Source organism: Desulfonatronum thiosulfatophilum, assembly GCF_900104215.1.
GTDB lineage: Bacteria > Desulfobacterota > Desulfovibrionia > Desulfovibrionales > Desulfonatronaceae > Desulfonatronum > Desulfonatronum thiosulfatophilum.
Genome location: NZ_FMXO01000022.1, coordinates 1 through 57,671 on the forward strand (window position 1 = coordinate 1; position 57,671 = coordinate 57,671).

A 57,671-nucleotide genomic window follows, 5' to 3' on the forward strand; every position below is an offset into this window, starting at 1 on the left:
AGGCGACACCAAAATCCTGCGGCCAGGGCGTCCGAAGAAAAGCGATAGCCCCTATCAACGGCGGATCGCCCGTGAGCGTTTTCGCCGTAGAGCAGGAATAGAGCCGATAATTGGTCACCTGAAACAGGATCATCGCTTGTCCCGAAACTACCTGAAAGGGGTTCTCGGCGACGCGATCAACCTGTTCATGGCTGCCGCGGCATTCAATTTCAGGAAGTGGATTCGGAAGTTCGAACACTTTTTTGCCCTTTTTACGCTTTGGCTGTTTTTCGGCACCACAACCCGTCAGCCTTCTATGATGATCCTGTAACGAAAATATCGGATTTTTCAGGCTCGACTATGTAGAACATGAGGGTGGCAGAAAAGAACCTTGAATGTGAACCGCCCGCTTCGCTCAAGACGCAGGGGTCGCCAAGAAGAAATGCCTTTTGGCTGCTGCTGGAAAGATGCAGCCGCCAAAAGGCTTCACGCCTGACGGCATTTTTATCCCGGCAGGGAGCGAGGATCTTTGGAACGCAGCTATTTGCCTGCTTTCAAAAACCTTTCCCTGGCGGGCTTGGCATCCTGAGCGAAGCGAACGGTTTTCTTTTCCGGATCGTCACGTTTCACCAGGTAACTCAGGGTCCATTTCCACGAAGGCGAGAATTTCAATTGCTAGGTAATTCGAGAACTTTGCCCGATTTTTATACAAGCGGTTACGCATTGACAGGTTGACAGCAAAGTATATGCTTGCCCATATACTAATAATTGGGAGGCCATGATATGGAGACTCGAATCGCGAAATTGTTCAAGAACGGCAGCAGCCAGGCTGTGCGGCTGCCTGCGGAGTTTCGTTTTGAAGGCAATGAGGTTTATGTAAGCCGCAATGAAGCATCAGGGGATGTGGTGCTCTCCAGCCGTCCGGGTGCGCAAAGCTGGAGTGATCTTTTCAGCCTGATCCATTCCATTGACGTGCCGGATGAGTTCTTGGCTGACAGGCCCATGAATGTGCTTCCACAGTCAACCGGCATGTTTGACGATTCGAACTTGCCGCTGCAGACGAAAAATACCTGACATGCTTTCCATGCTGGATACAGATACAATCAGCTACCTACTCAAGGGACGGTCGCCGGAAATCGAGGAGAGATTGAACAATATGCCTCCATCCCAGGTTTGCATATCGGTGATGACAAGAGCAGAACTCTTATACGGCCTGAAACGATTGCCCGCTGACCACCGCCTGCACATGGTTGTCCGAAAATTTTTCAAAATCGTGCATGTGCCTTCCTGGGACGCTGAAGCAGCAGACTGGTACGCGGATATCCGCCATCAGCTTGTATCGACTGGACGGCCCATTGGTGAGATGGACATGATGATTGCCGCGCACGCACTATCTTTGGGGGCTGTTCTGGTTACGAACAATACCCGCCATTATGAATGCATCAAGGCGCCTTTGATTCTGGACAACTGGCTCCGGCCTTGAATGTGAACCGCCCGCTTCGCTCAAGACGCAGGGGTCGCAAAGAAGAAATGAATTTTGGCTGCTGCTGGAAAGATGCAGTCGCCAAAAGGCTTTATGCCTACGGCATTTTTTTTATCCCGGCAGGGAGCGAGGATCTTTTAATAAGCAGCTCTTTCCCTGCTTTCCAAAATCTTTCCTTGGCGGCCTTGGCGTCCTGAGCGAAGCGGGCGGTTCACTTTTTCGGGTCACTCTGCAATTACCAATTATCTATCCGATTGCGATTGCGATTGCGATTGCGATTGCGATTGCGATTGCGATTGCGATTGCGATTGCGATTGCGATTGCGATTTGTGTTTGGGGTTAGGTTGGGGTTGTCAATATTATTGTGTGACGCGGAATTGACATGTTGTGTTTGGGCAAATAGATAACTTTGTTTCACCACGTCCCGCGACTCCACGGCAAACCTTCTTCTCGTCCCACGAATTCTGATGTCATCAGCCTCCATTCCTCCAGCCATATCCTGCATCCTGCCCATCTACAACGAGGAAGGATGCCTAGCTCCTCTGATCGAGGAGTTGGGAATTGCCCTGAAGAATTTTGGGCGTCCTTACGAGATCATTTGCGTGGATGATTGCAGCCGGGATGGGAGTCTTGCTGTTTTGCTGGAGCTTCAGGAGCAACGCGGTGATCTGCGGGTTATTCGCCATACTCACAACCTGGGCCAAAGCGCGGCCTTTGCCACGGGTTTTCAGGTTGCCGCCGCACCCATTCTGATCACCATGGACGCTGACATGCAGCATGATCCGCGGGACATCCCCGCCCTTCTCCGCGCCCTGACCCCGGATACAGCCTTGGTCAGCGGAATCCGCGCCAATCGCCGGGACAACTGGGTCAAACGCATTTCATCCCGGATGGGCAACAAGTTCCGGAACATCATTGCCGGGGATCACATCTCCGATGCCGGCTGCACATTCCGGATCATACGACGGGAATCATTGCCGGAACTGCTGGTCTTCAACGGCATGCACCGCTTCCTGCCCACGCTCCTGCGCTGCCGGGGAATGACCGTGGTCGAACATCCCATCAACCACCGCCCGCGGACCAGCGGGGTTTCCAAATACGGCATCAGCAACCGGCTCTGGCGCGGATTTCTGGATTGCATCGCCATCCGCTGGTACACGCGACGGGCCATCCCCCTCCAGCGTTGGGTCGACGGTCACGGTCAAGACACATCAAGAAATTGCCGGAATGACTGACCCTCGGGCCGACAAAATCCCGGTCGGCAATTCCATGGACGCATCGGGGAAAGCAGCCGATGGGCCTCCTGACAGCCCCCCCGTAAGGCCACCCGAGAAGCCCTTTGGAAAACCGTTCTGGAAACGCCGCCGCTTTTTGGGCGCGATCTTGATCCTGGTCGTCCTGCTGGGGTTGATCGTGATGAACTTCACCCCGTTGCGCACGATTCTGGCCCAGACCGAAATACTCGGAGCATGGTTCAAGGCCCAGGGGCTTTCCGGGATGCTGCTCTACATCGCCGGTGTGACCCTGCTTATTTCCATCGGCATTCCCCGACTCCTGCTCTGCTCCATCGGCGGCATGGCCTTCGGTTTTTGGCAGGGACTGCTGCTCACCCAGGCCGGGACCCTGATCGGATTCTACGCCATTTTCTCCCTGGTCCGCCATGCAGGGTGGAGTTTTTCCTTTCTTCGCAAGCGGCCGAACCTGAACAGCATCCAGAAGCGCATCGGCAAGGGCGGCGTTATGTCGGTCTTCGGCATCCGGATGATGCCGCTGTCCGGTTTCTATTCCACGATCATGATGGGCATGCTGCCCATCCGACACCGGGCTTTTCTGCTGGGAACCATCCTGGGCATATTCCCCCAGGCCATCCCCGCAACCCTCATCGGCGCCGGCGCAACCCAGGAAACCCTGCAAACCAGCATCATCTCCATTATCGCCGCGGTGGTTGCGTTCATTCTGGTCTGGTACCTCATCGACTACTATCGGAAGAAGGTGCTGAAATTGCGTGAGGAAGAGGATAGCGTGATTTCCTGAGGCTTACGAATGATGCCCAGTATCAAGAGCCATACTTGTGAATAATGAACCGCCCGCTTCGCTCAAGGCACGAAGGACGCCAAGAAGAGTTTCTGGGTTCCGCTGGAAAGATGCGGAACCCAGAAGGACTTCACGCCTAGCGGCCGGTTTGACATCACCCTGTCAGGGTGTGGCAATCCGTTTGGAAAGCAGCGTTTCCCCTGCTTTCCAAAGTGTTTTCTTGGCGTTCTTGGTGCCTTGAGCGAAGCGGGCGGTTCAAATTTCGCCTAGCTGGTATTGGAGCACAATATGTCGATTTTGATTGCAATTTGATTTCGACTGCGATTTCGACTTGAGTCTTCAACCCCCATTATCCACAAATACACATGAACACACAGCATCTCGACGGTCCCCTTGGATATCTTGCGTTGATCCTGTTTTGCCTGGTGCTTTTTCTGCCGGGGATGACGACCTTGCCGCCTTTTGACCGAGATGAGGCGCGGTTTGCGCAGGCTTCGCGGCAGATGTTGGAGGAAGGGGATTTTATCCGGATCAAGTTCCAGGAGCAGGACCGCCACAAGAAACCTGTAGGCATCTATTGGCTTCAGGCTGCTTCGGCCAGGATCATCAACCCGGATGCGCTGTGGCCGTACCGATTGCCGTCCGTAATGGGAGCGGTGCTGGCCGTGCTGCTGACCTTTTCCCTGGCCAGGCGCGCCATGGAAGCCAAATATGCCTTCCTGGCCGCGGCCATGCTGGCCGGATCCGTGCTGCTGGTCACCGAAGCCCATCTCGCCAAGACGGACGCCATGCTCCTGGCGTCCATCGCCGCCATCCAGGTTGCCTTGGCCATGTGTTACATCCGCAAGCCGGAAACGCCCGCCGAGCCTTGGCTGTGGCTGCTTTTCTGGGGCGGAATGGGCGGTACGATCCTGCTCAAGGGGCCGGTGGGTCCGATGATCGCCGGTGTGACCCTGCTCACCCTGTTCATCGCCGACCGCCACGATCCCCGGCGCTTTTCCTGGCTGCGGGGATTACGGCCCGGGCCTGGACTGCTCCTGACCGCGGCCATGGTTCTGCCCTGGCTGATCGCCGTTTCCATGGCCACGGACGGCTCCTTCGTCTCGGACGCGGTCAAGGGCGACCTACTGCCCAAGCTGATCTCCGGCCACGAATCCCACGGCGCGCCTCCGGGAATGTACCTTCTGCTCTTCACCCTGACCTTCTGGCCGGCCTCGCTCCTGGCCTGGCCTGCCCTGGTCCGGACCTGGAAGATGCGCTCCGCGGATCCCTCGAATCGTCTGATCCGCTTCCTCTGGGCCTGGATCGTGCCGTCCTGGATCATTTTCGAGCTGGTCCCCACCAAGCTGCCCCACTACGTCCTGCCCCTCTACCCGGCCATCGCCCTGCTCACGGCCCTCTGGCTGTCCGGTCTGGCCGCGCAAGCGGAACCGGGCAAGTATGGCCGCTGGATTGAGAAAATAGGCTCCGGACTGTGGCTGGCCATTGGGATGATCCTGGGGCTGGGGCTGATCGTGGCCCCGCTGTACCTGGACAGGTCCGTCTCCTGGTGGGGCCTGCTCGCGGCCCTGGTCGCGCTGGCCATGACCTATGCCGGCTGGCGGCTGTACCTCGAACAGAAAATGCTTCAGGTCTGCAGCGTGCTGCTTCTGGGCGCAATCCTGATCTTTCCGGTTCTCCTGGGCAAGGGGCTGCCGGAAATGCGCGCCTTCTGGGTCAGCCGAACCCTGCAGCACACCGTGGACTCCCTGCGGCAGGAGCATCCCGACCTGCAGGGGGTGATCGCATCGACCGGCTTCCAGGAACCCAGCTTGGTCTTTCTGCTTGGCACGAATATCCGACTCATCAGCCCTGCCCAGGCCGCCCACCATCTAGCGGAACATCCTCACGGCATGGCCCTGGTCGAATCCCGCCGCGAAGCGCAGTTCCACGAGACTCTGGCCGAACTCGGCCTAGCGGCTGAACCGCTGGCCAATGTCCGAGGTTTCAACTACTCCAAGGGGCAATGGGTCGCCATTGACATTTTCGCCAATGCCAACCGCTGAATTCGGCGAAAATGGATTGAGTTCCAGGGTACATTCTTTTATCATTTAAAGGATTTTGTTCGTTGCGAATGCAGTCAGCCACATCCAAACATGATTCCGAACCAACTCCAACCCCAATCACATCGACATCATGCGCTATTATCCAATACTTCTCGATTTACGCGACAAGCACTGCCTTGTGGTCGGCGTGGGCCAGGTTGGCACGCGCAAGGTGCAGACCCTGCTCTCCTGCGCGCCTGCCGGTTTGCGCATCGTAGACACCCGCGAACCGGATACCTGCTGGCAGGAAGTGATAGACCAGGGGCTGGTGGATTATCACGTCCGAACCTTCGAGCCCGAAGACCTGGACGGACGCTTCCTGGTCATCGCCTGCACCAGCGATGAGGATCTGAACTGGCGGATCAGCCGCCTTTGCGCGGAACGGGGCATTTTGTGCAACATCGTGGACCAGCCGGAAAAGTGCAGCTTCATCCTCCCGTCCATGCACAACCAGGGCGACCTGACCATAGCCGTGTCCACCTCCGGCTCCAGCCCGGCCCTGGCCAAGAAAATTCGTGAGGAACTGGGAACCTGTTTCGGCCCGGAGTACGGTCGGTTCCTGGCCCTGATGCGTCGATTGCGGCCTCTGGTCCTGGAGCTGGATTTGCCCACGTCGGAGAATACGGCCTTGTTCCGGAACCTGACCCGCTCCGAGCTGCTGGACGTGATCAGCCAGGACAACCCAGGCCTGGTCCTGGACGTTCTGAAAAAGCACCTTCCGGAAACCCTGCACCATCGCCTGGAGGGCGTTGTCAGTGAACCTGATTGAAACCCTGGAACTCGCGGCCCTGGCGCTCTATTTTCTGGGCGCCCTGCTCCACATCACCGCGGTCCTGGTGCGCAGGCCCCTGGTCCGACAGGCCGGGCAACTGTCCACGGTCTTCGGTTTCAGCCTGCACACCCTGGACATCCTTTACTATCTGAGCCGATACGGCGCGGACGCCCTGGGCCACGGGCCCTTTCATTTCAGCCTCCTGGCCTGGACCCTGATCATCGTCTATCTGGCCCTGAACTGGCGGCTGCATACCAATTTTCTGGCCCTGACCGCCCTGCCCCTGGCCGTGATCGCCTACTCCTTCGCCACGACCCTGCCCAGCGTGGAGGTGGCGCTGCCGGACAGTTTCATGCTGCTCTGGTTCGGCCTGCATATCGGCACGCTCTTTCTCAGCATCTGCCTGCTGGCCATGGCCGCCAGTTCCGGAGCGGTCTATCTGTTCCTCGAGAACAAGATCAAGGGCAAGGCCAAGATCACCGGCCTGAGCAAGGACCTGCCCTCCCTGGCCATGTTCGACAAGGTCAACTCCTGGGCCGTGAATCTGGGCTTTCCATTGTTCACCATCGGCCTGCTGTCCGGCTTTTTATGGGCCCACTTCACCTGGGAGCGTTTTTTCTCCTGGGATCCCAAGGAAGTCGCCGCGATCATCGTCTGGCTGCTGTTCGCCTTCCTGTTCCACCAGCGCCTCGTCAACGGCTGGCGCGGCCGCAAGCCGGCCAAGCTGGCCATCTGGATCTTCGCCTTGTCCCTGATCTCCATGGTCGGGATCAACTTTTTTCTGGACACCCACCACAGCTTTCAACCCTGAGTCATGAATCAACACATCTGTCTGCTCGGACTCAACCATCGAACCGCTCCGGTCGAGGTGCGGGAGCGCTATGCTCTCCCTGACCCCGATCCCCGGGAGCAGGGCCTGATCACGGCGCAATCCGGCGTCAAGGAAGCCATGATCCTCTCCACCTGCAACCGGGTGGAATTTCTGGCCGTGGGGCGCGCGGACAAGGACCTGGCCAAAGAGATACTTCACTTCTGGGCGGAAACCCGTAACGGCGACGTCCATGAACTGCAAAAGCACACCTATACTCACCAGAACCTGAACGCGGTGACCCATCTTTTTTCCGTGGCTTCCAGCCTGGACTCGATGATCCTCGGCGAGCCCCAGATTCTCGGCCAGCTCAAGCAGGCCTACCGGCGCAGCCTCAAACAGGGAGCCGCCGGGGTGGTGCTGAACCGGCTGCTGCACAAGTCCTTCAGCGTGGCCAAACGGGTGCGCACGGAAACCAAGGTGGCCTCCAACGCGGTCTCCATCAGCTTTGCCGCGGTGGAACTGGCCAAACGCATCTTCGGCGATCTCGGCGACCAGACCGCCATGCTCGTGGGCGCCGGGGAGATGGCCGAACTGGCTGCCCAGCATCTGCTTTCCGCCGGGGTGAAGCGGATGCTCATCGCCAACCGCACCCACGTCCGGGGCTGTGAACTGGCCTCCCGCATCAGCGGGGAGGCCGTGCTCTTCTCCGACCTTTTCGAGCGCATGGCCGAGGCGGACATCGTGATCAGTTCCACCGGAGCAACGCAAACGGTGATCCGGCGGCGCGACGTCCAGTCCATCATGAAGCAGCGCCGCAACCGGCCCATGTTCTTCATCGACATCGCCGTGCCCCGGGACATCGATCCGGACGTGAACAGCCTGGACAACATCTTCCTGTACGACATCGACGATCTGAAGGAGGTGGTGGAGGAAAACCTCAGCCAGCGCAAATCCGAGGCCGCCAAGGCCATGGTCCTTGTCGAGGAGGAAACGGAAAAGTTCGCCCTCTGGCTGCGCTCGCTGGACCTCAAGCCGACCATCCTGGACCTGCTTTCCTCCGGCGAGCACATTGCCCGCAAGGAACTGAAGAAGACATTGCGCCGGCTGGGCCCCAAGGCCGACGATCCGGAAATCAACGAGGCCCTGGAGACCCTGGTGCTCTCCCTGGCCCACAAGCTCTACCATCAGCCCCTGGATTTCCTGAAGCGCCGCGCCCAGGAAGAAGACGCCGGGGCCCGGTACATCGACATCACCCGCAGAATGTTCAACCTGGACAACGAACCACCCATGCCGGACGCCCACCCGGATCGTCGATGCGTGGGGAAGAAAGATCAGGGCTGACCTGGTGGATTCGGCCAACATGCAGGATGGGGAACCGCCTGCTCCCGTTGGTCGCTCAAGGCGCGGAGAACGCCAAGAAAAAAAATTTTGCCTTCCGCTGGAAAGATGCGGAAGGCAAAAGCTTCACGCCTGACGGCGAACACCTCATCACCCCCGACAGGGGTGTGGCAATCCTTTTGGAAAGCAGCTCTTTCCCTGCTTTCCAAAAATGTTTTCCTTGGCGTCCTCAGCGCCTTGAGCGATGCGGGCGGTTTATCCCCAAACCCCATGCTTCACGGAAACACGTTCCCGAGACCAAGTAACCCTCACATTCCACGCCCAGACGAAAACAACATGGAGGAATCCATTGCGCTCGTATTTGATTGATGAACTGAATTCGACGGACATGCAGCGTCTGCTGCCTTTTCTTGAATCCCAGGGCCTGAAGGCCTCAGTGGACGGAATGTACTGGCTGCAGATCCCGGACGACCTGCTTGCCCCGGAACAAGTCGAGCATGCAGGCGAGTGCGGCCCCTTTGTCTGTTCCCTGGAAACCGGTCATGACTGGTTCAAGGTCGAACTGCTGGTCCGCGGCCGCGGCAAGCTTCGCTGCTCCTGCATCGCCTACGCGACGCCAAAACAGCGCGAATGGATTCTGACCCAGGTCGATGAGACCTTGAGTCACTTGGATATCCCTGTATAACTGATATGCTCCCTCCCAACCTGCCAGCCAGAATTCAGGACCTGCCGCCGGTGCGGGCGCGGTTCTGTCTGGGAGTCGAGAGGTTTTTGCTGCACAAGCTTGCGCTTCCCCTCCAGGGACGTCATGTCGTGCTGGCCTGTTCCGCGGGAAGTGATTCCCTGGCCCTGCTGTTGATCATGCACTGTCTGGCGTCCCGTCTGAATCTCGCCATCACCGTAGCTCACCTAGACCATTCGCTGCGACCAGAATCAATTCGGGAATCCCATGAACTCGCGCAGCTTTGCTCCAGACTGAACAGACCTGTTGTTTCCGGGTGCTGCAATGTTGGACGGTATGCCCGGAAGTCCGGAATTGGCCTGGAAGAAGCCGGCCGGGTCTTGCGGTACCGCTTCCTGTCCGGCGTGCGCCACAAGGTTGGAGCGGACTACCTGTTCACCGCGCACCATGCCGACGACCTTGCCGAGGATGTTCTGATGCGGCTGATTCGCGGCGTCGGATGGCCGGCCTTGTCAGGGATGGCCGCATGGGATCCCGGGCGTTGCCTGGTTCGCCCTCTGCTGCATACGCCGAAGAACGAATTGCGCGACTTTCTTCGAGCCATCGACGTTTCCTGGTCCGAGGACGCCGGCAACACTGATCCCGCCTTTACCCGCAACCGAATCCGCAACACGCTCATCCCCCTCCTGACCCAGGAAAACCCCCGCTTTTCGGAGAGTATTACCCGCCTGCACGACCAAGGCACCGAGGATGCATCCTTTTTTGCAACCCAGATCACTCCGCTTTTGGAGCAGGCCAGGTTGGAGGACCATTTCCTTCAATCGTCCCTGCTGTCCAGCCTGCACACCGCGCTGCGCTTACGTCTGTACAAAGCCGTGCTGGATGATTTAGGTGCGGGTCAGACCCTGCACGACACATTGCGCCGCCTGGACCATGCCCGGCAACAAGGTCGCACTGGAACGACATTTCAATTTCCCGGGGAAAAAACCGCTGTAGTCCGCGCTGACGGAGTGCACTTTTGTGGCCCCAAAGGTTTTCCAACAAAGAGATAGAATACCTGTACAACCTCATCCATCCGATGCTCGTAACGGTTCGTCATCATTCGCTGACAACATGATTCATACCTGATGTGCCACTATATCCACGACTGATGCAGTCTTCATAACCAACCAGGAGGCAGACAATGCGGCTGAGCGTCAAACTGTTTTTCGGCATTCTACTCATTGCCTTCATGGCCTCCGGCGCCACGGGCTCCTACTTTTATTTCCAGGCCAAGAACGCATTGTTGGACTCCATTCGCCAGCAGCTCAAGGCCACGGCCAAGATGGCCTCCATGCTCGTGGACGGCGACGTCCTGCAGCAACTCACCCATCCCTCGCAGATGACTTCGCCCGAATACTTTGCGATCCAGGATCTGATGGGCGCCATTGCCCAGTCCAATGAAGAATACCTCTACGCCTACACCATGCGCCTGGAAAATGGTCAGGTGCGGTTTATTGTCGATTCTCCGGCCCATGACGACGACGGTGACGGCGTGTTCAGCGATGACGAGCTGCCCGAACCCCTCGGAGCGTTATATCCCGATCCCCCGGAGGAACTGATCCACGGATTCGTTCGCCCCTCCAGCGATCAGCACCCGCACCACGACCAGTGGGGCACGACCATGTCCGGATATGCCCCGATCCTCAATGGATCCGGGCAACCCATCGGATTGATCGGCATCGACATGTCCATCGACCGGGTGGAAAGCAAACTGGCGTCCATTCGCCGCGCCGGTCTCGTTTCCCTGGGCATTGCCCTGCTGGTGGCCGTGCTCATGGGATGGTACTTCAGCCGGCGTATCTTTCAGCCGCTCGTCGCAATGCAGCACGCCCTGGCCCGGGTTGGTGAGGGTGACTACTCCATACAGCTTGACGAATCGGGTCGGGATGAAATTGCCGCTTCGGCCAAAACCTATAACGCCATGGCTCGCGAGCTGCAGGAAAAAGCCTTGATGAAAGCCAGCCTGGGCAAGGTGCTCAATACCCGGGCCATGCAGCACCTTCTGGCTAATCGCCTGAAGCTGGGCGGGGAAATATACCCCGTCACCGTCTTGGTCTGCGATCTGCGCGGTTTTTCCCGGCTGAGCCAGAAACTGCCGCCCAAGCTATTAGTGGGACTGCTCAACGACTACTTCACGGTCATGGTTGAAATCATCCAGAAGCATGGCGGAATGGTGGACAAGTTTGTCGGGGACATGGTTCTGGCGGTTTTCGGTCATCCGGTTCCCCTGGAAGAAGAACAGCAGGCCGCCTTGAAAGCGGCACGGGAAATGATCGCCCGATGCGACGCCCTGAACCAGGAACTTCACCTGGGCCACGACCTGCTGCTTGAGAACTCCGTCGGATTGGATTCCGGCACGGTCCTGGCCGGCAACATCGGCAGTCCGGAACGGATGGAATATACGGTCATCGGTCATGCCGTGAACGTTGCAGCCCGCGTGGAGCGGTTGACGCGGGTCCTGGACGTGCGCCTGGCGGTCAGCACGGATTTCATCGCCGCCCACGGCGACGGACACAATCTGACCAACATAGGCCCACGCAGCCTCCCCGGAATGGATTTGACCATGGAGGTGTATGTCGAGGAGAAGGAGAAGAAATGATCTGATTCCGGGACCGCCGTACCCCTGTGCGGCCCATCTTCCATACCGGATCCCTGGAAGATTTTCTCTCAGGCTGAAAGGTTAACAAAAAAGGGCTACCTATGGTAGCCCTTTTAGTTTTTCCTTGAAGGTCCCCTATTCAGGAACGCCGCCACCGGGAGCCGGGCTGGCCAGTTCTTCAGTGACTCTCTCCACAAGAACCTCGTCTTGGGGACCGATTTCGAGTACCCGTTCGAAATGAAAACGTCCCTGTTCCGGATTGTCCAGGTAGTACTTGTTGAGCATGCCCAGGTTGAAGTGGGCACGGTAATTATCGGGGTTGATGTCGACGATCCGTTCAAACTGCTCCGCGGACTCGGAATACTGGTCCATGTTGTAGTAGGCTACGCCCAGCCCGTTCATGGCCCGATCTTCGGTGGGATCCACGGCCAGGGAACGCCTCCAGAACACGGCAGCACGTTCCCAGGATCCCAGGCGCATGAACTGATCACCCAGGGCCATCAAGGTGGGCAAGTGGTTGGGTTCATTATCCAGCCGGGCCATCATATCCGCAATCTCGTTCATGGCCATGGTGGACTGGGACGTTCTGGCCTGCATGGTCAAACTGGGGTTCTGCAGGCGGTAAATGATGGATCCGACAAATAAAAGGGCCAACCCCAAGGCCACAACCACCAGGATCAGCCGGCGGCCTTGGTCGTGCGGACCAGTTGTCGCGCTACTCATACTTGTGCTGCTCACTATCCAGATCCTCCAGGTGTTGCAAACGTTGTTCAATCCAGGCCTGACCACGGGCTATGAAGAAAATGTAGCCGCCCAGGCCGATCCATACCGCCGCGTTGGCGGCCAACAAATAATGTGACGCATCCATATGATTCATCCCCATCTTTTCAACAAAATCAATTCAAACCGGTCTTCAGCGATTTTCTATCCACCCAAAAAAATACCGGGTAGCGATACGTTCAAGCCTCAGTCTAAGCATTTCGTGGGGATTCGTAAAGAAACACCGTAGAGCGAGATTTTCCCCTTGGGGATACTTGTTTTACTTGAGTCGTGCCCCCTATGATCCGAACCCGATTCTTCGCCTTCTCCAGGGAGCTTGTCCTGGTTTCAGGAATTGCTCCCAAAACCGCTTGTACGCTGCCCCTGTACCTTTCCCCGGTGGCCGCCGGATTCCCTTCTCCGGCGGATGATTTTCTGGAAGGCCGACTGGACTTGAATGAGCACCTGATCAAGAACCCCACGGCAACCTATCTCGTCAAGGTCACCGGAAACTCCATGCGGGACGTCGGCATTTTTTCCGGGGACACCTTGGTGGTGGACAAGTCGATTCAGGCTGATGACGGAAAAATCGTGATCGCCGTGGTTTTCGGCGAGTTCACCGTGAAGACGCTGCGCGTGCGCAACGCGAAAACCAGCCTGGTCCCGGCGAATGGAACGTATCCGGAGATTGAGGTCACACCGGAAATGGACTGTGAAATATGGGGCGTGGTGACAAGCGTCATCCGCAAGCTGTTTTAGGGATCCTTGCAAATCCGAAACGAACTGTTTGAAAATCAAGTCAATATCCACTACCAGCATATCATGTTCTCGATTCGAGACGACCATCGTCCTTTTCATTCCATGCATGTCCTGCCGCTGAACCGTTCAAGAAACCGGGCCGCGTGAGCAATGCACAAAAACACGAAAATCACCGCGAAACAGGCTATTGCCTTGAAATGTCTGGAGTGCTGTTGCGAGGATTGGGACGAAGTTTTCAAATGTCCTTCGTCGGGCAAGGGGGAAACGACAAAATGCTTCCTGTATGACCTCCGACCAAGGACAAGAATGGATAAATTAAAAACCATTTTTTTCGATAAGGATGGCTCGAGAAGAGATGTGAAATTCAGTATGAAGAAAGAGAGGAAAAAGGTTGAACTCAAAAAGCAGCAAAATATTGACCCCAATGAGCCGAAAAAACGCACTCCCAAAAAGGAAGCGAAACCCAAACAATAACATTCGGTTTCACACCCTGCCGCCGCTCTCGTTCCCCACCGACGCACTTGGGCTGCATGGCATCAGCGCTCCCCGCGAATCATTGGCAGAAGCTGCCAATGATTCCTCCTCAGAACCCTTCCGTCAAAAACGCTTAATCAATTAGCAAATCACGAATCATCTCAAATAGACATCATTTGACGAGACGAGTCCAGCTTGTCAGGATTGTTTTCGTCATTATCTGTCAAACCCAAGTTCACTTCCTCAGCATGAATGTTCTCAATATTGCACCTTCCCCTGGGATCGCCGCCCACCAGTGCGGCCAGCGTTGTGTTCAGCACGACACTCCCGACGCTGCTTCAGTTTCTGATGACCTGTTGCGAAATGCATCAATGGGAATCGTTCGATTTTGGCGCAAAATGTCCAACAAAGGCAACTCTATGCAACGCGCCTTTTTTCTGTGCTAGTTTTTTGTGATGTATTTCTCAAAGCCGCCATCTGTTTCAACGCAATATGGAGAATTCAATGTCTTGTGAGCGCTGCCGTCCGGGAACCGAACCAAAACAGAGTTCATCCATACCCAAGATCCCGACGTGCATCCGGGGGCTGGACGAAATCCTGCACGGTGGTCTTCCGACCGGCCGGACCACGATATTCAACGGCAAGCCCGGCACCGGCAAGTCCATCCTGGCGTTGGAGTTTCTCTATCGTGGAGCAATTGCCGGTGAACCGGGCATCTTCGTTTCCTTTGAAGAACGCGCCGAAGACATCCGGCTCAATGCCGCCGGAATGGGCATGGATATTGAGGCGTTGGAGGCCGCCGACAAATTGAAGATCATCCATGCCGAACTGCCGCAAGATGCGTTTCGAGCCGGGGATTTCGACTGCAAAGGCCTCTTGGCCCAGATTGAAGGATTTGCGCGGCTCATGGGCGCCAAGCGGGTGGTTCTGGACGCCATTGACGTGCTCATGTGGGCGTTCGCCGACCCGGTGCGCGAACGGGAGGAAATCTACTTCATCCACAACACGCTGCGCGATCTCGGCATGACCACCGTGCTCACCGCCAAGCTGGGGCAAGACGGTGAAAGGAACTATCCCTTCCTGGATTTCATGGTCGATTGCGTGCTGCACCTGGACCAGAGAATGTCCGGGCAAGTCCGCACAAGGAGATTGAACGTTCTGAAATACCGTGGGTCGGACTTCATGGCGAATGAACATCCTTATCTTTTCTCTCACGATGGAATTGTCTTGATGCCTGTCTCGTCCGCTCAATTAATCCAACCGCCTATCGGAAAGCGCGTATCCAGCGGCGTGGACCAGATCGACGCGATTCTCGGCGGAGGATATAAACAGGGAACGTGCATTTTGGTGGCGGGTCCCAGCGGAAGCGGCAAGACGTCCCTGGCCTGCACTTTCGCCCACGCCGCCTGCAACCGGGAAGAGAAAGTACTCTATGTGGACTACGAAGTGTCCCGGGAGACATTGCTCGATGGAATGCAGAGCATCGGCCTCAAACTGGAATCGGCAGAGAGGGAAAACTGGCTGCGCATCGTCACGGCCATGCCCGAATCCGACGGTGTCGAAGGACATCTGTTGCGCATCCTCAATCATATTGCCGAATTCAATCCGCAACATCTTGTGCTCGACGCCATTTCAGCCAGCCGACGGATGGGTAGTGAACGCGCCGCCTTCGACTTCCTGATGCGATTGATGACCGAATGCAAAAAACGCGGCATCACCTGTTTTTACCTGAACCAGACGACCGGAACCGAGCTCATCAGCGAATTGAGCGGAATAGGCCTCTCCTCTCTGGTGGATACGATTCTCGCGCTGGATTATTTTCTGGCTGACGAAAGCCTGTGCCGCCGACTGCTGGTCGTCAAATCCCGCGGCTCGGCCCATTCCCATCAATACCATTACATGTCCATTACGAACGATGGGATCATTCTCATGCCGCAGGCGGCCAAGCCCGTTGAAGCGTCATAAAAAGTGGAAGCGACCATCATGAGCAGACGCGATCAACCCTTATCGGATAATATGATTCACTATCATCTTACCCTCTTCATAGCCGGGAACGGCATGAATTCACAAATTGCCCGTAAGAACCTGATCGAACTCCGAGACGGCGAACTGGCGGGACGATGCACCATGGAAATTGTGGATGTCCTGGAGAATTTTGCCGCGGCGGTAAAACACAATATTCTCGTAACGCCCACGATGCTGATATCCACCCCCCTTAACACCGTAATGATCGTGGGTAATTTGAACGACCGGGAAAAGGTCCGAGTAGCCCTTCAATCGAGTATGGTTGAATCATGAATGAAGACATAGAAAGCCTGCGCAGGCGGCTGGAGCGCGCCGAGGCCGTCCTGGAGGCGATCCGGAACGAGGAAGTCGACGCGGTTGTCGGGACTCGCAAAATCGTTCTTTTGAAGCTCCAGGAAACGGAGAAGGAACTGCGCGATACCGAGAAACGGCTTCGCCTCGTCATGGATTCGGCAAAAGTTGCTTCATGGGAACTCGACCTGGCCACGGGGAATTTCACGTCATGTGCAAAGCTACGCCGGATGTTCGGCTTGCCGTCCCGGGACTGTCCGCAATCCCGGGATGAGTATCTCAGCCTGTACACCGAAGAAGACCGGGAAAGAATACAGACCGCGGACGAACACGCGATCAGAACCGGTGAACAATACGAGATGGAATACCGCATCCGACGACCAAACGGCGCATCTCGCTGGTTACGCAGCCTTGTGGTGCCCGTGGCCGACGACCAGGGCCGGGTCGTCAAATTGGCGGGCATAATCACGGACATCACCCGTGACGTTCGCACTCGGGAAGTCTTGCGGGAGAGTGAAAAACGCTTTCGGATCATGGCCGACGGTTCCCCATTCCCCATCTGGGTCAACGATGTCCGCGGGAAGTCGGTCTATGTCAATCAAGCCTATCGCGACTTCTTCGGGGTTACCCTGGATGATGAGAAAAAGAACGGCTGGCAGGTGCAGATCCACCCGGAGGATGCAAAATCATACACCAAGGAGTTCATGAACGCGCTCCAGGAAAGACGAGTTTTTACCGCAACAGCGCGCGTTCGCCGCCATGACGGCAAATGGCGCTGGATTAAATCCCAGGCCACGCCACGTTTTTCGGAAACCGGTAGATTTCTCGGCATGGTGGGTAGCAGTACGGACATCACCGACCATGTCCTGGCTGAAGAGGAAGTTACCCGGAAAAATGAGGAGCTTGAAGAGGCGCTTGCGGAACGTGACAGGTTCTTTTCCATCATCGCCCACGACCTCAGGTCGCCCTTCATGGGCTTTCTCGTGTTCATCAAGATGTTGACGGAACGAATCGACAATTTAACTCTGCATGAGATCCAACGATTGTCCGGAGACATGCAGCAATCCGCGCAGAACCTGCATAAACTCCTCGAAAACCTGTTGGAATGGTCACTGTCCCAACGAGGTGAAACCGCTTTTGATCCAGTCCGGTGCGAGCTTGCGGAAACGGTTAACCACAACATTGATTTGATAAAGATGGTCGCTCTGCAGAAGGGTGTCGAATTTCATTCCGACATCCCCGAAGGATTGAGCATATTGGCCGACAAGTCCATGTTGAACACCATCCTCCGCAATTTGTTCACCAATGCCGTCAAATTCTCGAACGTTTCTGGAGAGGTGCGCGTTTGCGCCGTCCAAAACGATTCCTTCGTCGAAATTTCCGTCAAGGATGACGGCATCGGGATGGATCAGCAATCCCTGTCCAACCTCCTGAAACTGGACAAGATGCACTCCAGGAAAGGAACCGGTGGTGAAAAAGGAACGGGACTCGGTCTCTTGTTGTGCAAGGAATTTATCGAAAAACATGACGGTAATATTTGGGTGAACAGCAAAGTCGACAAGGGGACGACCATTTATTTCACCTTGCCGCTGTATGCCCATGACCTGATGACGGATGCGCCTGCCCAACGTCATAAAAACAGAGACTTTGCCCCAGGCGTAATGGAATACACCAACTGAACCAGCTGCCCATGACCGGCAAGACCATGATGCCGATCCTGAAACAACCCTTCGCACCTGTTGCGCCATGGCCTTGAGCCGAGAACATGATTCCGGACATGGCTGAAGGCATGACCACAAGGAGCCGCCATGAGTTTTGATGCCCTGCTCTCCCCCTGGCTTGCCTGGTTTCTGCTGGGCATTGCCTTTGTGTTCCTGGAACTTTTTTTGCCCGTTTTCATCTTTCTGTTCTTCGGCATTGGGTGCCTGGGCGTTGTGCTGGCCTTGTTCGTCTTCGATCTGGATCTTTCCCAGCAGCTGGTCGTTTTCATCCTGACCACCATCATCTCTCTCTTCGTATTCCGCAAATGGATGATGCGCACTTTTCGAGGCGTCACCGCGAATCACCAAGGTATGGATTTTGACGATTTCCCTTTGGGCGAACGCGTTCTCGTCCTCAAATCCATCCTGCCACCCAACACCGGCCGGATCCAGCATCGCGGGACGGCCTGGGACGCTGTTGCCGATGAAGCGGTTGATGCCGGTCAAACCGTTGAAATTGTGAAGTATGCCGATGATTCTCGGCACGTTTTCCTTGTCCGCCGAATAAAGGAGCCATCCGAATGAACGCACCGCTTATCGCATTACTGGTACTGACCGGTCTCATCGTCATCGTCCTGTTGAAGTCCGCCGTCATCGTTCCTCAAAAAAAAGAATATATTGTCGAACGGCTCGGCAAGTACAACAAGTCCCTGGGCGCGGGGTTTCATATCCTCATGCCCTTTCTGGATCGGGTGGCATATAGGTACTCGATGAAGGAGGAGGTCATCGATATTCCAAGTCAAACATGCATCACGAAAGACAATGTGACCGTGGAAGTCGATGGATTGATCTATCTGCAGGTCGTGGACAGCAAACGTGCGGCCTACGGGATCAACGACTATCGCATGGCCGCATCCCAATTGGCCCAGACGACGCTGCGCTCCTGCGTCGGCCGCATCGATCTCGATAAAACCTTTGAGGAACGCGAAACAATCAACAGCCAAGTGGTGGAGTCCATTGATCTGGCTGCCCAGACATGGGGCGTCAAGGTCCTGCGGTACGAGGTCAAGGACATCATCCCGCCGGAATCCGTAAAAAAGGCCATGGAAGCCCAGATGACCGCGGAGCGTGAAAAACGTGCGGCCATTGCCAGGTCCGAAGGAGAGCGGCAGTCCACCATCAACCGCGCGGAAGGAGACCGCCAGGACGCCATTCTCCGATCCGAGGGCGAAAAGCAGCGTCGCATCAACGAGGCCCAAGGCGAAGCCCAGGAAATCCTGACCGTTGCCCAGGCCACCGCCGAAGGCTTGAGCACCATTGCCAGGCAGTTGGAAATGCCGGGAGGCCAGAACGCCGCCTCGCTGAGAATCGCGGAACAATACGTCAATGAATTCGGAAAATTGGCAAAAACATCCAACACGCTGGTCATTCCCGCCAATATCGGCGACCTGGCCGGCATGGTGTCCACGGCCATGACGGCGCTGCAAACCGTGAAGACGCAGAAATAACTTCTTTCCGCGGCATCAGGCAGTTGACGCTGAACGAAAGCAGAACTGGCTGGCCTGGTCTGTCTTGATGTGAGACGCATGGAGAATGCAGTGACAGCCCCTGAGCCCAATACCGGTGCAAAACATCAGGACCTGCTCCGCGCACTGCGCGCCATGGGCAAGGCCGTGGTGGCCTTCTCCGGCGGGCTGGACAGCACGTTCCTGCTCCATGCGGCGCGTCAGGCCCTGGGGGAAAACGTCGTGGCCGTGACCATCTTCACTCCGTACATGCCGGAAACGGAGATTGAAGATGCAACAAATACGGCTCGCGTTATGAGCGTTGCTCATGAATTGCTAAACGTTCCTTTCCCGGAAGCCATCCGCACCAATCCGGCGAATCGCTGCTACTTCTGCAAGCGCACCTTGTTTGCACACCTGCTTCAGCTGGCTGCAGCAAGGGGCATCGATCATGTCCTGGACGGCACGAACCTTGACGATCTGGGCGATCACCGTCCCGGGTTCAAGGCCGTCCGGGAACTTGGCGTTGAAAGCCCCTTGCTTGCGGCGGGCCTGACAAAACAGGATCTCCGGGATCTTTCCAAGAACCAGGGTCTACCCACCTGGAACAAGCCCGCCGGCGCATGCCTGCTCACGCGCATCCCCCACGACACGCCTGTGAAAGAAGCCGAACTGCGCCGTATCGATCGGGCCGAAACCGTTTTGAAGGAACTGGGTTTTCATGCCGTCCGCCTGCGCAGTCACGGCGACATCGCCCGAATCGAAGTTCCCCGCGAACAACTGGTCGACGTGGTCGAAGCGGACGCTCGGCACGGAATCAGTAAACAGCTCATAGCCCTGGGTTATCGCCATGTGACCTTGGACTTGGCCGGCTACCGCATGGGCAGCCTCAACAGGGAAGCAAAATGAAGCCGACCTGATTGCACAACAACATCCAAGAACAGACACCGACATGGATGCACAAGACATATTGAAGCAACTGCTGATAGACATTCAGAACGGCAGAATGAACGTGGAACAGGGGATGGAGCAACTACGCGATTTCCCGGTCATGGATCTCGGCCATACCAAGATCGACCGGCACCGCTCGCTGCGAAACGGTTTCCCCGAAGTCATCTACGGCGAGGGCAAGACGCCCGAACAGATCGGCGAGATCTTCGAACGCATGGGTACGCTGGCCAACGTCCTCGCCACCCGCGTCTCCCCCGAGATGGCCGCGCATGTTCAGTCCCTCTGCCCGGATGTCCTGTACCATCCCCTGGCCCGCACCCTGTCCCTGACACGGAATGCAATCGTCTACGGCCCGGGCGAGATCGCCATTGTCACGGCCGGAACCTCTGATCTGCCCGTGGCCGAGGAAGCGCGGGTGACCTGCGAGATGCTCGGCAGCCGGGCAACCATAGTGTCCGACGTCGGCGTGGCCGGAATCCATCGGCTTTTTGACCGCCTTTCAGTTATTCGCCAAGCGCAAGTGATCATCGTGGTCGCTGGCATGGAAGGCGCCCTGGCCAGCGTGGTCGGCGGCCTCGTCTCCCAACCCATCGTCGCCGTGCCCACTTCTGTGGGATACGGCGCGTCACTCTCCGGATTCACCGCCCTGATGTGCATGCTCACTTCCTGCGCCAGCGGAGTGACCGTGGTGAACATCGACAACGGCTTCGGCGCAGCCTGCGCGGCCTGCAAAATAACCAATCTCTTTCGCGATTCCTGATTCTGTTTGCGTCTTGGTAAAGCACGCGGCACAGCTTCCGGAAGCAGCTCTGTTTTATAGCAGGTTGTCGCGGGAAGGCATGCGGTGAAGACAGGAAATAAAATTACATCGCGTCATCGAATTCGTTCCGGTACCGTGCCGTGCCGCCGGCCCTGGGCAGGGCGTTGTCGTCGAATACGGCGACCATGAATGCCTCATCCGGAACCCCCTCCCATTGGCTGACAAGGCGATACGTGGATGCCTGCTCGAAACCGAAACGCGGGTAGTATTCGGGATGTCCCAGTACGATCACAAACGGACAGCCGGACCGGCGCAGGTGCTCAAGTCCGTGCCGCACCAGTTGGGTGCCGATGCCCTTTCGCTGACGGGAGGGCAGCACCGCCATGGGCGCCAGCCCCATACCCGCCGCGTCGGAGCCGTCCACCGTGACCGGGGTGAACAGGATGTGGCCGACAACGGCACCGTCCTCCACGGCCACGAAGGCGAGATATTCCTTGCAGGAACTCCGGAGCGCGTCCACCAGGGCCGCCTCCGGGCCGTTCTCGAACGCGGCCAGGTTCAGACTTTGGACGGCATTCTGGTCTTGGGGATCTTCTTGTCGGATTTCGAGCATCATAAATCACCCTTCATAAGTTGAGCGCGTTGAAGCGTTGAAGTGGTTGAGCATCCTCGCAATTACTTCTGAGGATGCCCTCCTTTGTCTGTATTCCAGACGATACATCCATTACCGTTCGGGAGTTTCAACGCTCTCCCGGAAACTTTTTTTGAACAGTAGAATCACTACTGACAAAACATCTTGACAAGAGCGCATTCGCCTTTTACATCGTCAGTATGACTGCTACTGACAAAGTTGGTCGCCGCACGGAACTGCGGAATCTTGCCCGTGTACAGCCGGGCTATCTCAGCCGTACCAGCGTTCACCATGTGCCAAAGGGCACGCATTGGCTTCTCCAGGCCAGGGACATCTCCCCCCAGCACGGCCTCCGTCTAGACGCCCTTGTCCGGTTCCAGCCCGAGCGGAATCCTGACCTGTACCGGGTTTCACGCGGCGACATCCTGCTCACGGCTCGGGGCCAGGATCACCGGGCCTACCTGGTCGAAATGGACCTTTATGACGTGCTCGCCTCCAGCGTGTTCTACATCATCAGGCCGATTGAGGACTTGGTTCTGCCCGGCTACCTCGCGTGGTGGCTGAATCAGCCGGAAGCCCAGGCCGCCCTTGACTTCGCCTCGCACGGAACCGGGATCGGCTACATCTCCCGCCCGTTGATGGAAGTCCTTTCCGTCGTGGTGCCGCCGCTTGATGTGCAGCGGAAGATTTCAGAAACCATGGACCTGTGGCGGCGACAGCAGTCGATCCAGACCCGTCTTGACCAGAAACGCGAACAATTGATCCACGCCGTCTGCCGCCAGGCCGTTGGCGTGGAAAAGGAATAAATCCATGACTCAGACCGTCTCCCAAAAGGAAATCAACGACATCCTCTGGCAGGCCTGCGACACGTTTCGCGGCACGCTCGATCCGACGCAGTACAAGGACTATATCCTCGTAATGTTGTTCATCAAGTACATGTCGGACCTATGGAACGATAAGCGCGATGACTTCCTCAGGCAGTACAAGGGCGACGAGCAGCGGGTCAAGCGAGCCCTGGATCGCGAACGTTTCGTCATGCCCATGGTCGAGTTGCGCGACAAAAACGGCAAGGTCGAAGAGACCTTTCCCGCCAGCTTCGACAGCCTGTATGAGCGCCGCACCCGCACCAACATCGGCGAACTGATCAACATCGCCCTTGAAGCCATCGAAGACGCCAACAAGGCCAAGCTTGAAAATGTTTTCCGCAACATCGACTTCAACTCCGAGCCCAACCTCGGTCAAGCCAAGGACCGCAACCGCCGCCTGAACCTTCTTTTGGAGGACTTTGCCAAGCCGCGGCTCAACCTGCGACCCAGCCGCATCGGCAACCAGGATGTGATTGGAGATGCCTACGAATACCTGATCAGCCGCTTTGCCGCGGACTCGGGCAAAAAAGGCGGCGAGTTCTACACTCCAGGCGAAGTCGCAACCCTTTTGGCCAAGCTGCTCAAGGCCAAGCCCGGGGATACCATCAGCGACCCCACGTGTGGCTCCGGCTCCCTGCTCATCCGCGTGGCCAAGGAAATCGGCTCAGCCAACTTCGCGCTCTTCGGCCAGGAATCCAACGGCTCAACCTGGGCGCTGTGCCGCATGAACATGTTCCTGCATGAAATGGACAACGCCCGCATCGAGTGGTGCAACACCATCACCAGCCCGCATCTGGTCGAAGGCGACCGCCTGCTCAAGTTCAACGTCGTGGTCGCCAATCCGCCTTTCAGCCTCGACAAATGGGGTCACGACCACGCCGAGAACGATCCGTACAACCGTTTCTGGCGCGGCATCCCGCCCAAAAGCAAAGGGGACTTCGCCTTCATCAGCCACATGATCGAGACCGCCCTGGAGGACGAGGGTCGCGTCGGCGTCATCGTGCCCCACGGCGTCCTGTTCCGGGGCGGGGCCGAAGGCAGGATTCGCCAAAAACTCATCGAGGACAACCTCCTCGAAGCCGTCATCGGCCTGCCCGCCAACCTCTTCTTCGGCACGGGCATTCCCGCCGCCATCGTCGTCTTCAACAAGGCCCGCAAGGCCTGGGATCAGGCTGGCTCGCACCGGGACAAGCACATCCTCTTCATCGACGCCAGCCGGGAATTCGAGGACGGCAAGAACCAAAACCGCCTCCGTCTCCAGGACATCAACAAAATCGTCACGACCTTCGAGGCCTTCGCGCAGGTCGAAAAATACGCCTATCCGGCCACGCTGGATGAGATCAAGGAGAATGATTTCAACCTGAACATTCCGCGTTACGTGGACACCTTCGAGCCGGAACCGGAAGTCGATATCCCAACCGTGCAAAAGGAAATCGCCATGCTGGAAGACGAACTCGCCGTCGTGCAGAAGGAACTGGCGGGGCATCTCAAGGAATTGGGGTTGAGCTGATTCGAGGAAGCGAGCCGCAACCTCTGTCACGACCCGGCGTAACCATTCCGAGGACATCCTCGCAATGGTTACGGATGATTCCAAAGTAGCATGTTTTGGATTGCGGCAAAATTGCCAAGTATATTGAATAGAGGCGTTATGAGTGAAAAAACAGTATGGCCAATGATACCGCTCGGCAATCTGCTCAAACAGGTACGTCGGCCGGTGAGCGTGAAAAAGGACGCGATTTATCGAGAAATCGGCATCCGTAGCCACTGCAAGGGAATCTTTCATAAACCGGAGACCACAGGCGAGAAGATTGGCGAGAAGCGTGTCTTCTGGATCGAGCCAGATTGTCTTGTACTCAATATCGTTTTCGCTTGGGAGCAGGCTGTTGCCATGACCAGCAACACTGAGGCGGGAATGATAGCATCACATCGCTTCCCCATGTACTGCTCTCGCAACGGCAAGCTCTTGCCGGAATACGCTTGGCGCTACTTCACCACTCCACGGGGCAAGTATGATCTGAATGTCGCCTCACCCGGCGGCGCCGGACGAAATAAGACACTTGGGCAGGAAGAGTTCAAACAACTCAAAATCCCCGTTCCGCCATTAGAATATCAACGCAAGGCTGTGTCGGTCTTGTCCACTGCGGATCAGGCGATTGCGAGCTTGGAAAAGCTGATCTCGGCAAAACGGACGCTCAAAAAGGGGCTGGCCCAGCAACTTCTCACCGGCCTACGCCGCTTGCCGGGATTCAGCAAACCGTGGGGCATGCAGCGGCTCGGCAATCTCGTCACTCTCCATTTCAGTGGAATTGATAAGAAGACGCATGCTGACGAAGTACCTGTTCGTCTCTGTAACTACACGGATGTGTTCTACAACGACCGCATCACGAGCGATATGAGCTTCATGCAGGCCACCGCCAGCAAGTCCGAGATCGAAAACTTTTCCCTCAAACAATGGGACGTAATCATCACCAAGGATTCCGAGACACCCGACGACATTGGAAAGCCAGCCGTTGTCATGCAAGATATGTCTGGCGTCGTGTGCGGCTACCACTTGGCCATTCTTCGCCCAATGGCCGTGGATGGCTCGTTCCTGGCTCAACTGCTCCGTCTGACCCGGACGCGTTACGAACTGTATCGCATTGCCAACGGCGTGACCCGCTTTGGACTGGGACAGTCGTCTCTGCGTCACCTTGATCTCTCGGTCCCAGATCAGTCAGAGCAGACTTGTATCGCCGCCGTGCTGGGCACGGCGGATCGGGAGATCGCCCTGCTGGAGAAGAAGCATGCCGCCCTGCGAGAATTGAAAAAGGGCCTGATGCAGAAACTACTGACCGGCTCTGTCAATCAGAAAGCGGAGGTGGACAGTGGACTTTGATGTCTATTGCGATGAGAGCCGACCTGACGTTTTTTGCTCCCGAAAAAACAATGCCCGACACTTGGTTATCGGCAGCCTGTGGTTGCCCACGGCGGCGCGCAATGAAATGAAACAGGCCATCCATGGATTGCGCGACAAACATCGCGTTGGTGGAGAATTCAAGTGGCGTAAAGTCACGCCTTCCCGCCGCGATTTCTACATGGAATTGATCGCCTGGTTCATGTCCATGGGGGACCGGCTGCGATTTCGTTGCATTGCCGTAAACCATGAGCAGTTAAATCTGAAGCTGTACCACGATGACGATCAGGAGTTGGGATTCTATAAGTTCTATTATCAGGTGTTGCATCACTGGATTCTTGACTGCAACCGGTATTCGATTTTTTGTGATTTCAAGAAAAATCGCAAAGCGGACAGGCTGCATGTACTCCAGCGATGCCTGAGAAATAGCAACCTGTCTTCGGATATTCTGCGTGTGCAGGCTGTCCGCTCAAAAGAGTCCGTGTTGCTGCAATTAACGGATGTTCTGACAGGGATTGCTTCGGCACGGCTGAACAACATCCTCACGCCCAACACCACCAAGCATGACCTGGTATGCGGACTGGAGAACCGAGTGGGTCGACAGGTTCGCCATACAATGCGGAATGAGCAGAAATTCAATGTGTTCGTGATAAACTTGGCGGGAGGCTGGTGAGGTGGGCTACCCCGCACTGGTTTTGTATCAGACCGAGCAGGAATATCGCATCCATTTTGAACGGATGTACTGTCGTGGTGAATTACAGTGCTTCGACGGCATTATGGTGCGATTCCGGAAGAAGGATTTTGACCACTGTTTCTTCGAGAGCAGCAATCGGGATGGCGTCAAGAATCAATTTTCCAGACAACGCGCTGAACGGATCGACTGGATCAAGGCGGCATTGCAGGACGGACAGGCTGATATTTTCGTGGGCTGGGACAGCAGCAAACGGCGGTACGATCATTCTCGTCGCGTAACGCTGGTGATGGGGGATTATGTGGTGGTGATTCGGCTCACAGGCCAAAAGAAAGCGGTCTTCGTCACCGCATTCGTGGCAGACTCGGCGATGACGCTGGATCGCATCAAGGGAAGCCCGAGGTGGACTCGGCTTCGGGCATAAAAAAACCGCTGATTCACCAGGTGGGCTCAGCGGTAAGCCTTTGCAGGTTCTGCAGCCGCTGGCTGAGAACGAATTCAGTTATGGCTATTTGGGCCGGAAAGTCAAGCGGTTCGGCAATAAGAATTGACATGCATGTCGCCCAATCAGAAACGAAACCGGGCAGTTCCTTTCAGAACCATCCACCGACCGGGAATTCCCTGTCCGTTTCAGCGGACTTCATTTCGGGCGGAGACGTCATGCAAGCAACGACAACGGACATTTTCGGGATGTCGGGGAAAAGGGCCTAACATATGGATATCCCCTCCTTCAAAGAAGACCTGATCTCGCAGGTTCCGGCTTTGGAACTGCTCCAGAATCTGGGGTACATCTACCTTGCCCAGGAAGAGACGTTCCGGGCGCGAGGCGGCCGGTTGGCCGGGGTGTTGCTGGAGAGCGTGCTGGTCGAGCAGTTGCGGACAATCAACGTCATCCGTTTCAAGGGACGCGAATACCCGTTCAGCGAGGGCAACATCCTCGCGGCGGTGCAGGCGCTCAAGGACGTGGCTGACAACGGACTGGTCCAGACCAACGAGAAGGTCTACGACCTGCTGAAGCTGGGCCGGGCCATGCAACAGTCCATTGACGGCGATACCAAGAGCTTTCAACTGGATTACATCGACTGGAAGCACCCGGAGAACAACGCCTACCACGTGGCCGAAGAGTTCGCGGTGGAGCGCGGCGGCAGTCACGAGACGCGACGGCCGGATGTCGTTTTATTTGTCAACGGCATCCCTTTCGTGGTGATCGAGTGCAAGCGGCCGGACCTGAAAGACGCCATCGGCCAGGCGGTCAGCCAGCAAATCCGCAACCAGCAGCAGGACCAGATTCCCCGCTTGTTCCACTACGCTCAGCTCCTGCTGGCGGTTTCCAAGAACGAGGCCAAGTACGCCACGGTGGGCACTCCGGCCAAGTTCTGGGCGGTATGGAAAGAAGAGCTTGGACCCGAGGAAACGGCATCGCTGAAGCAACTTGTGAGCATACCGCTCACGGAAGAACAGGTGGACAAGGTGTTGGTCTCCCGAAAGTGGCTGGTGAAGACGGACTTCGCCGGATACGGCAGCCTTGAGCGGCAGATAACCGAACAGGATAGGGCGCTGTACGCGCTGTGCCGCCCGGAACGGCTCCTGGAATTGACGTATCGATTCATGCTCTTCGATGCCGGGGAGAAAAAGGTTGCGCGGTATCAGCAGTATTTTTGCGTGAACAAGATCATGGAGCGGATTCGCCGCCTGCAGCAGGACGGCCGCCGACAAGGCGGCGTGGTCTGGCACACCCAGGGCAGTGGAAAAAGCTTGACCATGGTGATGCTTGCGGAGGCGATCACGCTGGAAGGCGGCATTGACAATTACAAGATCATCCTGGTGACCGACAGGGTGGATCTGGACGACCAGATTTACAAGACGTTCCACCATTGCGGCACGGTGCCGGTGCAGGCCAAGACCGGCAAGCATTTGGCCGAACTGCTGCGCGACAACACGGCCCGGATCATCACCACGGTGATCGACAAGTTCGAACTGGCGGTGAGCAAGACCGACGTGCGGGACGAGAATCCGGACATCTTCGTGCTGGTGGATGAAAGCCATCGCGGGCAGTACGGTGAGCTTCACGCCAAAATGAAGAAGGCCCTGCCCAACGGATGTTTCATCGGATTCACCGGTACGCCGGTGATGAAGAAGGACAAGAACACCATCGAGCGGTTCGGCGGACTGATCGACACGTACACCATTGAGCAGGCGGTCAAGGACAAGGCCGTGGTGCCGTTGCTGTACGAAGGCCGGCACGTGGACCAGAAGGTGGACACCGAATCGGTGGATCCCTGGTTCGAGCGGATCACGGGAAACCTGAGCCGGGAGCAGAAGGCGGACCTGAAAAGGAAGTTTTCCTCAACGGACCAGTTGAACAAAGCCCAGCAGAAAGTCATGCGCATCGCCTGGGATGTGGGCGAGCATTTCCGCGACAACTGGCAGGGCACGCCGTACAAGGCCCAACTGGTCGCCCAGGACAAGGCCACGGCGCTGCTTTACAAAAAGTTCCTCGACGATTTCGGCCTGGTAGGCTGCGAGGTGCTGATTTCGGGCCCGGACGAGCGCGAAGGCGAAGAGGACGTGCATGAGGAATCCACGGACGAGGTAAAGGCGTTCTGGAAAAAAATGATGGCCAAGTACGGCAGCGAAAAGGAGTACAACCGTCAGGTCATCAGTGCCTTCAAGAACGCCGAGCAGCCGGAAATCATCATCGTGGTGGACAAGTTGCTGACGGGATTTGATGCGCCGCGCAACACGGTGCTGTACCTGACGCGCCGGTTGAAGGGACACTCCCTGCTCCAGGCCATCGCCCGCGTGAACCGACTCTATGACGGCAAGGATTTCGGCTACATTATCGACTACCGCGGCGTGCTTCAGAATCTCGATGAAGCGCTGGACATCTACGGTCGACTCTCGGAGTTCGACATGGCCGGCCTGGACGATCTGAGCACCGCGTTGTCGGATGTGCGGTCCGAGGCACAAAAACTGCCGCAGCGGCATTCGGACCTTTGGGAGGTGTTCAAGACGGTCCGAAACCAGCAGGACGAGGAAGCCTACGAACTGCTGCTGGCGGACGAGGAGCTGCGCGGAAAGTTCTACGAACGGCTCAGCGCCTTCTCACGGACCCTGGGCGTCGCGCTGTCGTCGTCGGCGTTTCTCGAAACGACACCCGAAGGCAAACTGAGGAAGTACAAGAGCGATTTGCGTTTTTTCATGCAGCTGCGGACCTCGGTGCGCAAGCGATATGCCGAGGTGGTGGATTTCAAGGAGTATGAGGCCCGCATCCAGAAGCTGGTGGACCAGCACGTCGGCACCGGGGAGGTGGAGAAAATCACCGACCTGGTGAACATCTTCGACGCCGACGCCTTTGCCAAGGAAGTGGAGAAGCTGGACAGCGCGGCCTCGAAAGCCGACACCATCGCCTACCGCACCAAGCGAACCATCCATGTCCGAATGCAGGAAGATCCGGCGTTCTACCGGCGGTTCTCGGAGATGCTGGAAGACGCCATTCGGGCTTTTCGTGAGCAGCGCCTGTCGGATGCCGAGTATCTGCGGAATGTCCGGGAGATCGCCGAGAAGATCAAAAACCGCACCGGCGACGACATCCCCGCGGAGTTGGCCAACCATGACGTTGCTAAGGCGTTCTTCGGGGTACTGCAGGATGTCTTGATGCGGTACGCAGCCGAGGGGTTCAACCCTCGATCGGCCAGCACCATGGCCAGCCTGGCCATTGACGGGATCATCCTCCAAAACCGCATCGTCAACTGGACGAACAACACCGACGTGCAGAATCGGATGATGAGCGCGATCGAGGACTACCTGTTCGATCTGAAGGATCAGCAAAGGATCGACCTGACCTTCGAGGATGTCGACCGCATCCTGGAGATGGTGCTCGACATAGCCAGAACACGATATGCCTGATTCATCCCCTCAAATCGTGCTCGTTGAACATGCCGGGGAGCATGTTCCCGTCTCGGTTGATTTCAAGGATCGGCAACGCCTGTCGATCTCGGTTCATCCCGATGGTTCGGTGACCGCATTGGCCCCGACGGGCCGCTCCCTGGACGACGTGCTGACACACCTGAATCGCCGCCGATTCTGGATCGCCAAGCAACGCCGTTACTTCGAGGCGTATCAACCGCTACCTGTTGAGAAGCGGTATGTTCCCGGCGAAACCCACCTTTACCTCGGCCGACAGTACCGGTTGCGCGTACATCAATCAGACAAGACATTCGTGCGGCTGATAGGCAGGTTTTTCGAGGTTCACATCCCCACGCCGAAACAGCCCCGACCGATCGCAACAGCCATGAAGGGATGGTACCAAGCGCACGCCGAAACGATCTTCCGTGATCGTCTGCGTCGCTGCGCCCAGAATGCGACCCCGCTGCGATTCGGCTTGGACGTGCGACTTCGGGTCAAGCCCATGGAACGTCGCTGGGGCAGTTGCTCCAAAGCCGGGATGATTACCCTGAACACCGACCTGGTGAAGATGCCGTTGCACTGCATCGACTATGTGATCGTCCACGAGCTGTGCCACCTGCGCATCCATGACCACAGTCCGGCATTTTTCAGGATGCTGGGCCAGTGCATGCCCGACTGGCAACAGCGCAAGGAGCGGCTGGAGTCAATGGTTATGCGGTGAGTGCTGCACGGTTTCGAACACCGCTAGTTGACTGTTGTGGATAACTCCAGAAAATCGGGTCGTGTACCGTCGATATTTTGAACCGATCTCTCTTGGTAATTTTATTTTTTCACATCGCGAAATCATTCCCGAGCGGGGATGTACAAATGGTATTCCCATTGTTTCGTTGTCGAGCATGTCTTGTCTCAGTTGTACTACTCAGCTTCAGAGCAGGGAAAGGTTGATTTCCAAATTTTGCGACAAGCATGGTCTGGATTCCAGCATCGCGGGAATGACTTGTTTTACAATGCCGTCTCCGGATCAGTCATACCAGCGAAGACGGGCGCTGTCGCTATCCTGGTCGCTTCTGCTCGGATGAGCTGAGCAGGAACTCTCATTTTTTGTCCAGCCTGATGGACAAAAACAGGTTTGTCCAGAAAGGTGGACAAAATGCTCACAAAAACGGAAATGAAGCCTCTGCCCCTACTCTGCGCGTCATTTGTTTGCGCTTCCTGATCTTTCGTTTTATGCAACTCCTGAGACTTTTGGGAATCCACTGCACACCTCTATTCATCCTAAAATATTCATGAACACGAAAGCGACTGTTCAGCCGGAAGTTGAGGATGAGAGTCATATCCTTCAAGATGCAAACAGCGAATCCTCCCCATGACCCTTGACGAGTACCTGCGCAACGGGGTCGTTATTGACCTGGAGATCCATCCGGAAGAAAACCGGCTGCTCAAGATCGGGGTCGTTGATCTTCGGGATCGCAAAACACGGCACTACCAGGGGCGTATCCATGCCGGAGATTCCCTGGCTGCGATAGATTCCCTCTTCTCGAACGGCTCCTTTCTGCTCGGCCACAACATCCTGGGCCACGACCTCCCCTGGCTGCGGGAGCACTTTCCGGCCACTGGAGTCCTCGAGCTGCCCCCGCTGGACACCCTGCACCTCTCTCCCCTGGCTTTTCCCAGGAATCCCTATCATCACCTGGTCAAGGACTACAAACTGGTGAAGGTGGCCGTGAACGATCCGGTCCAGGACTGTTTGCAGGCCGAGCGCGTGTTTCACGACGAGATCGAGGCCTTCCGTCGGCTCCCGCCTGAGCAGCTCCTGTTTTATGGTTCGGTCTTGGCGCGATCATACCCGGCGAGCGGGTTCGGCGAATTCTTATCCATCCTGGCCGGTCGGCCCCTGCCGGACAGGCAGGGGAATGAAAACTACTGGAACGGGCGAGTGGCCGAACTGGCTTGCGCAACGGCGGGCGGGAGCGTTTTTCGGGATCTGTGGGAAATGCCCGAACAATCCTGCTGCCTGGGCTATATTCTGGCCTGGCTGGAGGTGGCCGGGGGCAACTCGGTCCTGCCGGCCTGGGTATGGAAGAACCATGCCGCGATCCCGGCCATGCTGCGTTCGCTGCGGGAAACGCCGTGCACCGACCCCGGCTGCAAGTACTGTCGTAACGCCTTTGACTCCAAGATCCAGCTGCAACGCTACTTCGGATATGACGACTACCTGCCGGTGAAGGGAGAAGACCCGCCGCTCCAGAAGCTGGTGGTGGAAACCCTGATCCGGGGCCATGACTGCCTGGCCGTTCTGCCCACCGGGGCAGGGAAATCACTCTGTTACCAGCTGCCCGGCCTGATGAAGGCCGAACAGCGCAAAACCCTGACAATCATCATTTCCCCGCTCCAATCCCTGATGAAGGACCAGGTGGACGGCCTGACGCGCAAGGGCATCCTCAACGGATGCACCATCAATTCGACGCTCACGCTCATCGAACGGGCTAAAACCCTGGAATCCATCCGTCTCGGAGACCGGGACCTGGTCTGGATCGCTCCGGAGCAGCTGCGCAACGCCGGCGTGAAAGAAACGCTCAGGTCCCGGGAAGTCGGCATGGTGATCATGGACGAGGCTCACTGCTTCTCCAAATGGGGTCACGATTTCCGGCCCGATTATCTGGCCCTGGCCTCGTTCCTCAAGGACATTGCTCCGGAACCTCAATCCACGGGCACTCCCCGCCCGGAACCCCAGATCGCCTGCTTCACGGCCACGGCCAAGCCGGATGTCCGGGACGAGATTCTGCGCTACTTCGTGGAGGAGATGGGCCGGGAGCTGGTCCTTTTCGAGGGCGGCCACGAGCGGCCCAATCTGCGCTTCGACGTCATACCCTGCACGGAAGCGGAAAAGCTTCCCCGGATCGATGCCATTCTCAACGACGTGCTCCCGCAAGAAGGTCCCGGCGGGGCCATCGTCTTCGTCGCAACGCGCAGAAAGGCTGAGGAACTTGCAAGTGGCTTGAAGGAGATGGGCTGGGAGGTGGACTATTATCATGCCGGCCGTACTCCCGAGGACAGGGCCGCGGTGCAGGAACAATTCCTGGCCGGGCAGCTTCGGGTCATCACGGCCACCAACGCCTTTGGCATGGGCGTGGACAAGTCCGACGTGCGGGCAGTGATCCATGCCTCCACGCCCGGTTCCCTGGAGAACTATCTCCAGGAAGCCGGGCGTGCCGGCCGGGACAGGCAGCCGGCCATGTGCTGCCTGCTCTACGACCCGGAAGACCTGAACACGCAGTTCGAGCTCTGCTGCGCCTCGGAAGTGACGGACAAGGACTTCAAGTCGTTGTACGGGGGGTTGAAAAGCCTGGCCGCGTTCCGCCAAAACCCAACGCTGGTCATGACCTCCGGCGAGCTGCTGGCTTCAGAGGAGTTCGCCGCCTACGAATTCGACATCCTGGACGCCAACGACTCCATGCGGGACACCAAGGTCCGTATCGCGCTTTCCTGGCTGGAACGCGGGGGGAAGGTTCGTCGGGGCGACAACAAGACCCTGACCATCCAGGGCCGACTGCTCACGCAAACACGGGAGCAGGCCCTGTCCGTCATGGCGCCTCTCAAGCTTTCCAGATCCGAGCGGGAACTCTGGCTGGGGCTTCTGGACATCCTGATGCAGGCGGGTCCTAAGGATTCGTTGAATACGGATTACCTGTCTGAACGGCTGGGCACGCAACCCATCCGCATCCTCAATGCCCTGAGCGCCATGCGCCAGGTGCGCATCCTGAACCACGACCTGAACATGACCGCCTTTGTACGCAAGGGCATTGCCGATGATTCCGAAACCCGGCTCGACCGGTATTCTTCCCTGGAGGAGCACCTGCTCAAGCTCATGGAGGAGGACGAGCCGGATGCCAAGGCTGGTGGAACGTACAACCTGCCCCTGCGGCACGTTTGCCAGCGGCTCAAGGACCAGGGACTGGGGGACGCGACCCCGGCCCAGCTGCTGCGGGTCATGGAGCTGCTCATGGATGAAAAGCTGCTTCGGATCAACCAGCTCTCGAACGCAACTTATCAGGTCCACCTGCGCCGGGAATGGCGGGAGGTCAGAGACGCCGTCTCCCAGCGCAACCAGGTAACCCGAGTTCTGCTTCGCTTCCTTCTGGACAAGATCCCCGCAGGGGTGAAGGGCAAGAATCTCCTGGTCTCGTTTTGCACGGGCGAGATGGAAGAAACGCTCAAGACAAACCTGGTCACCGGATTGATGACCGACCTGCCAAAGCGCTGCAAGGAGGGGCTCTTCGCCCTGCACCACGCCCGGGCCATCTGTTTGCAGAACGGGTTGTCGATCATCCGGCCTGCCATGACCATCACGGTGCTGGACGCCAAGGGCAGGTTCACCAAGGCGGACTACGAGGGGCTGTCCGTCTTCTACAAGCAGAAGATCGCCCAGGTGCACATCATGGGCCGCTTCGCCGAACTGGGGGCGGTCTTCGACGGCATCGGCGCGGCCCTGCGGTTCGTGCGCGACTACTTCCAGAAAAGCAGTCAGGCCTTTTTGGAAACGCACCTCAAGGACAGAAAGGGGATTCTCGAACTGCCCGTGTCCAAGGAGCAGCATGCGGCGATCCTCAACACGCTGAATCCAGTTCAGACCAAGATCGTCCAGGCGCCTGCGGACAGGAACATGCTGGTGGTGGCCGGACCGGGCTCGGGCAAGACGCGGATCATCGTGCATCGCATTGCCTATCTGCTCAAGGTCCTCCGGGTCCGGCCCGGCAAGATATTGGCCGTGGCCTTCAACCGTAATGCCGTGGTCGAGCTGCGCAGGCGGCTCAAGGAACTCCTCGGCAGAAGCGCCGCCGCGATCCGGGTGCACACCTACCACAGCCTGGCCATGGCCATTACCGGACGGTCCCTGGTCGGCAGCCGGGGGGACGAGACGGTCTTTACGTCCATCCTGCGGGAAGCGGTGGAGCATCTGGCCCGGAACCGGGACATGGATTCGGAATCCGCCTTGGACTGGCGGGAGCGGATCATGGGCCTGGAGCACATCCTGGTGGACGAGTACCAGGACATCGACGAGCTGGAATACGAATTTCTCTCGCTGCTGGCAGGCCGCGGCGAAGCCGATCAATCCCGGCGGCCCTCGCTGCTGGCCGTGGGCGACGCGGACCAGAACATCTACGCCTTCAAGGGCTCCAACGTCCGGTTCATTCACCGCTTTGCCGCTGAATACGAAACCGAACCGATCTACATGGTCGCCAACTACCGCTCCCGAGCCCCGATCATCCATGCGGCCAACGGCCTGATCCGCAACAACCGGGACCGCATGGACGCTCCTGCCGTGCAGCCGGTGCGCCACGACAAGGCAGATCCGGTGAGCATCCTGCAAACCCCCTCCATGCCCACGATGCTCAAGGCCGCCCTGGAACAGGCTCACCGGCTGGTCGCCCGGGAGGGGCTGTCCCCGGGCGACGTCTGCATCCTGTGCCGGACGAACCAGGAGGTCTTCGCGATCACCCGGCTGGCCAGACGGGCCGGCATCGAGGTCTTTCCGGTCCGGCGCAGAAAGATTCCCTTCCCGGCGATCCGGGAGGTCCGTGAGATCCTCGAGCTTCTGCAACGCTGCGGCAGATCCATGTGCACCGGCCGGGAAGTCCGCGAACTCGTGGAGGATCTTGTTGCCGAGACCACGGTGCGCAACACGCTCTGGCTGGACCACCTGCTGGTCATGGCCCGGGACTACCAGGAAGAAAGCGGTTCCGTCCGCCGACCGCTCAGGGATTTCTGCGAATACGTCTGGGATGTCTCGCGGGATCTGGGCCGATTCGAGAGGGCCAATGCCCAGGGCATCGGCATCGCCACCATGCACGGCGCCAAGGGGCTGGAATTTCCGGCAGTCCTGCTAATCGGCCATCCCCGTCTGGAATCGAACATGGAGGAAGCCCGACGGCTCTACTACGTAGGCATGACCCGGGCCAGGGACCGGCTCTTTCTGTGCTGCGCGGGCAGGCATCCCTTCGTGGAGGAAGTCAGAAACGCCGCCCCGGAGTGGGCGTCAATGCAGGAACCCGTGATAACCCTTACTCCGGACGAGGAGCGGGAGACCCGGGCCGAGCTGTGGGAGATGCAACTTGACGAGATCCATCTTTCATTTCCGGCCTCGAAGACCGGACATCCGGGGACTCCGACCGCCATTGAAGCCTTGCAAACCGAATCAGGCGAACTCATGTTCAAGTCTGGGGGAAAGGGTTTTCAGGTCATCTCGAACGGAATTCCGGTCTGCGCCCTTTCCGCAATGGGATGCAGAAAATACAAAACGTTTCAAGACCGCGGCCTGCGCGTGGAACTGATCGTCCACCTTGCCTCCATCCACCGAACCCCTTCGGAGCAGGATCAGACCGGAGGCTGGGTTGATCCGGAACGGTTCCCGTTCTGGCATGTGCCGCTGTTTCAGGTGATTTGGAAGAACGAAGAGTAAATGCTCACGATGTCAGATGGAGAAATCATGCATATTGCGAAGAAGTAAATGAATTACAAGAGACACAAAACAAGCGTATTATGTCTCGACGGATTGTTGCGGAGGAATTTAATATTACGGAGGATTCAGAAGACGTTCTGTATCAGGCTCCCGAAAAAAGAAGCCTGATACAGAACGAAGATAGATCAGCAAAAATAAATGCCTTACAGGCTGTTGAAAAATCCCCGCTAGCTGCGTTGCTGCAAAAAAGTTTAAGCCCTCACGTGTAAATAAATACGCTTAGGCTTAAACTTTTATTTCGCCCTGCCATCGAAGTTTTTGAACAGCCTGTGAATCTGGCTTTTTTCAACACGCGGGCATGGAATGGATTTAATTAGCCTTGCCTGGCTTCGCTCCCTTTTTCTTCCATAGCTCCATCTCTTGCATCTTTTTCCGGCGGGCCTTGGACAGAGATTTGGCGATAAGTGACGTTTTCTTCTTGTATCCGTGCTTTTCACGGTACTCGTCGGCAGTCAGATCATGGGTTGCCAGGTGCTTTTTGGTCAGAACCTTGAAGGTTTTTCCACACTCCATGCAGGTGATGGATTTTTCCTTGATTGCCTTCTTCGGATCGCCATGTGTTTCGGTAGCTGACTCGACGGCGGGTCCAGCGCAAGGGGTGCCGTCAGCAACGCTTCGCAAACTCGCTGCGATTTTTACGACCATAGACGTCATTTCTTCTTCAGTCATGGCGCGGATACCGGCCTGTGCTTTCACTATCTCCAGCGCCTGCTTTAAAAATTCATCCATTACGATCTCCTGTTTTATATGTGCTGATGCGTTTCATTGCTGGGTTGTATAAAAATATAGAACACATCCAAAGGCAAAGTCGTATTTAGCAGGATGTACACGCTTGTCAAGCACATGCTTTTAATACCATTAATCAATTTGAACGTATCTATTCATTTGATCTGTGCGGAGACATTGCGATCTTCAACTCTCCTGTTGACGCGTCATTTTGCACTAAAGGCCAAAGTACCAGCCAGTTTCCCCAAGACCTGGATGCCTTTTTCAAGGTCCTGGGAAACAGCATGACCGCAATTTAACCGGATGTAGTTGGCAAACTTATCTTGGCTGGAAAAAACCACTCCCGGGGCCACTCCAATACCCTGTTCCAGAGCACGGTAAAAATAATCCACCGAATCGACCTTTGCATCCAGTTCCAGCCAGAGCACCGCACCGCCCAGAGGGTGCGTAACCTTCGTATCTTCAGGAAAATATCTGGATACCAGATACTGCATGTGCCGCATCTGCTCCTCGATGCCTGCACGCAACTGCTTGAGGTGGCGCCGGTACAGGCCCGCGCGAAGATACTCGGCCACGGCCATCTGCGTTGGAGTGGCCGTACAAATATTGGTCGTGGCCTTGACATGGAATATTTTGTTGAAAAATCTTCCCGGCATGATCCAGCCCACCCTGTATCCTGGAGCCAGAGTCTTGGAAAAAGATGAGCACTGAATAACCAGCCCCTTTCGGTCAAACGTACGGAAACTCAGGGGCCGCAGAGGCCCAAAATGAATGTCCGCATAGACTTCGTCCTCGATCAGCGGGATGTTCTTTTCGGCCAGCGCCGCGACAATGTCCCGCTTGGCCTCGTCCGGCGTGAGCGAACCATCCGGATTGTTGAAGTTCGGATTAAAAATGCAGACCTTGACATCGTTCATGGACACTGCTCGACGCACATCGTCCGGATTGATCCCGGACTCGGGGCAGGAGGAGATTTCCACAGCCCTGAGTCCGAGATTCTCCAGCAGATGCAGAAAACAATAATACGCCGGGACGGTGATCAGCACGATGTCTCCCGGCCTGGTCAGCGCCCGCAGGGCGATATTCAAAGCCTCCTGACACCCTGAGGTGATGATGATTTCCTCAGGGCTGGCCGTAACTCCCTCCTCGATCACATGCATGGCAATCTGGCGGCGCAGTTCGAAATTGCCTTCAATGGATTCATACTGAGCAGCAGCCAGAGGCGTTTCCCGGATCACGGTTGTCAACATCCGGTTAAGCGCCTTGATGGGCAGCAGTTCCTGACCAATGGTGGCTACGCCGAAGGGCAGAATATCTTTCCTCCCCACGCCCTTGAGCACCGTGCGGATCAGTTCGCCCCGGGTCGCTTTGGTGGGGACCAGTGGTTCGGAGTGCTGACGGCACGGCGGTTCCGGCATCTTGCGAAACGTCGAGCGAACGTAAAAGCCGGACCGGGGTCGGGCTTCAACCACCCCCTTGCGTTCCAGTTCAAGATAGGCCTGATTCACGGTGGCCAGACCGACATGCAACCGGCTGCTGAGCTTGCGCAAGGAAGGCAGCTTGTCTCCTGGATTCAGCGTGCCGTCATGAATCTGTTCCATTATCTGCTTTTCGACAACAACATATCGAAATCCATCTGCATTTTCTATCAACTCGACCATCGCGCCCTCTCCCAAAGCCAAACTGTTATGGTTGTTTTTTTACTTTTCTGTATCTGTTCAGGATACAGATTTTCGGGTCTATCTTGTCTGCACGAGGAAGGTCAAGAACGCAGTAGGAGTTACATTCATCATCCGAAAGGAGACGGCATGCACACCGGCAGATGTGTGGAAGGGATCGGTGAAGGACGGACAGGTCGCGGTATGACCGGCGCGATTGGGAAGTTGATGAACATCCTGGGCGGAAAAGTGCGCTTTTTGCGTCAATCATTTTTCGCCGCTAGATCCGTGGAGCTTTTCCTGGAACACAAGGAGATCGCCGTGATCAGCGGACGCAGGCAGGTTCACGTGAAATGCCTGGAAGGTCGAGGATGGGTAGCCGCGGAGGGAGACTACACGGATTATGAACTGGGCCCGGGCGGCGAAGCCACCGTGGGCGGAACGGGGAAAGTCACCGTCACCGGTTACGGCTGCGCCGCCAAATTCGTGATCACAAGCGCATCCTCTTTTTGGCGATGATCACGCGGGCGCGGCGCTCTGCTCGGTCTGACGCGTCGCGCCGCGGACCCTGTAGAACAGGGTGTAGATCACCGGAATGACCACCAGGGTGATCAGGGAGGAGCTGATCAATCCGCCGATGACCACTCTGGCCATGGGGGCCTGGGCGTCGGCTCCTTCACCCCAGCCCAGGGCCAGGGGCGTCAACGCAAAGGCCGTGGTCAGGGATGTCATCAATATCGGACGCAGTCTGCGCCGCCCGGCTTCCAGTACGGCATCCATGGCAGCCATCCCCTGGTTTCGTCGCAGATGCGAGGACTGGTCCACGATCAGAATGGCGTTGTTGACCACAATGCCGCCAAGCATGATGCAGCCGATAAAACTCTGCACATTGAAGGTCGTACCGGTAGCCAGCAGGATCAACACCACGCCGATGGCGGCCAGCGGCACGGCGAACATGACCACCAGCGGATCAAGCAGGGACTCGTACAGGCAGGCCATGACCATGTAGACCAGGAGCAGGGCCAGGATCAGCGCCAGGGCCAGTTCGCTGAACGCCTCGCGCTGCTCTTCGTAATCGCCGGCAAAAACGATTTCATAGTCCCGGGGCACGGGAATCTCCCGCAAATGCTCTCGCAAATCAGCCACCACCGACCCCAGATCCCGTCCGCTGATGGCCGCGGAAATCGAAGCGATCCGTTGCTGATCCTTGCGATCGATCTGGGTGGGACCGCGACCGCTTTCAACTACGACCACGTTGCGCAACAGGACCTGCTCGCCGGCATCATTGGTCAGGGTCATGTCCAGAATGTCTTCAATGCTCATGCGCTCGGCTTCCGCCAGCTTGACCAGGATGCGGTATTCATATCCTCCTTCGCGGTAGTTCGCGGCCCGAGTTCCGGCAATAGCCGTCTCGAGGGTCCGCGCGATGCGCGTGGCGGACAAGCCCAGATCCGCGGCCCTGTTTCGATCGATACGTACAAGTTCCTGACGCGCTCCGGCCTCGCGACTGACCCGCACATCCGTGATCCCGTCCACTCTCTCCATTCGGGCGGAGACTTCCGCGGCCAGGGCATCCAGGCGCTGCAGGTCCCAACCCCGCACTTCCACGGCCAAGGTGTCTCCGTCTCCGGCGCCCATGCGAAAAATGAACAATCCCTGACCGGCCCGGGTGCGGACCACCGTACCTGGTATGCCGGTCAAAGCCGGACGCAGGTCGGCCGCGATCTGTTCACTGCTGCGGGTGCGTTGCGCGGCGGGAACCAGGGCCACGCGAATCTCTCCACGGGCTCCCCCTCCGGCTCTCCAGCCCGAAGCGCCTACGTTCACGACCATGTTCTCAGCCTCCGGAACCATCTCTTGCACCATCCGCTCAATCCGGCGCATCTGGGCATCCACGACATCCAGGCGGGTTCCCACCTCCATTTCCACGTTGACTCGCACTTCGCCCTCGTCCGCGCTGGGCATGAATTCCGTTCCGACTCGCGGAATCAGAGACAATGCGCCGCCAAACAAGACCACGACCAGGGCAAGAACCAGCAAGCGGTGACGTAGAGCCCCTTTGAGCAGCCCCAGGTATGCCTTCTCCAGGGCATGGAACATCCGACCGCTGACGACGAAAGCGCGATTCAAAAAGCCGTAACCATCCGGAGCGGCTGTTGCGGCAACCGGCTTCAACAGGCGCGCCGACAGCATGGGCACCACGGTCAGGGCTACCAGCAGGGAGCAGATCAGGGCAAAGGCGACCACATATGCCAGTTGCCGGAACATGACCCCGGCAACGCCTTCCAGAAAGACCATGGGCAGAAAAATGACCAGGGTCGTGATGGTGCTGGCCGTGACCGCGGCGGAAACCTCTTCGGTGCCCTGCACCGCGATCGCCCTGCCCTCCCCTCCTTTTTCCCGGAGCCGGTAAATGTTTTCCAGGACCACGATGGCGTTGTCCACCATCATTCCCACACCCAGGGCCAACCCGCCCAGGGTCATCAGGTTCAACGTGAATCCGCCGAAATAAATCAGGGTGAACGTGGCGATGATGGAGATGGGAATACCCATGGCGATGACCAACGTACTTCGGATGTTGCGCAGAAAAAAGAGCAGAACGAAAATGGCCAGCGTGCCGCCGAAGAGGATGGAACGACCGACGTTGTTGATGGACTGCTGGATGTATTTGGACGTGTCGATAATCGGCGTGATCTGAATCTGTGGGACGTCCGCGTGGATGCGGTCCAGTTCTCGAAGCACGGCCTGCGCGACCTGAACCGTGTTCGTTCCGGCCTGTTTGCGCACTGCCAGACGCACGCCCGGCTCGCCATTGATGCGGATGATTCTGGTCTGGCGCTGATGCCCGTCCAGCACGTCCGCCACCTGGGCCAAATAGATGGGCGCGCCGTCCCGGACAGCGATCACGACGGAGCGAATCTCCTGGATGCTGCTGAACTCTCCGGGCGTGCGCAGGGTGACCTCGAACTGATTCTGCTCGATGGTTCCGGCAGGGACATTGATGTTGGCCTCCCGGATGGCCTGGACGATCTGCTCCAGGGAAAATCCCAGGGCCCGAACCCGGTCCGGATGCACGTTGACCTGGATTTCCCTCTCCAATCCGCCCCAGATGTCCACCGCGGCCACTCCGGGAATCCGTTCGATGCGCTGCTTGATCTGGTTGTCGATCACCAGGCGCATTTCCACCGGATCAAGGCGGCTGGAGGCCCCCATGATCAGTATCGGGAACTGCGCCGCATCGAATTTGCGCAATTGCGGTCGATCAGCATTATCCGGCAGACGTCCGGTTATCCGGTCCAGCCGGTCCCGGATGTCGTTGGACGCGGCATCCAGATCCGTTCCCCAGGAAAAGGAAACCCTTACGGAACTCTGGCCTTCGGAGGAAATGGAGGTGATCTCCTCGACCCCCGGAACCGCGGCCACGGCCTCTTCCACGATTCGAGTCACCAGCTCTTCCATCTCCTCGGGGCTGGCGTTTTCGTAGTTCGTGGAAACGGTCAGGGTGGGATAGGTCAGCTCCGGCATCAAGTCGATGGGCAGCCGTGACAGGGAAACCCCGCCCAGGATCATCACGATCAGCACGATCATGATGGTAAATATCGGACGGGAAACGCTTTGTTTGGTAATCTGCATGGGCAAGTACGATCAGTCTATTTTGAACAACAAGAAAATCTGGAAATGAAGCAGCTCGCGGGCGGAAATGCCCTGATCGACGTCAGTCTTCCACGACGCGGACAGATGAGCCGTCTTCCAAGAGATGTTGGCCCAGAATCACGACCTCGCCGGACAAGTCCTCGGGCTCAAGAATCTGGGACACGCCATTTTCGGAAATGCCGACCCGGACCACAGTCAGGCGGACCGTGGCGTCGTCTTCAACCGCAAAAAGCGCATGCTGGCCGTCCCTGCGCACCAACGCGACGGAAGGCACGACCACGGCTTCTTCCGCCCGATCCAGCTCAAGCTGGGCGCGCACGAACATTCCGGGCTTCATCAATCCCTCCGGGTTGAACAATTCCAGTTCGATCCGGGCCTGTCGGGAAGCTTCCCGAAAAACAGGGGCGATGCGGGCAACACGACCTTCAAATTGTTGCCCTGGAAACGCATCCACCGACACCTGAGCGGACTGTCCGACCTGAAGCCGGGCATAATCGCGTTCCGAAACATGAAAGACCGCACGCAGGGCGCTGATGTCCAGGACGCTGATCATCTGGGCGTTCGCGGTCAGGGTTGTTCCCTGATCCACGAAACGTTCCCCTACGACTCGGGGGCGATCCTCGCCGTTTGCCGGCCATGTCGCCCGGATCTGGGTATAGCTCAGTCGCACCTCCGCGGCACGCAGCGCGGCCTGGCGCTGCTCGATCTGCGCCTCGGCCACACGTTTTCGAGCCTGCTGGGCAAGCAATCTGGATTTGGAAAGTTCCAATTCGGCCAACGAGGCTACTCTCTGCTCCCGCAACGTCTCGATGCGCGCAAACTCCTTTTCCGCGATGTCCAGCTCGCTGCGCGCCTCTTCAAGATTCGCCCGGGCCACGGCCAGTTCCGCGCGGGCCTGCTCGACCTGCTGCACGAATTCGGCATCCTCCAGTTGGGCCACCAGCTGATCACGCTGAACAAGGTCGCCCACATCGACGAACAATCGTTCCAGGCGACCGGAAATTTTCGGCGCCACCACGAATTGGGCCCAGGGAATGAGGGTGCCGGAAAAAGTGCGCATATCACGCACGGTAGCCTGGGTGACCGATGCGGTCTGCACGGCGACCTGTTGACTACCAGGCTGTCTAGGGCCGCCTGGCGGCGCGGGAGCCGGCTGTATTGCCTGGTAGATCACCCAGCCTAGTCCGGCAATGATGATCAAGACAATCGGCAGAACAACGCGCCGGGATTTCTGAGACATATATTAAACTCCATGGTCAAGGAATATCAAACCACGGCTCAAGATAGCCATGGTTCAGGCAATAGCAAGCATCTCGTCACTGATGAGATGTAAGAAGCTGTTAATCAATAACGTAATGCGAGTCATCCGCTCCGGTTCGAAATTCCGCGGCGGAAAATAGTTGATCACGACTGACGACTCTATCGCAGTCCGATTTGTCTTGATCTTATGTTTTGGGACCGAGATCGCAATCGAAATCGATATCGAAATCGACATCGAAATCGACATGCAATAGTTTTATTATCTATTTGTTTTATCCGATTTCGAGTTCGATTTCGAGTTCGATTCGAGTTCGTCATGAGGCATGGCTAGTCGCTTCTAACTGGGCAGAAATTAGAATCAGAGCCGTGATGGAACATATATTGAATGTGCTGAGCGAATAACGGATAGAATGACGGACAAGGGTAGATCAAGAAAAGCAAAGGCCGCGGGTCTACAGCGGGTGCTTCAGCTGCTGATCGCTAGTGCGAAATGGGTGTGTTGCGGGGCTGGGTTGCCATGCTCCGAAGGAGCCGGAACATGGCAACCCGGCAAAGATGGTGCGTGTGTGCTAGTCGATGATTCCACGAAACAGTTTTTTCAGGACGGAACTTCCGCAGTATCCTGTTTCCTGGGCCATCTTCAATGCGCGGGAGTCGCCCAGCGCGGCGGCGGAGCGGAAGTCGCGGCACGCAAGATCACGTTTGTCCATTTTCATGTACAGCAGACCACGGTTGTGGAATGCGGAACCCAGTTTCGCATCCAGCATTATGGCCCGTGAAAAGTCGGCCAGCGCCTTGTCCGGAAATCCGGCATCGATCTGAGCCAGCCCACGCTCGTTGAATATTGCGGCATTGGCCGGGTCAGCGTCCAGAGCCTTGGTCAACAACTCCACGGCCGCAGCGGCATTGGTAAAGCGCTGCCCGTTCCAGAGCAACCTGGCTCGACTCATCCATTCCTCGGCCTGCGTTTCGTCTGCCTGTTCGGCCGGCTGGGCAACCATGGCCACGGAGGATCCGGCGGGTACGGATTTCGCCGCGGCAGGAGCCGGTGTCGGAGCAGGCGCCTGGGCAGGCTTTTGGGCAGGCGCGGACGCGACAGCCTTGACATTCTTCAAGTCGTTTTCAAGTTCGCTCAGACGTTGCTTCACCGAATTCAGGTCCTGCTCCACACCGACAGGTTCCGCAGGCCGCCTCGCAGCCTGGCTCTCCAGATCCGAAACTTTTTGGATGGTATCCTGAAGCATTTTTTTCAGGTCAGTGGATTCAGACTGGACAAATTTTTCCATGGCCGCGATTTTTTCCCGGCTCTCCCGCACGGCGTCTTGCAGCTCGTCGTGCAGCTTCAACCAGGGACGTTCATTCAGCACCTCCTGCAACCTATCCATGCGCTGTTGTTGCGCCGCGGCCATTTCCACCACTTCCCGCAGCTTTTCCTGGTCGGAGTTTATACGGGCATCGCCAGCCGCCAGAGACTGTTCCAGGCGCTGTAAGCCGGAGCGCAACTGCTCGAATTCCTCGGTGGTGGTTTGCTGAAGCTGTTTTTGCTCTTGTCCGATGGCTTCAATTTCCTCACGAAACTCAACTGTGAGGTTTTCCAGCTCGGGTTTGGTGAGTTTTGAACTTGAAGGCGCTTTTTTTGTTTTTTGCTTGGACACGGTTTCTTTCTTCCCCTTTTTTGAAGTCTGCAACGAACCTTGATCATCTTTTGCCGCAGGAAACTCCAGAACGTCGGCGCGTTCTGGATTGTCTTTCAGCGGCTGACTCAGGGACACTTCCCGTTGAAGCCTGGCCTTGGCTTCAGGATTCAGGATGGAATCCAAGGCTGCCTTGCTGTCCTGTTCCAAATTGGTCTTTCTGGTGCTTTTGGCCATAGCTTCTCCATGCAGTTTAGGGTTTTTGTCCCGTCTCCACCCGCGAAAGCATTTCCGTGGCAAATTTTTGATAATCCTGGCATCCGAACGAAGCCGGATCCAGATCGAATATGCTTTGCTGACTCAGATTTGCCTTGTTCAGGGTCGTATTGCGCCGGATCACGGTTTGAAAGAGGGCGTCACCAAAGAACTCTCGCACGGCATCCATGACCAGCCGACTGGCTGTGGTCCGAGGATTGTACATGGTCACCAGGACTCCCAGCAGTCGAATGTCGGAGTTCGTGTCTTCCCGGATTGCCTCGATGGCCTGGATCAGGTGATTCGTGCCCTGCAAGGCGTACAGGGACTCGCCGTCCACTGGGAGAATGTAAACGTCCGAAGCGGCAACCGCGTTGGTGATCAACGGTCCTTCAATCTGGGGAGGACAATCCACCAGCACGAGATCATAGCCATTGTCCGCACCCCTGACGGCTTCCAATTTTTCCCGCAGACCGAAGATCCGCTTTGCCGAATTGGGCGGCAGCAGAGCAAGTTGGGAATAGGCATGCAGGTTGGATGGAATCAGATCCAGATTTCCATTGACCGAGTGTGCGCAATCGGCAACGGACAGTTCCTTGTCCGCCAGGAGATGACCGATGGTATACTGGTGCTCGAAGGGATCCTTGCGCCCCAGAGTCAGGGTGGAGTTGCCCTGGGGGTCCATGTCCACGACCAGAATCCGCTTACCCCAACGGGAAAGGATATCCGCCGTGTTGACCACGGTTGTCGTCTTGCCGACACCGCCCTTATGATTGGCAAAGGTTATGATGCGCATGCGCTACCTGCCGGGTGTTGCAGTTTTAAGACGATGTCAAACGCGCGGCGAGCGTCGTCCGGATGTGACGGCGTGAGTAATGGTTTCAAAGGTCGCTCTACCGAAAAAAGCTTCGACTTGAAGCGGCCAGATCATGGACGTCTGACCGCCAAAAACCGCCTACTGCGCGGACTCATCTCCATCCAGGTCCTCGGCCAAATCATGAAGCATTTGCTGGACGCGTTCCAAGGTTTCACGTTGTTCCTGCGTTTCGACCTGCGTTTCCAGATAAGCCGTCTTGGCGGCGGCGTCGCGCAGGAAGCCGGCCATGAGACGATTGCGGAGGACATCGGGCAGATTCTGAAGCACCTGCATCTGCTGGTCCAGATATCCCAGGTTGTCCAATATCAAAGCCTGCTGCCGACCCATTGCGGCCATTTCCTCCTGAAAAGCAATCCGTTCCTGCTCCATGGTCCGGGCCATCTCCTCCTGGACCGAATTCATATGCCCGCTTTGCACGTGCAGTTCGCCAAGATGTTCCGAAAAGGAGGAGATCTGCTCGTTGAGCACGATGTAGACGCCGCTGCTGATCACCAGAGCCATGGCCGCGGCCAGCAACACGGTGGCGCCCCAACCTGGCCCCGCGGGCCGGACAAGGATTTCATCATCCATTGGCGCTGCATCTTTGGAGGTAACGGTTTTCTTTTCCACGGTGGATTCAGGAGTAGATGTCTGCATGGTGGGCTCCGAAGGAATATGAAGTGTATGGGATGCTGCGGGCGGCATGGCAATCCGCTCGGCAGCCGTTTTCTGATCTGATGTGGTGGAGGTCGGTTCATGGCCGACAGCCGGCTCGTCTCCCCGGACTGAATCCTGTTTCTGTTCAGGAGGGAACGCCGGCTTGATTTTGATTTCAGTTTTTTCGGTTTCGGGCTCGGGCAGGTCTGAGCCGGTTTCGGGAAGCGGTTCAGTCTTGGGCTCGGAAGCGGGTTCGGACTTGGGCTCGGGTGCCAGTTCCCGCTCCAGGGCCATTACGTTCTTTTCAGTGTCCTCGAGAGCACGACTTAAGGCGAAGTATTCGCCGAAGTATTTGAAGCTGGTCAGCAAAAAACCGGTAACAAAAAGAAAAGCCAGCAACCCCAGAAACGGGAGTTCAAATCCATAGGCGAAATAAGGCTCCCAAGTGAAGGCAAAGGGTATCCGAATGGCAAGGATATCCGCATTTTGGACCGCAAAAAGCATGGTCAGAACAAAAAGCAGAGTTAAGAAGAGAACCTTGATCAGCTTCATATCATCTCCAAGATCTCAGAGCGGCAATGCCTGCGAAATCACATGCTCAGTTTCCCGATGCGGACAATTCACCGTACTCCAGATTGAGCCGCTCCCGGGTCTGAGTCAAGGTCTGGACGGCCACGTCATGCGCCCTGCGATTCCCGGCCTCCAGCAATTCCCAGATGCGCTTCGGATTTGCCTCCAGCGCGGCGCGACGCTCCTGAATCGGTCCGAGAAACCGTTCCAGACTTTTCAGCAGCATTTTTTTGCAATCCACGCAACCCAAGGCGGCCTGAGTGCAGCCGGATGTTATTTCCTTGCGTGTCTCGGCATCCGTCATCAGTACGTGATATGGGTACATGTTGCACTGATCCGGATTGCCGGGATCTTTCTTGCGCATCCGGTTCGTGTCCGTGAGCATGCCCATTATTTTCGGAGTAACCTGCTCCATGGTTTCCGAGAGATGAATGGCGTTGCCGTAGCTCTTGCTCATTTTTCGGCCGTCAAGTCCGGGCAGTTTCTGCGCTTCGGTCAGCTTGGCTTGCGGTTCCGGAAAGAGCGGCGTGTACAGAAAGTTGAATCTTCGTGCGATTTCCCGAGTCAGTTCCAGGTGCGGCAACTGATCCTGGCCCACAGGCACGAGATGCGGCCGATAGATCAGGATGTCCGCGGCCATGAGCACGGGGTAGCCTAGAAAGCCGTAGGTGTTCAAATCCTTCGCGCCCTCAAGTTCGCCTTTCACTTCCTTGTACGTTGGGTTGCGTTCCAGCCAGCCCAGGGGCGTGAACATGGAGAACAGCAGTTGCAGTTCCGCATGCTCCTTGATTTGGGATTGCAGGAAGATGGTGCACTTTTCAGGATCCAGTCCGGCAGCCACCCAGTCCAGCACCAATTCCGGGACGAACTGCTTGATCCTGCCGGGAGTGGCATATTCGCTGGTCAGAGCATGCCAGTCCGCGACAAAGAAAAAGCACTCGTACTCGTCCTGCAGGGCGATCCAGTTTTCGAGAACGCCGAAATAGTGCCCCAGATGGAGCGGGCCTGTGGGACGCATCCCGGAGACAATTCGTTGTTGGGTTGTTGCCATCGAAAACGATTCCTCGTGGTGGTGGATGAAAGAACTGGTGCCGACGAATGAGCATCGTCGGCAGCGCGTCTAGAGCAAAACTCCTGAAAAAAACGATACCAGCGGCAGCAGCACGCTCTGTAAAACCCCGGTCATCAACAGCAGGATGAGAACGATGAATCCGTACCGCTCGAAATTGTAGATGAAACGCGCCCCTTCCACGGGCAAAAATCCGGCCAGAATCTTGGACCCATCTAGCGGCGGGATGGGAAACAGATTGAATATGCCCAGGATCAGGTTGATGATCACGCCGTAGCGGGCCATCAGAGCCAAAGGCTCGATCACGCTCATCCCGGCCCCGCCCAGCAGAACCGCAATCCAGATCAAGGCATGAAACATGGCTGCAAACGCCACAGCCAGAGCGAAGTTGGTCCCTGGTCCGGCCAGCGAAACCAGCATCATGCCCCTGACGGGATCCTGGAAGTAACGGGGATTGACCGGAACAGGCTTGGCCCAGCCAAAGATGAAGGGACTCTTGATCAGAACGAGAAGCAGGGGAAAGGCGATGGTGCCGATGGGGTCCACATGCTTGACTGGATTGAAGGTCAATCTTCCGGCAAGGCGGGCTGTAGGATCGCCCAACCGCCAAGCGGCAAATCCATGGGCAGCTTCGTGACACGTTATTGCAATGAGAACAGGTACGGCTATTAAAGCCAGTTCACGAATGAATGTTGTAATGTCGAACATATTTTCTGAATATACCATGCCTTATGGCTGGAAGCAAGGCGGGAACGCTTTCACGGCACGTGGGACGGACCGGTTCGGATGTGCAGGCAATTCCGCCGCTACGAGTCAGGTGCAAAAATGCGCACAACTATTCAGCATATTCTGAAAGTACACAGAATTGGTCCGGATTGCCTTGATTTTGCGGTCTTGCATGTTTGACTGAGCCAGGATTCGTTCATCAAACCATTGCCAAGCACTTGAAGCTCCAAATGTTGTTTATTCACGCAATGGTTTGATGAACGAATCCGGTTAAGGAGTCTGCGAGGCCGTAAAATCAAGGCAAGCCGGACCTCGGCTGAGTAGTTGCAAAGTGCACGACAGAGGCCAGAGGTTACGGGCTGAGGGTATGGTTGGAATCCCGCAGAATGCGGTACAATTCATAGCTTTCAAGATTGCCGGCGCAAAACTGAAGCATAATGGATAAAATGGACCACCGGACATCCGGAATGACATCGACCTCAGGAGCTACGATACCAATGAACATCCCTCGAATTCTCGAACTTGTGGCCAGGGCGTGCAGCACGATCCGGTCCGGGGTCGTGATGCCGGGAACGGTCACGGCCCGCTTTTCGCGCAACGCCCAGCTGAACACACCTTGATAGATCAGAGCGTTCATCTCGTCAGCCAACCGCGGCCGCAACTGCGAAGGTTCCACCCGGTTCAGGATGAAATCGCCGTCCTCCTCATCCACGATGCAGATCCCCCTGGCCTGAAACGGAATCAGCATTCCCACCTGTTGCAACGTTTCCTTGACGATGGGCTCAGGGCTGGACAGGCGATTGATGGACGGCAGGAAGTCGCCGAGCCCCAGGATCATATCCAGAGAGTCCATGGTGGCCAGAGTCACCTTCTGAAGATGTTCGAGCTTTTGCGAAAGCTCTTGCACTTGGGCTTCAAGGGCAAGGACTTGCGAGGATGCTTTTTTGGATCTCATATTTCTATCAACAAGATGTAAATCTACGGTACGTTGACCAGCATTCAGGAATCCTTCCGGCTTTTGTCAAACAGCATCCGGTACATTCCATCCACCTGCCCGGCCATGAGATTGAGGGTCGGCGACAAGATGCTGGGTGCAAGCTGAACAAGATCCCACGCCTTACAGTCCAGAGGAGGCAACGGGTATCCGTGCTTCCATCCCGGATCCATCCCCTTGGCCAGAATGCCGGCTATGTGAACCATGGTCACATCCATGGGAGAAGTTGCTTTCAACGGCATGTATTGGTACCGCACCGCCTGCTCGAGCTGAAAGGGAAATTTCCATCGTTTCAGAATGGCCCCGCCAAACCAGGCGTGATCAAAACCGAACAATTCCTTTTCCAGAACCGTCAGCGGAATGTTCCGTTTTCTTGACTCCAGAAGGGCATACCGGGACTGGATGGGAAAGTATTTCATAAGCACGAGATGGCCCAGGCTGTGCAGCAGGCCGGCAACGAAATACATTTCCGGGTTGCCGGTTCGTCTGGAGCCCATGAGCACTCTGGCCCCGATGCCGCACGCAATGCAATGCTTCCAGTACGATTCCATGTCCATCAGGTCCGAGGGAATATCCTGAACCTTGGCCACGACCATCGCTCCCATGGCGAGCATGCTCAACTGATTGGTTCCCACGATGGTCACGGCACGGGATATGGTATCCACGCGTCCTGGAAATCCGAAATACGAACTGTTGGCCATTTTCAAAAGCTTGGCGGCGAGCCCCTGATCTCGACTGATTATTTCGGCAAGACAGGTGGCCGAACTGAGCGGGTTGTTGATCGCCGCGAGAATCTGGGTGAGGATGGCGGGCAGGCTGACCAGCTCCACCTCTTCATCCAGGAATCGTCGGGGGTCGATCCGCATTGGCGGAGCTGCCATTGCCCTTTCGTCCTCGACAATGGCGGCGGCTCCGTCCGCGGCAGCGGATAATTCCGGATTCTCACTCAACCAGCGTGCAGTACGCAATGTGAATATCCGGCGCAATTCAGACGATGCCGGATGTTCATCAGCGGTTGCCACGCCCATGCGCCGAACCACTGCTTCCGAGGCTTCCTCCCAGAGTTCTTCGGAAATGACCTCTAGAGAACTGTTCCGAAAGTTCAGATCGTCCCCGTTTTCGCTCTCAATTTCCGTCACCCCCCAGATCCGGAAAATCCGGAGATGGCTTTCGTCAAGAAGTTCACCCTTTCCAGCCAGGAATCGACCGTTGCTGTCCCGAACATCCGCGGCAAGCACCATTCCAGGCCGGATTTCATCAATGTGCACGATATTCATTATTCATGTTCTCCAGCCTTGGCATCCCAAAATTCAGCGTAACTATTCAGCATATTCTTAAAGTACCCAGGATTGGTCCGGCTTGCCTTGATTTTGCGGTCTCGCATGTTTGACTGAGCCAGGATTCGTTCATCAAACCATTGCCAAGCACTTGAAGCTCTAAATGCTGTTTATTCACGCAATGGTTTGATGTTACGAAGCCGGCGAAGGAGTCTGCGAGGCCGCAAAATCAAGGCAAGCCGGACCTCAGCTGAGTAGTTACAATTCAGCAAACATTGTCCGAAGGCAGACTCACATAGCCAACCCCCACCATTACGTCCAGCACAGCCAAAGGCAAAAAACCGCGGTGTCCGGGACGGACAGGATGCTTTCAACATGCGCCATGACGATTAACAGTGATGATAAAGTTCGCATCCACAGGCTGTTCAATAAACCTGCTGGAATGCGTAAACATACGGAACTTGTCACCGGGGTTGAAATTGCTTACGCGTACCGAAACTGGCTTCACCGCCACCAAAGTCTCAATTATGACTGACATCCCCACTGCATCCCGTCTCGATCCCATTCCCGTTGCCCTGCTCCAATGCGCGCATTACGAGCCTGCCCTGCTTGCGGAAGGCATCCACCAATGCTGCCAAGCATTGGGACGTATTTTCCATCGGGGGGACAAGATTCTGGTCAAACCCAATCTCGTCTCCAGCCGCAACGCCCGTCTCTCCTGCCCCCACCCCCAGGTTGTCCGGGCTTTGTGCATTGTCTTGTCGGATTACGGCGTGCGTGTTCAGGTGGGAGATTCGCCGGCCTTCGGCTCAGCCCGGCAGGTGGCGCGGGCCGCCGGCTTGGTGGATGTCCTGGCCGATCTGCACGTCCCTCTCGTCGATTTGGGCGCTCCGGTCCGACGCACTCTGGCCTGCGGCATCCAGGTCGGTCTTTCCCGCCACGTTCTGGATGTCGATCTGCTTTTCAACCTGCCCAAGCTCAAGGCCCACGGTCAGTTGTTCGTCACCGCGGCGGCCAAGAATCTTTTCGGCTGCGTCAGCGGAATGCGCAAGGCCATGGCCCACGTTCGCCACGGTCAGGGAGATGATCTGGCCGAACTGATCCTGGACCTTCAGGAACACTTGCCGCCGACCACAAACCTCATCGACGCCGTAACGGCCATGCATGGCACCGGCCCCACCGGGGGATCGCCGTGCCGGCTGGGACTACTCGCGGCCTCGAACAACGCCGTGGCGCTGGACACGGCGCTCTACCATGCCCTGGATTTCAGACCGGAGCAGGTTCCGCTCTGGCGGGAAGCACGCCGCAAGAACCTGCCGGGGCACGACCTGGACCAACTCGCCTTTCCGCTGCTCATGCCCTCACAGCTGAGCCTGCCCCCCTTCAAGACGCCGGAACGCCTCAACCCCGTGAGTTTTCATCCCTGGCAGATGACCAAAAGCATGTGTAAACGCGCATGGCTGACGATCAAGGATTATTGAGCAGTCTGGTGTTGTTGCCGAGGAAGTTCAGCAATGATCAGCTTGGATCATCGCCGGAAGACGTTGATCCGATTGCTTGAAAAAACCGAAGACGGCTGGAGATCAGGAAGGAGTATTCAAATCTATTCGTAACAACTCAGCTCATCTCACAGCAAGACCTGGAGTGTTCCGGCTTGTCTCGATTTTTTGGCATCGCCTGTCTGACTGAGCCAGGATTCGTTCATCGAACCATTGCCGGACGCATAAAGCACAAAATGCTGTTTATTCGTGCAATGGTTAGATGTTACGAAGCCGGCGAAGGAGTTGCGATGCCGAAAAATCGAGACAAGCCGGAACGCAGCTGAGTAGTTGCATCTATTCAATGATCGAATATTTTTTTCGAACGACATCCTTGGCAAAGGCATCATAGTGCCACCACTCTATTTCCAGAGGATGCCAGCCCGCATCAACCATGACGCTGCGCAGGATACGCCGGTTTGCGATTTGTTCCTTGGTCAGTTCGCCCTCTTGGAGATAATATTCTTCCAGTCGAGGCTGGGACAATGGTCCGAAGTGGTCCATGGGCGTTCCCATGTCGAACTTTTCTCCGGTTCGCACGTTGACCAGGGTCACGTCCACCGCTGCTCCGTAATTGTGCATCGAGCCGGCAAAGGGGTTTGCCACGTAATGCTGCTTGGACGTCCCGACAACAAGCTTCCACATCTTGTGCTGGATGGATCGCGGTCTCAGCGCGTCCCCGACCAGGATCCGCAGGTCCGGGTGGCGCTCCTGGAGTATTGCACTGGCCCTGACGAGCATTTTCGAGGGTTCGGGGCGCAGATAAGCACGGGTGAAATCACCGTATGCGCTTGCTCCCATGAAATTGTCATCCCGGGCGTATTTCAGATCAACCAGAATGGATGGGTCCAGATTCTGGACATCAACAAACCCTTCTTTGATCAACTTCAGCTCAAGCGGTGAAATCGAATGTATTTCATCTTTATGCTGGAGCATCGTATACTTTTCCCCCAACAAGTCCGTTTCCCAGGCCTGAGCAACCGAAGCCGCAGCCACCGTCATAAGCAACCAGGCCCCCCAAAAAAAGAAAAGATAAGTAAGGCTGTTCTTCATTGCCGCAATATTCATGCAATACCTCAAATGTTAAAATCATGAACAAGGCTTGTGCTTTGATACATGTCCCAAATGGTCCTTAAAATTACCGTTGTTGTTTCGAAAGCCAATCCAGTCCCTGATTGTAGACGATATCGTGCCCCCCGTCGAAAAGAACGATGGTCGCATTGTTTGATTTTCGCTTCAATACAACCGGAAGGCCCGCCTTCTCGAAAAAAGGGTCCGATACTTCCTGTCCCTGAAGGTGTTCAGGCAGAGCTTTGTTTTCATCAATGTACATAAAATCTTCCTCTGAAATTCTATCTTCTTCGTCGGCAAGTTCATTGAATGCCCGGATGGCGTGGGAAGGCGGGACAAAGGGATCGCCCATGCCCCCGCCGACATACACCTGAACCTCAGTGCCGCGGGCCTGGGACAGGTATGTTGATGGGCTTCTCTTCCGGCATTCCTCCCGCGCCTGGTCGCTCACGGTCGGATTGCCGCCGCAGGAGGCCTCGATGTCTCTTTGGTAGCGGTCAGCGTAAAACAACTGGGCTTCTTCCAGATAGTCATACCAGTCATTGAGGTCGTATACCGGCACGGATGCCAGGGCAGCCGTGAACTTGTCCGGATATCGACCGACCATGATCAGCGACATCATCGCCCCGCCGGAAAAACCGGCCAGATAAATCCGACTTTCATCCACCTCGGCATTGGCCTTGGCGTACTCCAGGGCCTGGAGCACGTCCCGGACCGCCTTTTCCGAGCCCGTGGCATCCGCGTTGTCGAATCGGCCGCGAAAATCAGGATGCATGAAGATCCAGTCGTTCTTCACGGCAAAGACGCCGTAGGGAATGCCGTAATGTTGCAAATAGCTGTCGCTCCAACTGTGCAGAGCCAGGAGCAACGGTTTTTTTCCATCGCTCCCCGAGTTGTACCAGAGCGCAGGCTGCCCGGACTCATTCCCCTGTCTTGGAATGGATATTTCAACAACCTCCGGTGCAGCCTTCTGCCAGGCCTGCTTTTCAGGAAGATTGCGCAGGGGAAGGTCTGCCACTTGCGTGAATGAAATATAGTCCTCGACAAATTGAACATCCGCGGGGGCATTGGATCGTAAGGCAATCAGGAACATGAATCCGACCCAGGCCATGATAACCAGTTTGATGTGTTTGGAAAGGTTCATGCGATTATTTTCCTCATGAAGGGCACAAGGCTGAAGATGAAGACCAGGCTCAACGAAAGGACAAAAATACTTAATGCAAAAAATGGTATTCCCACGGCAAGGGGCAAGGTCATTCCGAACGCGCTGCCATGGTCTATGGTGAACCCCAGACGCCCGTCCCGGAGGAGTTCCAAAATCAGGGCATGGATCAAATAGATCCCGAAAACGCTTTTCCCGATCCGTTGCAGCAGCTTCGGGGAGTTCATGCGGATACGTTCATTGCCGTTTTCCGTTATTACCCTGCGCGTGTCGAAAACGCTCCGCACGATGAAAAAAAGCGGTATAGCCATGGCAACGACAGTAATGCTGAAGTAATCATAGAAGAAATGGACAAATTCGCCGGCCTGACGGCTCGCCAGATACGTTCCAACCGAGGTGGCCGCCCCGCCGGCCAAAAAAACGAGCGCCGGCAAGAACAAGCGGGATTTTGATTGAACCGTGACATCCTTGAGCAAATATCCCAGCAGAAAGTAGCCGCTGAGCTTAAGGGCCGAGTATTCGTTCAGATCCGAGACAAAGTAGGTTTCGTAGTCGAACAGTTCGTGAATGATCGGCAGCACCGACGCCCAGCAGAACCAGAGCCCCACAAGATACCATGCGAATTTCCTCGGCGCCTGGTTCAGCAGCGCACTGATCACCGGCGCGAAAAGATACAAGGTGACCAGCATGTAGATGAACCACAGATGATAATAGATCGGCTCGGAGAACAGCAGCGGGAAAAAATCACCTATCCCGTATTCGTCTCCCTTGACTTGAATTCCGTAGAAAAAATAGACGGCGCTCCAGACAAGGAAGGGAATAAGTATTCTTCTGATCCGGACCAGAAGAAATTCCCGCAATGGAACCTTGTCCGCCCCGGGCAGCACCAAAGCCCCGCTGACCATGACGAACAAGGGAACACACCAGCGGACGAATGAGTCGTAGATATTCCCGGTCCACCATGCGGCGGAATCCTCGAAGGGAACCAGAAACGGCGCCGAAGCATGCAGGAGAACGACGCCGAAGATGGCCAAAATCTTGAGAACATCCACCCATAGCAAACGCATTGGCCCTTCCTGGGTCACTTTGCCAAGCTCATGGATCGTGAACGAAATGAGCCGGTCACCCTTTCGCCTTGTTCTCCCATAACCCCATCACATTCCCTTCTGTATCGCGAAAATACGCATAATAGCCCATATCCGGAACTTCGCCCTTGGGCACGACGAGTTGACCACCGGCCTGCTCGATCAATTTGACGTGATCGTCGATGGAAGGAACTTCAATGGTCACGACCGGATGTTGCAAGGCTGATTCCTTCTTGAAAATCCCGCCATTGATCGCCCCTTTTTCCGTATGCATGTAATGATCGTCCACCGGAGTGGTAATAGCGAAAGTATACACGTCGTCCTTGTGCGGCATGTCCTCCATGTTCCATCCGAATACCAACGCATAGAATTTCTTTGCCCGTTCCCTGTCTTCAGAGGGCAACTCGAAGTGCACGACTTTGTTCATCATTATTCTCCCTTCGTCACCAAGGCCTGAAAAGTGAAAAGAACCGGACAACACCAGGAACCAGCTAACTGGATAGTCACTGAAAAATTCCAGTCAACGTGAAAGCTCAATGCCCGTCACGATCCGATGTCCGGGGGCCGTGGCTCAGATCGAGAGCCGCCTCAGACGCGTAGAGGCATGTTTGGATAATTTTATGGAAGAAATAGAGAGAAGTGCGACATCCGCGGAAATGGACGCAGACCGTTCATCGTATCGATGAAGGCCCTTCTCCATTTATGCTGGAATTTTCGACGACACCAACGGCTTCCGTTTCAACTCGAATCCTTGATTGTGTCTTGTCGTCCAAAGTGCGTTGAAGGGAGCAGCTATCGAGGCAGATTCTCATCCGGGATTTACACTCGGTGCTTCCGTTTAATCTGATAGTGAACAAAATATTGGCAGAAAAAGAGTTTCGAGTATGCTGGAAAAATGTCAAAAAATTATCAATTCATCAC

At 56.5% G+C, this 57,671-nt stretch carries 51 protein-coding genes; 32 read left to right on the forward strand and 19 right to left on the reverse strand.

What is annotated here, in order from left to right; genetic code table 11:
• From BLP93_RS15610 to BLP93_RS15670, 12 genes are all read left to right on the forward strand, one after another.
• Positions 1–310, forward strand: a 310-nt coding sequence (locus BLP93_RS15610; RefSeq protein ID WP_244148788.1) for a transposase, incomplete at its 5' end; no start/stop codon positions are given.
• Between the two features lie 452 nt (positions 311–762).
• Positions 763–1,053 (forward strand): antitoxin, encoded by a 291-nt coding sequence (locus BLP93_RS15615; RefSeq protein WP_092123704.1) that lies wholly within the window; start codon positions 763–765, stop codon positions 1,051–1,053.
• Positions 1,054–1,063: 10 nt separating this feature from the next.
• Positions 1,064–1,462 (forward strand): type II toxin-antitoxin system VapC family toxin, encoded by a 399-nt coding sequence (locus BLP93_RS15620; protein WP_244148789.1) that lies wholly within the window; start codon positions 1,064–1,066, stop codon positions 1,460–1,462.
• A gap of 467 nt (positions 1,463–1,929) precedes the next feature.
• Positions 1,930–2,697: a glycosyltransferase family 2 protein gene (locus BLP93_RS15625; RefSeq protein ID WP_092123708.1), complete on the forward strand. Its 768-nt coding sequence runs from the start codon at positions 1,930–1,932 to the stop codon at positions 2,695–2,697.
• The gene (locus tag BLP93_RS15630) at positions 2,690–3,496 is read left to right on the forward strand and encodes a TVP38/TMEM64 family protein (RefSeq protein ID WP_092123710.1); all 807 of its coding nucleotides are present in this window, start codon (positions 2,690–2,692) and stop codon (positions 3,494–3,496) included. The genes BLP93_RS15625 and BLP93_RS15630 overlap by 8 nt, the downstream gene beginning before the upstream one ends.
• A gap of 365 nt (positions 3,497–3,861) precedes the next feature.
• On the forward strand, positions 3,862–5,541 hold the full coding sequence (locus BLP93_RS15635; protein WP_092123712.1) for an ArnT family glycosyltransferase: 1,680 nt from the start codon (positions 3,862–3,864) through the stop codon (positions 5,539–5,541).
• Between the two features lie 130 nt (positions 5,542–5,671).
• Positions 5,672–6,349 (forward strand): precorrin-2 dehydrogenase/sirohydrochlorin ferrochelatase family protein, encoded by a 678-nt coding sequence (locus tag BLP93_RS15640; protein ID WP_092123714.1) that lies wholly within the window; start codon positions 5,672–5,674, stop codon positions 6,347–6,349.
• On the forward strand, positions 6,336–7,163 hold the full coding sequence (gene ccsA, locus BLP93_RS15645; RefSeq protein ID WP_092123716.1) for a cytochrome c biogenesis protein CcsA: 828 nt from the start codon (positions 6,336–6,338) through the stop codon (positions 7,161–7,163). The genes BLP93_RS15640 and ccsA overlap by 14 nt, the downstream gene beginning before the upstream one ends.
• A gap of 3 nt (positions 7,164–7,166) precedes the next feature.
• On the forward strand, positions 7,167–8,504 hold the full coding sequence (gene hemA, locus BLP93_RS15650) for a glutamyl-tRNA reductase (protein WP_092123718.1): 1,338 nt from the start codon (positions 7,167–7,169) through the stop codon (positions 8,502–8,504).
• Between the two features lie 346 nt (positions 8,505–8,850).
• On the forward strand, positions 8,851–9,186 hold the full coding sequence (locus tag BLP93_RS15660; RefSeq protein WP_092123722.1) for a hypothetical protein: 336 nt from the start codon (positions 8,851–8,853) through the stop codon (positions 9,184–9,186).
• Positions 9,187–9,191: 5 nt separating this feature from the next.
• Positions 9,192–10,235 (forward strand): tRNA lysidine(34) synthetase TilS, encoded by a 1,044-nt coding sequence (gene tilS / locus BLP93_RS15665; protein ID WP_092123724.1) that lies wholly within the window; start codon positions 9,192–9,194, stop codon positions 10,233–10,235.
• 131 nt (positions 10,236–10,366) lie between these two features.
• Positions 10,367–11,824 (forward strand): adenylate/guanylate cyclase domain-containing protein, encoded by a 1,458-nt coding sequence (locus tag BLP93_RS15670; protein ID WP_092123726.1) that lies wholly within the window; start codon positions 10,367–10,369, stop codon positions 11,822–11,824.
• Positions 11,825–11,959: 135 nt separating this feature from the next.
• Here the strand turns inward: BLP93_RS15670 and BLP93_RS15675 are convergent, their stop codons facing one another.
• A complete protein-coding gene (locus BLP93_RS15675; protein WP_092123728.1) occupies positions 11,960–12,547 on the reverse strand; it encodes a tetratricopeptide repeat protein in 588 nt (195 codons plus the stop codon).
• On the reverse strand, positions 12,540–12,692 hold the full coding sequence (locus BLP93_RS15680; RefSeq protein ID WP_139163035.1) for a CcmD family protein: 153 nt from the start codon (positions 12,690–12,692) through the stop codon (positions 12,540–12,542). The genes BLP93_RS15675 and BLP93_RS15680 overlap by 8 nt, the downstream gene beginning before the upstream one ends.
• A gap of 191 nt (positions 12,693–12,883) precedes the next feature.
• On the opposite strand from BLP93_RS15680, the gene BLP93_RS15685 reads away from it, so the two are divergent.
• Together BLP93_RS15685 and BLP93_RS16960 are read left to right on the forward strand one after the other, a co-directional pair.
• Complete coding sequence (locus BLP93_RS15685) at positions 12,884–13,342, forward strand: LexA family protein (protein WP_092123732.1); 459 nt, start codon at positions 12,884–12,886, stop codon at positions 13,340–13,342.
• Between the two features lie 306 nt (positions 13,343–13,648).
• Positions 13,649–13,816 (forward strand): hypothetical protein, encoded by a 168-nt coding sequence (locus tag BLP93_RS16960; RefSeq protein WP_153304293.1) that lies wholly within the window; start codon positions 13,649–13,651, stop codon positions 13,814–13,816.
• 161 nt (positions 13,817–13,977) lie between these two features.
• Here BLP93_RS16960 and BLP93_RS16965 read toward each other — a convergent pair whose 3' ends face one another.
• Positions 13,978–14,136 (reverse strand): hypothetical protein, encoded by a 159-nt coding sequence (locus BLP93_RS16965; protein WP_153304294.1) that lies wholly within the window; start codon positions 14,134–14,136, stop codon positions 13,978–13,980.
• Positions 14,137–14,320: 184 nt separating this feature from the next.
• Here BLP93_RS16965 and kaiC point away from each other — a divergent pair, with 184 nt between their 5' ends.
• The 7 genes from kaiC to larB all read left to right on the forward strand — a co-directional run bounded on the left by kaiC (position 14,321) and on the right by larB (position 21,048).
• A complete protein-coding gene (kaiC, locus tag BLP93_RS15695) occupies positions 14,321–15,781 on the forward strand; it encodes a circadian clock protein KaiC (protein ID WP_161946369.1) in 1,461 nt (486 codons plus the stop codon).
• A 51-nt stretch (positions 15,782–15,832) separates the two neighbouring features.
• A complete protein-coding gene (locus BLP93_RS15700) occupies positions 15,833–16,114 on the forward strand; it encodes a circadian clock KaiB family protein (protein WP_279615070.1) in 282 nt (93 codons plus the stop codon).
• Positions 16,111–17,811, forward strand: a complete 1,701-nt coding sequence (locus BLP93_RS15705) for a sensor histidine kinase (RefSeq protein WP_092123740.1) — start codon at positions 16,111–16,113, stop codon at positions 17,809–17,811. The genes BLP93_RS15700 and BLP93_RS15705 overlap by 4 nt, the downstream gene beginning before the upstream one ends.
• A gap of 129 nt (positions 17,812–17,940) precedes the next feature.
• Positions 17,941–18,417 carry an NfeD family protein gene (locus BLP93_RS15710; RefSeq protein ID WP_092123742.1) on the forward strand — a complete coding sequence of 159 codons (477 nt, stop codon included), beginning with the start codon at positions 17,941–17,943 and terminating at the stop codon, positions 18,415–18,417.
• Complete coding sequence (locus tag BLP93_RS15715; RefSeq protein WP_092123744.1) at positions 18,414–19,340, forward strand: SPFH domain-containing protein; 927 nt, start codon at positions 18,414–18,416, stop codon at positions 19,338–19,340. The genes BLP93_RS15710 and BLP93_RS15715 overlap by 4 nt, the downstream gene beginning before the upstream one ends.
• A 90-nt stretch (positions 19,341–19,430) precedes the next feature.
• Positions 19,431–20,246, forward strand: a complete 816-nt coding sequence (larE, locus tag BLP93_RS15720) for an ATP-dependent sacrificial sulfur transferase LarE (RefSeq protein ID WP_341844808.1) — start codon at positions 19,431–19,433, stop codon at positions 20,244–20,246.
• Between the two features lie 43 nt (positions 20,247–20,289).
• On the forward strand, positions 20,290–21,048 hold the full coding sequence (larB, locus tag BLP93_RS15725) for a nickel pincer cofactor biosynthesis protein LarB (RefSeq protein ID WP_092123748.1): 759 nt from the start codon (positions 20,290–20,292) through the stop codon (positions 21,046–21,048).
• Between the two features lie 103 nt (positions 21,049–21,151).
• Here larB and BLP93_RS15730 read toward each other — a convergent pair whose 3' ends face one another.
• Positions 21,152–21,664 (reverse strand): GNAT family N-acetyltransferase, encoded by a 513-nt coding sequence (locus tag BLP93_RS15730; protein WP_092123750.1) that lies wholly within the window; start codon positions 21,662–21,664, stop codon positions 21,152–21,154.
• 215 nt (positions 21,665–21,879) lie between these two features.
• Here BLP93_RS15730 and BLP93_RS15735 point away from each other — a divergent pair, with 215 nt between their 5' ends.
• From BLP93_RS15735 to BLP93_RS16800, 9 genes are all read left to right on the forward strand, one after another.
• Positions 21,880–22,485 carry a restriction endonuclease subunit S gene (locus BLP93_RS15735; RefSeq protein WP_092123752.1) on the forward strand — a complete coding sequence of 202 codons (606 nt, stop codon included), beginning with the start codon at positions 21,880–21,882 and terminating at the stop codon, positions 22,483–22,485.
• Positions 22,486–22,489: 4 nt separating this feature from the next.
• Positions 22,490–24,055: a type I restriction-modification system subunit M gene (locus BLP93_RS15740; RefSeq protein ID WP_092123754.1), complete on the forward strand. Its 1,566-nt coding sequence runs from the start codon at positions 22,490–22,492 to the stop codon at positions 24,053–24,055.
• A gap of 138 nt (positions 24,056–24,193) precedes the next feature.
• Positions 24,194–25,420 carry a restriction endonuclease subunit S gene (locus tag BLP93_RS15745; protein ID WP_161946371.1) on the forward strand — a complete coding sequence of 409 codons (1,227 nt, stop codon included), beginning with the start codon at positions 24,194–24,196 and terminating at the stop codon, positions 25,418–25,420.
• Positions 25,410–26,111 carry a DUF3800 domain-containing protein gene (locus BLP93_RS15750; RefSeq protein ID WP_092123758.1) on the forward strand — a complete coding sequence of 234 codons (702 nt, stop codon included), beginning with the start codon at positions 25,410–25,412 and terminating at the stop codon, positions 26,109–26,111. Before BLP93_RS15745 ends, BLP93_RS15750 begins: the two co-directional genes overlap by 11 nt.
• Before the next feature lies 1 nt (position 26,112).
• Positions 26,113–26,553 (forward strand): hypothetical protein, encoded by a 441-nt coding sequence (locus BLP93_RS15755; protein ID WP_092123760.1) that lies wholly within the window; start codon positions 26,113–26,115, stop codon positions 26,551–26,553.
• Between the two features lie 290 nt (positions 26,554–26,843).
• Positions 26,844–30,038 (forward strand): type I restriction endonuclease subunit R, encoded by a 3,195-nt coding sequence (locus tag BLP93_RS15760; protein ID WP_092123762.1) that lies wholly within the window; start codon positions 26,844–26,846, stop codon positions 30,036–30,038.
• Positions 30,031–30,759, forward strand: a complete 729-nt coding sequence (locus BLP93_RS15765; protein WP_092123765.1) for a M48 family metallopeptidase — start codon at positions 30,031–30,033, stop codon at positions 30,757–30,759. Before BLP93_RS15760 ends, BLP93_RS15765 begins: the two co-directional genes overlap by 8 nt.
• Before the next feature lie 645 nt (positions 30,760–31,404).
• Positions 31,405–36,498, forward strand: coding sequence for a RecQ family ATP-dependent DNA helicase (locus tag BLP93_RS15775; RefSeq protein WP_092123769.1), 5,094 nt, complete (start codon positions 31,405–31,407; stop codon positions 36,496–36,498).
• The gene (locus tag BLP93_RS16800) at positions 36,480–36,767 is read left to right on the forward strand and encodes a hypothetical protein (protein WP_139163036.1); all 288 of its coding nucleotides are present in this window, start codon (positions 36,480–36,482) and stop codon (positions 36,765–36,767) included. Before BLP93_RS15775 ends, BLP93_RS16800 begins: the two co-directional genes overlap by 19 nt.
• 100 nt (positions 36,768–36,867) lie before the next feature.
• Here BLP93_RS16800 and BLP93_RS15780 read toward each other — a convergent pair whose 3' ends face one another.
• Positions 36,868–37,287, reverse strand: coding sequence for a Ros/MucR family transcriptional regulator (locus BLP93_RS15780; RefSeq protein WP_092123771.1), 420 nt, complete (start codon positions 37,285–37,287; stop codon positions 36,868–36,870).
• Between the two features lie 203 nt (positions 37,288–37,490).
• Positions 37,491–38,945 carry an aminotransferase-like domain-containing protein gene (locus BLP93_RS15785; RefSeq protein WP_092123773.1) on the reverse strand — a complete coding sequence of 485 codons (1,455 nt, stop codon included), beginning with the start codon at positions 38,943–38,945 and terminating at the stop codon, positions 37,491–37,493.
• Between the two features lie 147 nt (positions 38,946–39,092).
• Between BLP93_RS15785 and BLP93_RS15790 the strand changes: the two genes are divergently transcribed.
• On the forward strand, positions 39,093–39,461 hold the full coding sequence (locus BLP93_RS15790; protein ID WP_092123775.1) for a hypothetical protein: 369 nt from the start codon (positions 39,093–39,095) through the stop codon (positions 39,459–39,461).
• On the opposite strand, the gene BLP93_RS15795 is transcribed toward BLP93_RS15790, so the two are convergent.
• The 9 genes from BLP93_RS15795 to BLP93_RS15835 all read right to left on the reverse strand — a co-directional run bounded on the left by BLP93_RS15795 (position 39,462) and on the right by BLP93_RS15835 (position 51,894).
• A complete protein-coding gene (locus tag BLP93_RS15795) occupies positions 39,462–42,575 on the reverse strand; it encodes an efflux RND transporter permease subunit (RefSeq protein WP_092123777.1) in 3,114 nt (1,037 codons plus the stop codon).
• A gap of 82 nt (positions 42,576–42,657) precedes the next feature.
• Positions 42,658–43,836, reverse strand: coding sequence for an efflux RND transporter periplasmic adaptor subunit (locus BLP93_RS15800; protein WP_092123779.1), 1,179 nt, complete (start codon positions 43,834–43,836; stop codon positions 42,658–42,660).
• Positions 43,837–44,425: 589 nt separating this feature from the next.
• The gene (locus BLP93_RS15805) at positions 44,426–45,727 is read right to left on the reverse strand and encodes a tetratricopeptide repeat protein (RefSeq protein ID WP_092123781.1); all 1,302 of its coding nucleotides are present in this window, start codon (positions 45,725–45,727) and stop codon (positions 44,426–44,428) included.
• Between the two features lie 16 nt (positions 45,728–45,743).
• Complete coding sequence (locus BLP93_RS15810) at positions 45,744–46,541, reverse strand: ParA family protein (RefSeq protein ID WP_092123783.1); 798 nt, start codon at positions 46,539–46,541, stop codon at positions 45,744–45,746.
• A 159-nt stretch (positions 46,542–46,700) separates the two neighbouring features.
• Positions 46,701–47,810, reverse strand: coding sequence for a LapA family protein (locus BLP93_RS15815; protein WP_092123785.1), 1,110 nt, complete (start codon positions 47,808–47,810; stop codon positions 46,701–46,703).
• A gap of 46 nt (positions 47,811–47,856) precedes the next feature.
• The gene (gene trpS / locus BLP93_RS15820; protein WP_092123787.1) at positions 47,857–48,879 is read right to left on the reverse strand and encodes a tryptophan--tRNA ligase; all 1,023 of its coding nucleotides are present in this window, start codon (positions 48,877–48,879) and stop codon (positions 47,857–47,859) included.
• Between the two features lie 69 nt (positions 48,880–48,948).
• Entirely contained in the window at positions 48,949–49,605 is a 657-nt protein-coding gene (locus tag BLP93_RS15825) for a site-2 protease family protein (protein WP_092123788.1), read from the reverse strand.
• Between the two features lie 370 nt (positions 49,606–49,975).
• Entirely contained in the window at positions 49,976–50,578 is a 603-nt protein-coding gene (locus tag BLP93_RS15830; RefSeq protein ID WP_092123790.1) for a hypothetical protein, read from the reverse strand.
• Positions 50,579–50,622: 44 nt separating this feature from the next.
• Positions 50,623–51,894 (reverse strand): HDOD domain-containing protein, encoded by a 1,272-nt coding sequence (locus BLP93_RS15835; RefSeq protein WP_092123792.1) that lies wholly within the window; start codon positions 51,892–51,894, stop codon positions 50,623–50,625.
• 527 nt (positions 51,895–52,421) lie between these two features.
• On the opposite strand from BLP93_RS15835, the gene BLP93_RS15840 reads away from it, so the two are divergent.
• Positions 52,422–53,375, forward strand: coding sequence for a DUF362 domain-containing protein (locus BLP93_RS15840; protein WP_161946372.1), 954 nt, complete (start codon positions 52,422–52,424; stop codon positions 53,373–53,375).
• A gap of 354 nt (positions 53,376–53,729) precedes the next feature.
• On the opposite strand, the gene BLP93_RS15845 is transcribed toward BLP93_RS15840, so the two are convergent.
• The 4 genes from BLP93_RS15845 to BLP93_RS15860 form a co-directional block, all read right to left on the reverse strand.
• Positions 53,730–54,500, reverse strand: a complete 771-nt coding sequence (locus tag BLP93_RS15845) for a M15 family metallopeptidase (RefSeq protein ID WP_244148791.1) — start codon at positions 54,498–54,500, stop codon at positions 53,730–53,732.
• Between the two features lie 70 nt (positions 54,501–54,570).
• Positions 54,571–55,647: an alpha/beta hydrolase family protein gene (locus BLP93_RS15850; RefSeq protein WP_092123796.1), complete on the reverse strand. Its 1,077-nt coding sequence runs from the start codon at positions 55,645–55,647 to the stop codon at positions 54,571–54,573.
• A complete protein-coding gene (locus BLP93_RS15855) occupies positions 55,644–56,732 on the reverse strand; it encodes an acyltransferase (RefSeq protein WP_092123798.1) in 1,089 nt (362 codons plus the stop codon). Before BLP93_RS15855 ends, BLP93_RS15850 begins: the two co-directional genes overlap by 4 nt.
• A 55-nt stretch (positions 56,733–56,787) precedes the next feature.
• Complete coding sequence (locus BLP93_RS15860; RefSeq protein WP_092123800.1) at positions 56,788–57,180, reverse strand: VOC family protein; 393 nt, start codon at positions 57,178–57,180, stop codon at positions 56,788–56,790.
• Between the last annotated feature and the right edge of the window lie 491 nt (positions 57,181–57,671).

Excerpts from the sequence above, each read along its gene's own strand:
- BLP93_RS15700 (WP_279615070.1), top strand. The coding sequence starts at position 15,833 with ATGATTCACTATCATCTTACCCTCTTCATAGCCGGGAACGGCATGAAT.
- BLP93_RS15790 (WP_092123775.1), top strand. The coding sequence starts at position 39,093 with ATGCACACCGGCAGATGTGTGGAAGGGATCGGTGAAGGACGGACAGGT.
- BLP93_RS15735 (WP_092123752.1), top strand. The coding sequence starts at position 21,880 with ATGACTGCTACTGACAAAGTTGGTCGCCGCACGGAACTGCGGAATCTT.
- BLP93_RS15745 (WP_161946371.1), top strand. The coding sequence starts at position 24,194 with ATGAGTGAAAAAACAGTATGGCCAATGATACCGCTCGGCAATCTGCTC.
- BLP93_RS15815 (WP_092123785.1), bottom strand. The coding sequence starts at position 47,810 with ATGAAGCTGATCAAGGTTCTCTTCTTAACTCTGCTTTTTGTTCTGACC.
- BLP93_RS15680 (WP_139163035.1), bottom strand. The coding sequence starts at position 12,692 with ATGGATGCGTCACATTATTTGTTGGCCGCCAACGCGGCGGTATGGATC.
- BLP93_RS15780 (WP_092123771.1), bottom strand. The coding sequence starts at position 37,287 with ATGGATGAATTTTTAAAGCAGGCGCTGGAGATAGTGAAAGCACAGGCC.
- BLP93_RS15845 (WP_244148791.1), bottom strand. The coding sequence starts at position 54,500 with ATGAATATTGCGGCAATGAAGAACAGCCTTACTTATCTTTTCTTTTTT.
- BLP93_RS15855 (WP_092123798.1), bottom strand. The coding sequence starts at position 56,732 with ATGCGTTTGCTATGGGTGGATGTTCTCAAGATTTTGGCCATCTTCGGC.
- BLP93_RS15625 (WP_092123708.1), top strand. The coding sequence starts at position 1,930 with ATGTCATCAGCCTCCATTCCTCCAGCCATATCCTGCATCCTGCCCATC.
- BLP93_RS15765 (WP_092123765.1), top strand. The coding sequence starts at position 30,031 with ATGCCTGATTCATCCCCTCAAATCGTGCTCGTTGAACATGCCGGGGAG.
- BLP93_RS15730 (WP_092123750.1), bottom strand. The coding sequence starts at position 21,664 with ATGATGCTCGAAATCCGACAAGAAGATCCCCAAGACCAGAATGCCGTC.
- BLP93_RS15800 (WP_092123779.1), bottom strand. The coding sequence starts at position 43,836 with ATGTCTCAGAAATCCCGGCGCGTTGTTCTGCCGATTGTCTTGATCATC.
- BLP93_RS15685 (WP_092123732.1), top strand. The coding sequence starts at position 12,884 with ATGATCCGAACCCGATTCTTCGCCTTCTCCAGGGAGCTTGTCCTGGTT.
- BLP93_RS15740 (WP_092123754.1), top strand. The coding sequence starts at position 22,490 with ATGACTCAGACCGTCTCCCAAAAGGAAATCAACGACATCCTCTGGCAG.
- hemA (WP_092123718.1), top strand. The coding sequence starts at position 7,167 with ATGAATCAACACATCTGTCTGCTCGGACTCAACCATCGAACCGCTCCG.
- BLP93_RS15850 (WP_092123796.1), bottom strand. The coding sequence starts at position 55,647 with ATGAACCTTTCCAAACACATCAAACTGGTTATCATGGCCTGGGTCGGA.
- BLP93_RS15715 (WP_092123744.1), top strand. The coding sequence starts at position 18,414 with ATGAACGCACCGCTTATCGCATTACTGGTACTGACCGGTCTCATCGTC.
- BLP93_RS15860 (WP_092123800.1), bottom strand. The coding sequence starts at position 57,180 with ATGATGAACAAAGTCGTGCACTTCGAGTTGCCCTCTGAAGACAGGGAA.
- BLP93_RS15825 (WP_092123788.1), bottom strand. The coding sequence starts at position 49,605 with ATGTTCGACATTACAACATTCATTCGTGAACTGGCTTTAATAGCCGTA.
- BLP93_RS15785 (WP_092123773.1), bottom strand. The coding sequence starts at position 38,945 with ATGGTCGAGTTGATAGAAAATGCAGATGGATTTCGATATGTTGTTGTC.
- BLP93_RS15615 (WP_092123704.1), top strand. The coding sequence starts at position 763 with ATGGAGACTCGAATCGCGAAATTGTTCAAGAACGGCAGCAGCCAGGCT.
- BLP93_RS15775 (WP_092123769.1), top strand. The coding sequence starts at position 31,405 with ATGACCCTTGACGAGTACCTGCGCAACGGGGTCGTTATTGACCTGGAG.
- BLP93_RS15620 (WP_244148789.1), top strand. The coding sequence starts at position 1,064 with ATGCTGGATACAGATACAATCAGCTACCTACTCAAGGGACGGTCGCCG.
- tilS (WP_092123724.1), top strand. The coding sequence starts at position 9,192 with ATGCTCCCTCCCAACCTGCCAGCCAGAATTCAGGACCTGCCGCCGGTG.
- BLP93_RS15795 (WP_092123777.1), bottom strand. The coding sequence starts at position 42,575 with ATGCAGATTACCAAACAAAGCGTTTCCCGTCCGATATTTACCATCATG.
- BLP93_RS15810 (WP_092123783.1), bottom strand. The coding sequence starts at position 46,541 with ATGCGCATCATAACCTTTGCCAATCATAAGGGCGGTGTCGGCAAGACG.
- BLP93_RS15835 (WP_092123792.1), bottom strand. The coding sequence starts at position 51,894 with ATGAATATCGTGCACATTGATGAAATCCGGCCTGGAATGGTGCTTGCC.
- larB (WP_092123748.1), top strand. The coding sequence starts at position 20,290 with ATGGATGCACAAGACATATTGAAGCAACTGCTGATAGACATTCAGAAC.
- BLP93_RS15760 (WP_092123762.1), top strand. The coding sequence starts at position 26,844 with ATGGATATCCCCTCCTTCAAAGAAGACCTGATCTCGCAGGTTCCGGCT.
- BLP93_RS15675 (WP_092123728.1), bottom strand. The coding sequence starts at position 12,547 with ATGAGTAGCGCGACAACTGGTCCGCACGACCAAGGCCGCCGGCTGATC.
- BLP93_RS15805 (WP_092123781.1), bottom strand. The coding sequence starts at position 45,727 with ATGGCCAAAAGCACCAGAAAGACCAATTTGGAACAGGACAGCAAGGCA.
- BLP93_RS15630 (WP_092123710.1), top strand. The coding sequence starts at position 2,690 with ATGACTGACCCTCGGGCCGACAAAATCCCGGTCGGCAATTCCATGGAC.
- trpS (WP_092123787.1), bottom strand. The coding sequence starts at position 48,879 with ATGGCAACAACCCAACAACGAATTGTCTCCGGGATGCGTCCCACAGGC.
- BLP93_RS16960 (WP_153304293.1), top strand. The coding sequence starts at position 13,649 with ATGGATAAATTAAAAACCATTTTTTTCGATAAGGATGGCTCGAGAAGA.
- BLP93_RS15640 (WP_092123714.1), top strand. The coding sequence starts at position 5,672 with ATGCGCTATTATCCAATACTTCTCGATTTACGCGACAAGCACTGCCTT.
- BLP93_RS15670 (WP_092123726.1), top strand. The coding sequence starts at position 10,367 with ATGCGGCTGAGCGTCAAACTGTTTTTCGGCATTCTACTCATTGCCTTC.
- BLP93_RS15830 (WP_092123790.1), bottom strand. The coding sequence starts at position 50,578 with ATGAGATCCAAAAAAGCATCCTCGCAAGTCCTTGCCCTTGAAGCCCAA.
- kaiC (WP_161946369.1), top strand. The coding sequence starts at position 14,321 with ATGTCTTGTGAGCGCTGCCGTCCGGGAACCGAACCAAAACAGAGTTCA.
- BLP93_RS15840 (WP_161946372.1), top strand. The coding sequence starts at position 52,422 with ATGACTGACATCCCCACTGCATCCCGTCTCGATCCCATTCCCGTTGCC.
- BLP93_RS15710 (WP_092123742.1), top strand. The coding sequence starts at position 17,941 with ATGAGTTTTGATGCCCTGCTCTCCCCCTGGCTTGCCTGGTTTCTGCTG.
- BLP93_RS15635 (WP_092123712.1), top strand. The coding sequence starts at position 3,862 with ATGAACACACAGCATCTCGACGGTCCCCTTGGATATCTTGCGTTGATC.
- BLP93_RS15705 (WP_092123740.1), top strand. The coding sequence starts at position 16,111 with ATGAATGAAGACATAGAAAGCCTGCGCAGGCGGCTGGAGCGCGCCGAG.